Here is a 57,025-nt window from a genome sequence, read left to right on the forward strand (position 1 = left end):
GGAAGCAGACAGCGACTGTTCCCTCATCCATGTCCGTGCCGGTCCGTTCCAGGAGTTCAACATCCCGCAAGGTCTGCTGGTGAAGAATGCCCACCTCAGGGCGCTTTCCACGGCACCACTTCAGGTCAAACCCTGTCCACAGGACCGGTCTGCGGGGATCGATCGTGTTCCAGGTCAGCGAAAGATCATCGAGCTTGGCGTGGTTGATCTCGAGCTGTTCTCCATCGAAGTCAAGCAGGACCGGGCAGTCGGAGAACCATTCGCCGTCCTGACGATTCCAAACCAGCCACACCCCGGTCAGTGGTCGACCGATGAGTGCTCGCAACCGACGACCATGGGCAGCCATAACCGCGGAGCAGCCGTTCAGCCACCGCGGTTGATATCCCTCGATCCCGAAGTCGAACACGCAAGGACCCTCTCAGCACGCCGCCCCGGCCAGGCAACCCGGGACTTTGGGAGGTGCAAAAGATGCTCTTCACCGAAGGGAACGAAGGACCTCCCATGCGCGGACAAGCCTCTGACCGCCAGCAACACCCAGATCCACGGCTGGCCACGCCTTGAGGAACAGCCAAGGCACGACGATACCCTGACCGTAAAACCAATCCACCGCCGAACGGCGAGAACCTCACGAGGTGCCATCGGACGCCACCGTCGGCCTGTGTGTGCTCCGTTTGTGCTCCACAGTTTTGGACCGGGACAACACCGGGCGGCACGACGCGGCACAGGACGGCATCCTGATTCGGATGGTGCGGGACAGAACGGTCCGTAGCGACACGTGACGGCACCCGGGCGCCGGACTTCTCATCCGATGGTTCTGACCGGGCTCAGGAGAGGCCCCCGGCCACGCGGCTGTTCACCCGACGGGGAACTCCAGGTCGACGGTGGCGAAGCACTCGTCCAGGCAGCCGGTCACGGTCAGGTCTCCGCCCACCTCCGGTCCGCTGAAGAACAGGGCGGTCTGGGTGGCGGTCCCCGCGTCCAGCTCGTACTCCCCCACGGCCTCCTCGGCCCGGTACTCGTGGCCGTCCGGGGCGGTGTAGGTGGCGCCGAACAGGTCCAGGGCGACGTTGTCCACCGTGGTGAACTCGGCGGTGACGACCAGGGCGTCGTCGGTGACGCTCTGGTAGGCGGTCAGCAGGTGGACGTCGACCCCCTCCGAGCTGGCGGCGACACCGCTGCCGGAGACCAGGCGTTTGCCGGGGTCCTGGCCGTCGATGAGGAAACCGGTGATCAGGCCGTCCTCCGTGGTGAACCGGTCGAAGACGACGCACACCGGCCCCCCGGTCTCCGGGCGGCACAGCTCGAAGCCCTCCTCGGAGGGTTCCAGGGTGGCGCTCGGTCGGGGATCGCCGGCCGAGTCCCAGGCGCTGAAGAGCTGGACGTGGTGGCGCAGGTAGGTGTGGGCGGTGGAGTCCTCCGCGGTCAGGGTCAGCCCCTCGCGCATCCGCTCGGGGTCGTCGCTCGCGGCGAGGGCGGCCATGTACTCGGCCGCCTCGTCCGGGATCTCCTCGCCGGCCTCCCCGGCCTCCTCTGACTCCTCCGGCGCGGCCGTCCCCTCGGGTTCCGTCGGCTCCCCGGTCCCGGCACCGGGTTCGGGTTCGGAAGCGGGAGCGGGGGCGGGTTCGGAACCGGGATCGGGGGCGGGTTCGGAACCGGGATCGGGGGCGGGTTCGGAACCGGGATCGGGCGGGGGCTCCCCCGGCTCGGGCTCGGAGGTCCGCTCGGGTCCGGAGGTCCGCTCCGGGTCGCCGACCGGCTCCTCCGCCCCGGGGACGGGGGTCTCCTGCCCCTGGTCGCCGGGTTCGGAGACCTCCCGTTCGTCTGCGGACGGAACGAGCTCGCGGACTCCGCCCAGGTCGCATCCGGTCAGGAGAAGGACCAGGATGGCGGCGGCGGTCACGACCGACTTCGGCATGTCCTGACGTCCTCTCGGAACGACATTCGGACTGCCGAGTTTAGGGTGAATTAGTGATAATAGTCCGCTTTCAACCTTTTTTGGGGGTTTCCTGAATTCCCTCTGTCCCCACATGACCTGAACTCCGGGAACAGCGCCGCCGGGCCCTCCCGGAAAGGGCCCGGCGGCGAACCCCGTGCTACCCCCGGGGGCGCAGGACGACCGGGAACTCCTTGAGGCTGTTGGTCGAGAGCGCCGCCACGACCTCCAGGGACTCGTCCGGAACGGCGAGCTCCAGGTCCGGGAAGCGCTCGAACAGCATCGGCAGGATGATCCGCGACTCCAGGCGCGAGAGCGGGGCGCCCGGGCAGATGTGCGGGCCGTAGCCGAAGCTGATGTGGCGGCCCCTGCTCCGCTTCGGGTCGAAGACGTGCACGTCGTCGCCGAACTCGGCGCGGTCGCGGGTGGCGGCGCCGTAGTGCGTCAGCAGCGCCTCACCCTTCCTGATGGTCTGCCCGGCCACCTCGACGTCCTCGGTGGCGAAGCGGAACATCATGACGTTGTTGGGCGGGTCGAAGCGCAGGGTCTCCTCGATCACGTCCTCCCAGCTCACCTCGCCCCTCTTCAGCAGCTCGCGCTGCTCGGGGTGGTTGAGCAGGGCCCGGACCGCGTTGGTGAGCAGGTTGACGGTGGTCTCGTGGCCGGCCGCGACCACCGTCAGCAGGGTGACGACGACCTCCGTGTCACTGAGGCCGTCCTCGCTCTCCACCCCCGTCCGGAGCAGGTCGGCGGTGAAGTCGTCGCACTCGTCCAGGTTCGCCTTCTTGCGGGCGACCACGTCGGTGAAGAACTGGAACAGCGCACCGTAGATCTCGATGTGCTCACCCGGCTCGGTGGTACCCGAGAACAGCTTGGCGTACATCTCGCCGAGGTGGACGTACTCGTCCTCCCCGATCCCGTAGAGCTCGCCGATGACCCCCATCGGCACCTTGAAGGTGAACCCGGACTTCAGGTCCTGGGGCTCGTGGGCCCCCTCCTCCAGGGTGTCCAGGTACCTGGCGGTCAGCCGCTCGATCCGCGGGCGCAGCCGCTCCACCCGGCGGGCGGAGAACGGGCTGGCGGTGAGTGTGCGCAGACGGCGGTGCGCGTCGCCGTCCAGGGCCAGCATGTTGGTGTTGTCGGTGGGGATGGTCGCCATGAGCGGCCACTCCGCGGTGACCGTGCCGTCCTGGAAGTCGGCCCAGTGGTCGACGCTCTTGACCAGCCGGGGGTCGTTGAGGGTCAGGCGGCTGGCCTCGTGGTGGGTGGTGGCCCAGGCCCGCACACCGCCGGGCAGCTCGACCCGGGTGAGCGGCCCCTCCTGGTAGAGGCGTTCACGGTCGGCCTGGACGTCCTCCGGGACCGCGTGCAGGATCGGGATGCCGTCGGCGTTGTGCTGCACGGGGCAGGGCATCAGTGGACTCCTTGAGGGATTGCGGGGGTGAAGGTGACGGGGAGGGAGACGACGCCGCGGACCCAGGGGGAGGGGCGCCACCGGAGCTCGTCGGGGCCCACCGCCAGCTCGACGTCGGGGAGGCGGTCGAGCAGGACCTCGATGGCGGTGACGGCGATGGTCTCGGCGATCTCCCGCGCGGCGTAGGGGCAGCCGTGCTCGCCGTGGGAGAAGGACAGGTGGGCGCGGTTGGCGTGTTCTCCCCCGGCCCGCGACCGGGTCAGGGCGGGGTCCTGGTTGGCGGCCGCGTACCCGAGCAGGACCATGTCGCCCGTACGGATGCGCTGGCCGCCGAGTTCGACGTCGTGGGCGGCGTACCGGCCCGCCTGCATCTGGGAGGGCGAGTCCGCCCACAGGACCTCGTTGAGGGCCTCCCGCACGCTGCTGCGGGCGCCGGACAGGGAGGCGGAGAAGCGGTCGTCGGTGAACATCAGCCGCAGCGCGTTCCCGATCCACTCGGTGGTGGTCTGGTGGCCGCCGCCCAGGATGGCCAGGAGTTCGGGGACGAGTTCCTCGTCGGTGTAGCCGCGGGGGTCGGCCATCAACCGGGAGACCACGTCGGGTCCGGGCCGGGCGCGGCGCAGGGCGACCAGCTCGCCGACCCGGGCGGCCATGTCCGCGTAGGCCCGCATGACGTCGGGGCCCGCGTCGAACACGGTCGACATGACGGCGGTGAGTTGTTCGCCGCGCTCGTCGTCCAGGCCGAACATCCAGCACAGGACCAGGGCGGGGATCCGGCTGGCGTACCGGCCCCGCAGCTCCGCCCCGCTGGAGGCGCAGAAGCCGTCGACGAGACGGTCCGCCAGCCGGGCGGTGACCGTGCGGAGCTCGTGGGGGTCGGCGGCGGTCAGCGCCGCGTTGACCGCCTGGGCGCGGAGCCGGTGGTCCTCCCCCTCAGCCGAGAGCATGTTCGGGAGCGGCATGACCACGGGCAGCATCGACCAGTCCTCGGGCACCCGGTCCCAGGAGTTCCACCGGCGCGGGTCCCGCGCGAACACCGCGGGGGTGGCGAGCACGTGGTGGAGCTCCCGGTACCCGATGACCAGCCAGGCGGGGAGGTCACCGTCCATCAGGACGGGGACCACCGGGCCGTGCTCGGCACGCATCAACCGGTAGGCACCGCCGGGGTCGGCGTTGAACCGCGGGTCGTTCAACCGGATCGGTTCCGTGGTCATCGGGCACCTCGTCCATGGTCTGGGGGTGGGGACCTGGGGCAGGAGGGGAGCTACGGGCGCAGGAGGACCGGCAGTTCCTTGAGGCTGTTGACCACGATGGAGGGGTGGTTCTCCAGCTCGCCGTCCGGGACGGCCAGCTTCAGGTCGGGGAAGCGCTCGAACAGCAGGGGCAGGGCGATCTGGCCCTCCATACGGGCCAGGTGGGAGCCCGGGCACACGTGCGGTCCGTAGCCGAAGGAGATGTGGCGTCCCTGCTTACGGGTCAGGTCGAAGGTGTCCGGGTGGGGCTCCTCGCCGTGTTCACCGCGGTCGCGGCTGATCGCACCGTAGGAGGTCATCAGCGCCTCACCCTTGCGGATGGTCTCCCCGCCGACCTCGACGTCCTCGGTGGCGAAGCGGAAGACCATGTTGGAGGTGGGCGGGTCGAAGCGCAGGGTCTCCTCGACCACGGTGTCCCAGCCCACCTCGCCCTGCTTGACCAGCTCGAACTGCTCCGGGTGGGCCAGCAGCGCGCGCACCGCGTTGCACAGCAGGTTGACGGTGGTCTCGTGACCGGCCGCCACGACGACCTGCAGGGTGCCGCGCACCTCCAGGTCGGTGAGGGCGTCCCCGTCCTCGCCGGCGTTGAGGAGCTCGGTGGTCAGGTCCTCCCCCGGCTCGGCCCGCTTCCGGGCGATCATGTCCTCGTAGTAGCGCTCCAGGGTCGCGTAGGTCTCCATGAACTCCTGCGGGCTGGTGACCGCGCTGAAGAACTTCACGTACATGTCGCGCAGGTAGCCGTGTTCGGCGGCGTCCACCCCGTAGAGCTCGCCGATCACGCTCATCGGGAGTTTGAAGGCGAACTCCCCCTTGAGGTCGAGCGGCTCGTGCGCCCTGCCCTCCAGGGCGTCGAGCAGATCGGTGGTCAGGCTGTGGATGCGCGGGCGCAACCGCTCCACGCTGCGCGCGGAGAAGGCCTTGGCGGTGAGCAGGCGCAGACGCTTGTGCTCGGCGCCGTCGGTGCCCAGGAGGTTGGTGGGGGTGGGCGGGATCGTGCTCATCAGGGGCCAGGCCTCGGGGATGCGCCCCTGCTGGTAGTCGTCCCAGTGGGCGATGTCCTTGACCAGGCGGGGGTCGTTGAGGGTGGCGCGGGCGGCCTCGTGGTGGGTGACGGCCCAGGCCCGCACGCCACCGGGCAGTTCGACCCGGGTGAGGGGGCCTGCAGCGTGCAGGGTCTCGCGTTCGGCTCGCAGGTCCCTGACGTAGGGGTCCAGGGTGACGGTTCCACCGGAACCGTGCTGAACGGGGCAGGACATCAGTGCACTCCTCGGGGGCTGGTGCGGGGAACTCTGTACGGAGCGGGGGTCACGGGGCCCCGATCGGCTCGGTCGGGGTGAACGTGACGGGCAGGGAGGCGACCCCTCTCACCCAGGGGGAGGGACGCCAGCGGAGTTCGGTCTGGGGCAGGTCCAGTTCGATGTCGGGAAGCCTGTCGACGAGGACCTCGACGCCGGTGACGGCGATGATCTCGGCGATCTCCCGCGCCGGGTAGGGGCACTGGTGGGGCCCGTGCGAGAAGGACAGGTGGGCCTGGCTGCCGCGGTCGCCGACCCGGTCGGCGCCGGAGCGCACCAGCGGGTCCCGGTTGGCTCCGGAGAGTCCGAGGAGCACCAGGTCGCCCTGGCGGATGAGCTGACCGCCGAGCTCCACGTCGTGCACGGCGAAGCGCCCCGCGTGGATCTGGGTGGGGGTGTCCTCCCAGAGGACCTCGTTGAGGGCCTCCTGCACGCTGTTGCGGGCCCCCGCGATGGAGGCGCCGAAACGGTCGTCGGTGAACATCAGCCGCAGCGCGTTGCCCAGCCACTCGGCGGTCGGCTGGTTTCCGCCGCCCAGCAGGACGATCAGCTCGGGTACCGCCTCCTCGTCGGTGTACCCGGCGGGGTGGGCGAGCAGCCGGGAGACCACGTCGGGCCCGGGTGCGGCACGGCGTTCGGCGACGAGTTCGCCCATGGCGGCCATCAGGGCCTGTTGGGCGGCCATGGCGTCGGCGCCGCCGTCGATCATCTTGTTCATGTTGTCGGCGAGGTGGTCGCCGCGCACCGCGTCCAACCCGTACATCCAGCTCAGGACCAGGGCGGGGAGCCTCGCGGTGTAGGAGGTGCGCAGGTCCGTGCCGGTGGACCCGCAGAAGGAGTCGATGAGCCGGTCCGCCATGCGCACGGTGGTGGCGCGCAGCTCGTGCAGGTCGGTCCCGGACAGGGCGTCGCTGACCGCGCCGGCACGGCGGCGGTGTTCGTCCCCCTCCGAGTGGAGCACCGTGGGCAGCTGCATCACCATCGGCAGCAGCGGCCAGTCCTCGGGGACCAGGTCCCAGGCGTTCCAGCGCCGGGAGCTCCGCGCGTACACGCTGGGGCTGTTCAGCACGTGGTGCAGTTCCCGGTAGCCGATGACCAGCCAGGCGGGCACGTCCCCCTCCATGGTGACCGGGACGACCGGGCCGTGCTCGGTGCGCATCTGCTCGTACAGCCCGCCGGGGTCGGTCTGGAACCGGGGGCCGTGCAACTGGACGGGGCAACCGCTCATCCGGCTCTCCTCGTGATCAGGGAACACACGTGGTGTACGAGCGCGATGAGTACCTGCTTGGCCGATTCCCGTTCCCTGGCGTCGCACCGCACGAGCGGGACGGCGGGGTCCAGGTCGAGGGCGGAGCGCACCTCGTCCAGGGTGTGTTCGGTGTCGCCGAAGTCGTTGTGCGCGACGATGAACGGGGTGCCCTGCGCCTCCAGGCGGTCGATGGCGTAGAAGGAGTCCTCCAGGCGGCGGGTGTCGACGAGCACGACCGCGCCCAGGGCCCCGGTGAAGAGCCGGTCCCACAGGAACCAGAAGCGCTCCTGTCCAGGGGCGCCGAAGAGGTAGAGGACCGAGGTGGCGTCCAGGGTGATGCGGCCGAAGTCGAAGGCGACGGTGGTGGTGCGCTTGCCCTCCACCCCGCTGAGGTCGTCGACCCCGTCCCCCGCCCGGGTCATGGTCTCCTCCGTGGTCAGCGGACGGATCTCGCTGACCGAGCGGACCAGGGTGGTCTTGCCGACCCCGAATCCGCCGACGACGGCGATCTTCAGGGCCTGTTCCGTGCTGTCGGCGAGCGGGGAGGCCGACCCGTCGGGCGGGGTGCCGGGTTCAGGGGCTGGTTCAGAGGTTGTGGAGTGCAACGAGCACCTTCTCCAACACGTCCGGTGAGGCGAGCGGGTGCGCCGGTGAGGGCGCGGGGGCCGGGTGGCGCGCGGTCACCCGGCCGGTGTCGATCAGGTCGGTGAGCAGGATGCGCACGACCGTCACGGGCAGGCGCAGGTGGGCGGCGACCTCGACCACGGCCATGGGGCTGACGCACAGGCGCAGGATCTCGGCGTGCTCGGACTGCATGCCCTGGGTCGGGAGGCACTCGGCGACGATGAGCGTCACCGCGTCCAGGGAGTCGTCGGCCCCGCTGCTGCGCCCCGAGGTGATGACGTAGAGCCGGTCGGGGCTCTCCCCGCGGTGTGAGCTCATACCGTCTCGGCCCCGGCCCGGGGCGGTGTGGTCAGGTGCTCGCCCATCTGCTCGACCAGCTCGTTCATGTTGTGGCCGACCAGCCCCGGTTCCGCTTCGTCGCTGGTGACGACGGCGAGGTGGGTGCCGTGGCCGGCCTCGACGATGAAGAGCAGGCCGCCGTAGAACTCGGCCATCGCCTGGCGTACGCCGCCCCTGCCGTCACCGAACTCCACCGAGGCGCTGTGCGCGAGGCTCTGCACTCCGGCCGCGATGGCGGCGAGGTGGTCGGCGCTGTCGGTGCTCAGGCCCGAGCTGTGGCAGAGCTTGAGTCCGTCCCGGGAGAGCACGAGCGCGTGTCGGGTGCCCGGTGTGTGTTCCAGGAGGCCTTCGAGCAGCCAGGTCAGCTTGTTGAGGTCCATCAGGTGTCCTTCGGTGAGTCAGTCGGCCCCTGGCCGCGCACCGCGGATCGGAACGCGCCGAAATCCTTCGCCGAGGCGGGGGGACTGGGTTTTTCGGGGGCGGGTTGTCTGCGCTCCGCGGCGGCGAGGGTCCGGCCCCGGCGGCGCTGCGGCAGGCCGTTCTCCGCCCTGGGTGCCGGAGCGGAGTCGGCGGGAGCTGCCGCCGTCTTTCGGGGGGAGGGTTCGGAGGCGACGACCGGCTGGGGCGCCGTGGGGGCGGGCAGCGGTTTGATGAGCCGCTGGGGCAGGAGCAGGATCACGGCCGTGCCGCCGCGTGAGGAGGAGCGGAAGGAGACGTCGAGGCCGTAGCGGTGGGCGATCTGTCCGACGACCGACAGGCCCAGGCGTGAACCGGAGATGGCGGAGATGTCGAGTCCGCCCTCCACCGCCTGGCGGGCCCGGCGCAGCGCCTCCTCTCCCATGACGAGGCCGCCGTCCTCGACCATGATCGCCACCCCGGCCTGGACCTCCTCCACGTGGACGTGGACCTCGGCGGTGGGCGGGGAGAACTTGGCCGCGTTGTCGAGGAGCTCGGCCAGCGCGTGGATGACCCCCTCCGCGGCGAACCCGGCGACCGCGAGGTCGGAGACGCTGTGCGTGCGGACCCGCTGGTAGGCGCCGATGCGGCCCATGGCGCCGCGCAGGATGCTCTCCATCGGGATGGCCCGCCCCCACCTGCGCCCCGAACGCGCTCCGGTGAGGATGGCGATGCTGTCGGCGACCCGCCCGGTCTGGGCCGTGGTGTGGTCCAGGTGCATGAGGTCGCCGAGGACGTCGGCCCCGGCGCTGCCGTCGCCGTGGCGTTCCTGCATCTGGCGCAGGTCGGCGAGCATCGTGGTGGTCAGTGCCTGGACCCGGCCCGCGGCGGTGGCGCAGGCGGCCATGGCGGCGGAGCGGCGGCGTTCGGCGGTGGAGATGCCGGTGGCGACGGCCCGTAGGACGGCGGCGTTCGAGGGGTCCGACACGGCGGACATCCGGTGCAGGGCGGTGTCGGCGGAGTCGCCGGTACGCAGCCGTTCGACCAGGCGGGGCAGGTGTTCCCCGGCGAGGGCCTCGGTTTCGGCCCGTACCTCTTCGACCCGTGCCCGGAGTTCGGCGATCCGGTGGTCCCGGCGCGCGAGGAGGAGGGCCAGGGCCAGGAGCAGCAGGAGGGCGACGCCTCCGGTGACCAGGACCGGCACCAGCCCTTCCGGGTGGGCGGTCCACAGGGCCCAGCCCCAGGCCGGCAGCACCGGGACCAGGACGAGAAGCCACCGTTGGGCGGTCGGCCTCGGTGGCAGCGCTCCGCGGGATCGGGGGGATTTGTCAGTCATGGTGCTCCACGTCCGGCCACGTCGTCACTCTTCGTACACATTGGAGGGCACACCGAACGGGTGCCGGTAATCAACGTGCGAAGGCGTGCTGAATAGGTGGACGAATTAACCCCAACCTATCTTTTTCTGCACACAGCGAGTCAACATACCATCAAGTTCGTCTGTCGCCTATGTCAGAAAAAGAACAAGGTAATGCAATCCGGGGGCCGGTCCGGGACTCCGGCGGCACAGGGGGTTCCCGCAGGAATCACCACATCGCGGACCCGACCCCGAGGACACGCGAAAACCCTGCCCCGATCTCTCGTATACATATCTTGAACTGCGGTGACACCCGGGAAATCCACGTCCCCGGAAATCGATCGGTCCGACTTCGGGCGGCCCGCGCCCACGTACGCGCCCGGGAGGCTCCTCCGCCGGCGCGGCCGTGTCCGGGAGGCGGGTCGTGTGAGCAGGGGTGCACGAACGGGGCCGGACACGGCAGCGCTCCCGACGGGATCCGGAACCCGAGAAACCCACCCCCTAGAGTGGTGCAGGTCACAAGCGCCGGAGGGCTCGGTGGCGCAGGCCCCGGCGGCGTGCGCTGCTCCCGAGTCCGCCGGAGTGGTTCGACCTCAGGTCAGCGGGGAATCTTGACGTGGACCGACGCGTTACACCCCGCGAGACCGCACAAGCGCCTGGAGGCACCCACACGATGGCCGAGCGAGCACTTCGCGGCACACGGCTCGGGGCGACGAGCTACGAGAACGACCGCAACACCGACCTGGCTCCCCGGCAGGAAGTCACCTACGACTGCACACGGGGTCACCGCTTCTCGGTCACCTTCGCGACCGAGGCCGAGATCCCCGCGGAATGGGAATGCCGTTTCTGCGGCGACCGAGCGCTGCGCCGGGACGGCAGCGGCGAGGAGCCCAAGAACACCAAACCGGTCCGTACCCACTGGGACATGCTGCTGGAACGCCGCAGCATGGAGGACCTGGAGGAGGTCCTCGCCGAACGCCTGGCCCTGCTCCGCGCCCGTCGCCGCGAGGAAGCGGCGAAGGTCGAGGAGATCGCCAAGCAGCGGCAGAGCGCCTGACGGCAACGGCCCGAGCGACGACAGCACGGGGGCGGTGGACATGATCCACCGCCCCCGTCGCCGTGCCCGGGGCGCGACGGGCCCCGGTCAGTCCTCGGCGCCGAAGGGGTTCCGGGTGACGCCCACGAGTTCCTTCACCGACTCGATCACCCGGGTGGGCCGGTAGGGGAACTGGTCGGCGGTGTCCCTGTCGGAGATCCCCGAGAGCACCAGCACCGTCTGCAGGCCGGCCTCCAGCCCGCTGAGCACGTCGGTGTCCATCCGGTCGCCGACCATCAGGGTGTTCTCCGAGTGCGCTCCGATCCGGCGCAGCGCCGACCGCATCATGAGCGGATTCGGCTTGCCCACGAAGTAGGGCCGACGGCCGGTGGCCTTCTCGATCAGCGCGGCGACGGCACCGGTCGCGGGCAGCGGCCCCTCGGCACTGGGCCCGGTCTGGTCGGGGTTGGTGGCGATGAAGCGGGCCCCGTTGCGGACGAGCCGGATCGCGCGGGTGATGGCCTCGAAGCTGTAGGTGCGGGTCTCCCCCAGCACCACGTAGTCCGGGTCGCGCTCGGTCATCACGTAACCCACGTTGTGCAGGGCCGTGGTCAGACCCGACTCGCCCACCACGTAGGCCGACCCGCCGGGACGCTGGGTCTGGAGGAACTGGGCCGTGGCCAGGGCGGAGGTCCAGATGGCCTCCTCGGGGATGTCCAGTCCCGTGTTGAGCAGCCGTGCACGCAGGTCGCGGGGGGTGTAGATGGAGTTGTTCGTCAACACCATGAAGGGGGTCCGCTGCTCGCGGAGTTCCGCGATGAGCGCGTCCGCGCCCGGGATCAGGTGCTCTTCGCGTACGAGCACGCCATCCATGTCGAAAAGGTAGTTCCACTCATTGCTCACGTGCACCATTGTGCAGGTACCGGAGACACCGGCGCCATTCCTACCCCCCGGTAGTCACGCACGACGGGGTTGACGCTCCTCACACCGGGACCGCCCGCACGTGTGCGCTCACACCGGCGGCCAGGGGACCGACGGCCAGTCCGGGGCCGGATAGGGGTGGATGCGGTGGTGGATGAGCAGGTCCACCCGGGCGCGGACCGCGTGCACCTCGGGCCCGGTGAGGTGTCCGGCGAGTTCGGCCGTGAGGGGGTCGTCCGGGTTCCGCAGACGGTTCCGCACCTCGGTCAGGGCGGCCAGCGCCTCCTCGGTGAGCGGTTGGCCCCGCCACTGCCACAGAACGGTGCGCAGCTTGTAGTCCTCCGCGAAGGACACCCCGTGGTCGCAGCCGTACAGGTGTCTCCCGGGGGTGGGCAGCAGGTGGCCGATCTTGCGGTCGGAGTTGTTGATGACCGCGTCCAGGACCGCCATCCGCCGCAGCCCGGGGTGGTCGTCCTCCCGGGAGAGCGCGACGAGGTCGACGGTGGTGTCGCCGTGCACCCACAGCTGGACCATGCCCTCGCCGTAGGGCCCGTCCCGGTGGACGGTGGGCGGGACCACCGACCAGCCCAGCGCCTCGGAGACGGCGTAGGCCGACACCTCCCGACCGGCCAGGGTGCCGTCGGGGAAGTCCCACAGCGGCCGCTCCCCCGCCACCGGTTTGTACACGCACACGGCCGAACGGCTGCCGTCCGAGACCGTGCAGTACAGGGTGGCGTTGGAGGCCGCGGTCAGACGGCCCTCGACGGTGATCTCACCCCGGCGCAGCAGGTCGAGCCCCTCAGCGGGGGTGAGCCCGCCGAAGGCGTCCTGGACGTCGGGGGCCGCGGCGGCCGCGCCCGGCCGGGTGCCGGTGGTGTCGTCGTCCACGGCCGTCAGACGAGACGGTCCGGGCGGTAGCCGTTCTGCCGCGCGCAGACGTGGCCGTTCGGATCGAGGGGGCGACCGCACAGCGGGCAGTCGGGGCGTCCGGCGGACACGACCTTCAGGGCCCGTCCGGCGAAGGCGCGCGCCTCCCCTGGGGTGAGGTAGACGCGCAGGACGTCGCGGTGGGCGGGTGCCTCCTCGGCGAAGACCTCCAGCTCCTCCTCGTCGTCCTCCAGCATCTCCTCGGAGGCGGTCTCGTCGATCTCCTGGGCCTCGATGATGACGCGGGCCGCCTCGGCGTCCCAGGCCAGGGCCAGCGTGCCGACCCGGAAGTCCTGTTCGATGGGTTGTTCCAGCGGGCCGTCGTCCTCGGGCGGGGCCGCGTCGTCCGGCGGCGTCCCGAACCGGCGGTGCACCTCTTCCAGCAACTCCTCGATACGGGTGGCCAGGGCCTCCACCTGGGCCTTCTCCAGGACGGCGCTGGTGATGCGGCCCTCGCCGACGGCCTGGAGGAAGAAGGTGCGGTCCCCAGGCTGACCCACGGTCCCGGCGACGAACCGTTCCGGCGGATTGAACTGAAAGACGGGCATACCAAGCACCTTACGGGATGAGGGTGACACGGTGCGATCCGCCCACGCCAACGCCCGGTGTCAGGCGGACTCCGCCACCTCGAGGTGCGGGAACGGGCGCCCCGTCGGGATCCGGTCGGCGAGCTCGCGCGCGTTCCCCCCGCCGGGGCACGACCGATGCGCGCTCGCCCTAACCGGTTCGGGGGTTCTGGCCCGCGCCTCCGCCGACGGCCGCGTCACCCGTGGTCTCCGCGGTCGTGGGAAGGGTCCCGGCCAGCGGCTCCCCGGTGTCGTTGAGCTTGTTGAGGAAGGGGCGGGTGGCCGTGTAGGTGATGGAGGTGACCGAACAGGGGTCCACGCGCAGGCGCTGGAACAGGTCCAGGTGCATGCCCAGGGCGTCGGCGACGATCGCCTTGATCACGTCGCCGTGGCTGCACACCACGTACACGGGCGGGGGCGCGTCGGCACCGGCCCGCTGGAGCAGCAGGCCGTTCCAGTCCCGTACCGCCTCCACCGCCCTGGCCGAGGCCGCGGCCAGGGCCTCCCCGCCGGGAAAGCGGGCGGCGCTCGGGTGGTCCTGGACGACCCGCCACAGGGGTTCGGCCGCGAGGTCGGTGAGGGAGCGGCCGGTCCAGCTGCCGTAGTCGCACTCCACGAAGCGCTCGTCGGTGGTGACGGGGGCGCCGAGCCGTCCGGAGAGCGTCTCGGCGGTCTCCTGACAGCGTTCGAGCGGGCTCGAGACGAGCGCGGCGGGGGCGAGGCCGCCGAGCCTGTCGGCCAGGCGCTCGGCCTGGGAGCGCCCGTTGTCGTTGAGGTGCACGCCGGACGCGCGGCCGGCCAGCCGGGGTCCGGTGGCGTCGGTCATGCCGTGCCGGACGAGCAGGAGGGTCACCGCCCCGGACGCGGGCGGGGTGTCCTTGGTGTCAGCAGGTGTCGCCATGCGGACAGCCTAGGGGGCCGGGTCCCCCGAAGACGGACACCCGGTACGGACTTTCCTGACGGGTCCGCGTCCGGGGGCGCGGAGCACGAACCGGCGCTCCGAGAGCGCGGTCGGGCCGTGCCACGAGGGGGTCGGCGGCGGCCCGAGCTGCGACGACGGTACGCGGGCACGGCGTCCCCGGGGCCTGTTCCGGGTGGACACGGTACTCTCCGCCGCATGGAACAGCGACAGGTGGGCAGATCAGGGCTCTGGGTCTCTCGGACCGCTCTCGGCACGATGACCTGGGGAAAGGACACCTCCGAGGAGGAGGCCGAGCAGCAGCTCACCGCGTTCGTCGACGCGGGCGGGACGCTCGTGGACACGGCGGACATCTACACGGGCGGGCAGAGCGAGCGGATCCTGGGCCGCCTGCTCCGGGGCGCGGTACGCCGCGAGGACGTGGTGGTGGCCACCAAGAGCGGGCACACCCCCGAGGGCTACCGGCGGGTGGACGGCTCCCGGCGCCACCTCCTGGGAGCCCTGGACGCGTCGCTGCGCCGGCTGCAGACGGACTACGTGGACCTGTGGCAGCTGCACGTGTTCGACCGGCACACCCCGCCGGAGGAGACCCTCACCGCGATGGAGTCGGCCGTGGCCTCGGGCAAGGCCCGCTACGTGGGGACCGGGAACCTGGAGGCCTGGCAGTTCGCCACGTTGGCGACCTGGCAGCGGGCCCAGGCCGGACGGGTGCCCCTGGTGAGCGTCGGAAGCGAGTACTCGCTGCTCAACAGGGGGGCCGACCACGCGCTGCTGCCCGCCGCGGCGGCCAACGACGCGCACGTGATCGCGTGGTCGCCGCTGGGGCGCGGTGTGCTCAGCGCCAAGTACCGCGGGGGCGTCCCTGCGGACTCCCGCGCGGCCTTCCCCCACATGGCGCCCTACGTGGAGCCCTACCTGGACGACCGCAGCCGCCGGGTCGTGGAGTCGGTGTGCACCGCCGCGGAGGGGCTGGGCGTGTCCCCGCTGGCGGTCGCGCTGAGCTGGGCACGCGACCAGGAGGGGGTGGCCGCGGCCGTGGTGGGGCCGCGCACGCTCTCCCAGTTGGAGGAGATCCTCTCGGTCGAGGCCGTGGAGCTCCCCCCGAAGATCCGGGACGCCCTGGACGACGCGACCGCGGGCGGCTAGCGGGCGGGCGCGGGGGCGATCGGGAAGTTCTGGTCGAAGACGTGGTCCGGATCGTACTCGGCCTTGAGCTCACGCAGCCGCCCCAGTGCGGGTTCGGGGAAGGCCTGCGCCAGGACCTCCGGCCCGGTGCGCGTGTCGAAGCTCAGGTAGAGCCCCCGGGCGGCCTCTCCCAGCTCCGCCCAGCGGCGGTCCAGGAGGTCGGCGCGGCTCCCCATCGCGGCCAGGGAGAAGTTGGCCGGCCGGTGGGCGTAGGCGGTGGCGTCCGGCACGACGTCGTTGACCGCGCCGCCGACCTGGCGCAACTGCATGAAGTACGCGTCACCCGTGCCGAGCGTCCGCGCCATGGCCCGGGCGGCCTGTGGGGTGATGTGCTCCAGCAGTGCCGAACGGGAGACCGGGGTCGCGCCTCCGGCGTGCGGCCCCTGGTGGCCGACCAGGACGGCCGGGTAGGGGGCGACCTGGGCGCGCTGGTCCAGGACCGGTCCGACCCGGAGGAAGGGTTCCAGGGCCCGGACGGCGGCGTCGGTGTCGTCTCCGGCGTGGACGACCATCGCCTGGGCCGCGGGCCCCTGCCCGCCGTGGCCCGGCCCCATGGTCAGGAACGCGGTGACCTCGCGCGGGGCGGCTTCGGCGGTCGCGCCCCAGATCCGGAGGAACTCCTCGGTGTCGGCGGCGTCGTAGACGAACTGGCCGAGGACGACGTCTCGGACGGGGGAGGCGACGGCCTCCACCGAGGTGAGCACGCCGAAGTTGGCACCCGCGCCGCGCACCGCCCAGAAGAGCTCGGGGTGGTGTTCGGCGTCCACCCGCAGCACCCGGCCGTCGGCGGTGACCAGTTCGGCGGCGGTGAGTCGGTCGATGGTCAGTCCGTGGGCTCGGGACATGTAGCCCAGGCCCCCGGTGGTGGCGATCCCGCCGACCCCCACTCCTCCGTGGTCGCCCGAGCTGATCGCCAGGCCGTGCCGGTGGAGGGTGGCGGCGACGTCGCCCCAGCGAGCACCCGCGCCCAGTCGGACACGGCCGGACCCGGCGTCCAGGACCTCGATCCGATTCATCCGGCCGAGGTCGACGACGACGCCGCCGTCGTTGGTGGACCGGCCGCTGATGCCGTGTCCGCCGCTGCGCACGTTGAGCGGCACGTCCTGTTCGCGGGCGTAGGCCAGGGCCTGGGCGACCTGCCCGGGGTCCGCGGGCCGCAGGACCAGGCCGGGCCTGCCCCGCTGCATGTAGCCGTGCCGGACCCCGGTGTAGCCCCTGTCACCGGGTTCGACCGCGGTGTCGCGCAGGGCCGCGGGGAGGGCGTCGTAGTCGATGCCGGATCGGCGGGCGGCCAGGGTCGCGGACGGGCGGACGGGGCCGGTCGGGGTTCCGACCGAGGCGCGTTCGCCCTCCACCGCCTCCCGCAGGGCGGGGGCCACCTCCCGACCGAACGCCTGGATGGTGCGCGGGTCGTCCGTGCCCAGGACGAAGGTGCTGATCCCGTTCTCCAGGGCCAGTGGCAGCAGGTCCCGGACCCACTGTTCGGCGGGGCCGCGGAGGAAGCCGCGGCCGGTGGGGAGCAGTGCCGCGCCGCTGAGGTTGAGCAGGCGGCGGACCTGGCGCGGGTCGCGTCCGGCCCGTACCGCGGACTCGTCGATGATCCGGTTGGACTCCGGCAGGTCCTCGACCCGCAGGTAGCCGAGACTGGGCAGCCAGCCGTCGGCCTTGGCTCCGACCAGGCGCAGCATGCGCGGTTTGTACGCACCCAGCCAGATACCGATCTCGTGGGCGGGTTCGGGGCCGCGCCGCATGCCGTGGGCGGAGTAGTGCTCCCCCCGGGTTCGCACCCCGCCCCGGGCGTCGGTGTCCCAGGTGGCGCGGATGAGGTCGACGGCCTCTGAGAGCGCGTCGACGGCCTCCCCGGGCGTGCGGTGGCCGCCGCCCATGGCGTGCACGGCCTCCTGGAAGCCCCCGGCGCCGAGGCCGAGTTCGAAGCGGCCCCCGGAGAGACGGTCGAGGCTGGCGGCCGCACGGGCCAGGACCGCAGGCGGACGCAGGGGCAGGTTGAGCACGTTGCCGGAGACGCGGAGGCGTTCGGTCCGGGCGGCGACCCAGCTCAGCAGGGTCCAGGTGTCGAGGAGGTCGGGGTTGTAGGGGTGGTCCTGGAATGTGACCAGGTCCAGCCCGGCCGCCTCGGTGAGTTCGGCGAGCCCGACCACCGCGTCGGGGTCCTGGGCTCTCGGCGTGACGAAGGTGCCGAACTCCAGGGAGCGGCCGTAGTCGGGCATGGCGGGTTCTCCTCAGAAGACACGAGGTCGTTTGTCGGGCAAATGATGGTTGACACAACTTATCTTCTCGAACACCTATTCCTGGTAATCTCGGACCATGACACCCACCACGCCGGACCGGAACGGAACCGCCGGGGTAGGCGACCTGGGCTGGTCCCTGGCCGTGGTGCTGCGCAACTGGCACGAGCGCACGGAGACGGCCCTGGCGGAGCTGCCGCACGGCGGCCGCGGCTACCACGTGCTCGCCGCGCTCTCCCGGGGCGAGGCCCCCACCCAGGCGGCCCTGGCCGAACAGCTGCTCATCGACCGCAGCGTGATGACCTACCTGCTCGACGACCTGGCGGCGGCCGACCTGGTCCGGCGCCGGCCCGACCCGGACGACCGCCGGGTGCGCCGGGTGTGCGCCACCGACCACGGCCGTGCGGTCCTGGCCCGGGTGAACGCACTGGTCGAGCAAGCCGAGGAACGTGTCCTGGACGGCCTGGCACCCGAGACCCGGGACCTGTTCCGGGCCGCCGCCGCGCGGGCCGCCACCACGATCCAGGAGTCCTCACCCGGCACCGACCCCTGCGCCGCCGTGATCCGGGTGACCGGGGGCGGGCCGTCGTCGGGAGGTGCCGAGGGGCGTTCCGGTATCCGGCCCGGGAGCGGACGGCGCGGCACCGGATAGCGCCGCAGCCGACGGGCGGGCGCACCTGTGGACAACGGGCGCGGGTGTCCCCGCGAGTCGATAGGCTCCCCCCGAGTCCACGAACCACCTGACGAGGGGAACCGGTGTCCGAGGCTGTTGAGAAGGTCAGTGCCGTCCTTGGCCGGATGGGCGCCCCGAGCGCCCTGGCGCCGCGCCTGGCGGCCGCGCTGGGCCCGCAACCCGCCGCCGAACTGGACGCCAACCCCTGGCTGCTGCTGCGCCTGCCCGCCGTGACCGTCGAACAGGCCGACTACTGCGCGCGCAGACACCTCGGCGAGGCCGCCCGCCCCGACGACCCCCGCCGGCTGGGTGCCCTGGTCGGGCACACCCTGCGCACAGCTGCGCGCCGCGGACACACCGCGATCGAGGAGAAACGTCTGGCCGCGGTGGTCGGCCAGCTCGGGGTCGCCGACCCGCGGGCGGCGCTGGAGGCCGCGGTGGCCGCCGAGGAGGCGGCCCTGTTCGAGAGCACCGACGAGCCCGACGACGACTTCGACTTCGAGGAGGGCGGGGTCCCCGAGGTGCCCGACCTGCCCGACCCCGAACGCTTCTACGCCTCCCCCGAGGTCGGCCGCGCCGAGCAGCGGCTGGGTGAGGAGCTGCTCCGGCTCATCGGCGGCAGCGAACCGATCATGGACCCGGTGACCGCCGCCGAAACCCTGGAGGCCGCCACCTCCCGGGGCGGCTTCGAGATCTCCGACACCACCCGGGAGGCCCTGCTCACCGCCACCCTGCGTCCGGTGACCGTGGTGCACCACGGTCCCGGCGACCGGGACGAGACCGCCCGAACCCTGGTGTGCCTGGCCGCGATCGCGCGGGAGAGCCGGGTGGGGATCGCCGTGGTCGCCCCCACCGCCCAGACCGCCGCCGCCGTCAACGCCGACCTGGCCCGGGTCACCGGTGGTGAGGATCCGGAGTCCGGACAGGCGGGCGAGGGGGATCCGGGCGAGGAACCGGCCCCGGTCCGCGCGGTGTCCCTGGCCGAGCTGCTGGCCGCGGAACCGGCCCCCGCGGGACTGGTGGTGCTGCACGAGTCGATGTCGCTGGGTGTGGCCCGGACCGCCGACCTGGTGGCGACCTGTACCGACGACGCCCACCTGGTGCTGCTGGCCGACCCGGACCAGGCCCCCTCCGCCACCCCGGGCCGGGTGGTGGCGGACGTGGCCGCCTCGCGCACCGCCCACGTGGCCGCGGTCGCCGACGAGGCCGAGCCCTCCCCCCTGACCGTGCTCGCCCGCGCAGCCGCCGGTGGCGGGTGGCCCGAGGTGGAAGCGCCCGACCGTGAGGTGGTGCGGGTGCCGGCCTCCTCCGCGGAGGAGGCCGCCCACCGCGTGGTGCAGTTGGTCACCGACTCCATCCCCAGGGCCCTGGGTATCGACGCCGACCAGGTCCAGGTGGTGGCCGCCCGCGAGGACGGTCCGGCGGGCGCGCGGGCGCTCAACGCCGCCTGCAAGGAGAGGCTGAACCCGGGCCCGGGGGCGCACGGCGGGTTCGACGTGGGCGACCGGGTGGTCCTGGCCGCCGAGGGCCCCGGATACGGTCCGGGCGACACCGGCTACCTGCGTGCGGTCTCCGAGGGGGCGGTGGTCGAGCTGACCGGGGGCAGCCGGGTGACCGTGCACGACCCGGCCGCGCTGCGCCCGGGCTGGGCGGTGGGCGTGGCGGCCGCGCACGGCGGGTGCTGGCCCGCGGTGGTCACGGTGTTCCCGCCGCGGGTCCCGGTGTCGCGCCCGCAGGTCTACACGGCGCTGACCAGGGCCACCCGGCACGTGTCGGTGGTGGACGCCACCGACGGTGCGCTGGAGGCGGGAGTGCGCGAGACCCTCGCCCCGGAACGGACGACCCGGCTGGCCCTCATCCTGCGCGAGGGCTGATTCCCGGCCGCGCCCGGAGCGCGGGTTCAGACCCGGTCGAGGAAGCCCCCGTCGACCACCAGGTTCTGGCCGGTGACGAAGGTGGCCGCGGGGCTGGCGAGGAAGACCACGGAACGGGCGACCTCCTCCGGGCGGCCGAGACGGCCCGAGGGGATGCGTGCGCGGATGCTCTCGTAGAAGTCCGGGTCGTTCTCCCTTCGCCGCTCCCAGCCTCCGCCGGGGAACTCGACGGGGCCGGGCGAGACCGTGTTGACCCGCACGCCCTCGGGCGCCCACTCCCGGGCCAGCGAGGACGCGTGGTGGTTCAGCGCCGCCTTGACCGCACCGTAGGAGCGGGCCCCCGCGGGCCTGGTCACGTGCAGCGCCGAGGTGGTGGAGACCAGCACCACCGAGCCGCCCCGCTCGGAGCCCAACAGGTAGGGCCCGGCCGCCTCGGTCAGCCGCACGAACGGCATGAGGTCGGTGTTGAACCCGCGCTCCCACTGGTCCGGGGCGGGCGCACTGCCGCCGGAGACGTTGGAGACGAGCACGTCCAGCCCGCCGAGCGCCTCGGCCGCGTCGTCGACGAAGGAGGGCAGCGCGGTGTGGTCGGTGACGTCCAGGTCCCGGGTGAAGACCTTCACGCCGGTCTCGGCCAGCTCCTGTGCCGCCTGGTCAAGGGGGCGGCGGGTTCGGGCGCAGATCGCCAGGTCCGCGCCCTCCTCTGCGAACACCTGGGCGATGGCGCGACCGATCCCCCTGCTGGCCCCGGTCACCACGACCCGTGCCCCCGACAGTCCCAGATCCATACCGTCCACCTTCCGAAGCCCTACGTGCGGCCGGGACCCGTTCGGGTACCGGCGGGCAGATCGTACCGGTGGCCGGGGCACGGACGCGGACGGCGCCCCGGCCTCGGAACAGCTCAGGCGCCGGTCGAGTGGAACCCGCCGTCGACGTGCACGATCTCGCCGGTGGTGGCCGGGAACCAGTCCGACAGCAGGGCCACGACCGCCTTGGCGGCGGGTTCGGGGTCGGTGACGTCCCAGCCCAGGGGCGCGCGCTCGGGCCAGTGCCTGGCCAGCTCCTCGAAACCGGGGATGCTGCGGGCGGCCATGGTGCTCAGCGGTCCCGCCGAGACCAGGTTGACCCGGACGTCCCGGTCGCCCACGTAGCGGGCCAGGTACCGGGCGGTGGAGGTCAGCGCGGACTTGGCCACGCCCATCCAGTCGTAGATGGGATAGGACACGCTGTTGTCGAAGTCCATGGCGACCACCGAGCCGCCGCTCCCCATGAGCGGAAGCAGGGAGGTGGTGAGCGACTTCAGCGAGAAGGTGGAGATGTGCATCGCCGTGGCGACGTCCTGCCACTCGGTGTTCAGGAAGTTGCCGCCCAGGGCCTCCTGCGGGGTGAAGCCGATGGAGTGGACGATGCCGTCGAGCCCGTCGACGTGCTCGCCGACCCGCTCGGCCAGGCTGGCGAGGTGCTCCTCGTCGGTGACGTCGAGTTCCAGGACGGGGGGCGTCTCGGGCAGGCGCTTGGCGATGCGCTGCACCAGACCCATGCGGCCGTAGCCGGTGAGCACGACCGTGGCGCCCTGCTCTTGGGCGAGGCGGGCGACGTGGAAGGCGATGGAGGAGTCGGTGAGCACCCCGGTGACGAGGATGCGCTTACCTTCGAGGATTCCCATGTTCGGGTGGTCCGTCCTGTCTGTGGCTGGGGCCGGACTGGTCCGGCCGGTGGCTTGCCGTTGCGGGGCGGGGCGCGCCCGCGTGGATCAGTGGCCCATGCCCAGGCCGCCGTCGACTGGGATGACGGCGCCGGTGACGTAACCGCCGCCGGGCCCGGCGAGGAAGCTGACGGTCTTGGCGATGTCGTCGGTGGAGCCGAGGCGGCCCAGCGGGACGTTCTTCTTGATCTCCGCCTGGCGCTCCTCGGACAGTGCCGCGGTCATGTCGGTCTCGATGAAACCGGGGGCGACGACGTTCACGGTGATGTTGCGCGAACCCAGCTCGCGGGCGAGGGAGCGGCCGAAGCCGACGAGCCCGGCCTTGGAGGCGGCGTAGTTGGCCTGGCCGCCGGAGCCGAGCAGGCCCACGACCGACGAGATCAGGACGATGCGGCCGGAGCGCTTGCGCATCATGCCGCGCACGGCGCGCTTGGCGACGCGGAAGGAGCCGGTGAGGTTGGTGTCGACGACGGAGGAGAAGTCCTCCTCGCTCATGAGGGCGAGGAGCTGGTCCTTGGTGACCCCCGCGTTGGCGACGAGGACCTCCACGGGCCCCTGGGCCTCCTCGACCTCCTTGAAGGCGGCGTCGACCTGGGCGGAGTCGGTGATGTCACAGCGGACGCCCAGGAACCCCTCCGGGGGTTCGCCGGACCGGTAGGTGACCGCCACGTTGTCCCCACCAGCCGCCAGCTCACGGGCGATGGCCAGACCGATCCCTCGGTTGCCACCGGTGACCAGTACCGAGCGCGACATAGGGGCTCCTCTTCTCTGCGACTGTGGTGAACAGCCACGACGTGATGTTCCTGGGGGCGGATCGCCTTGCAGGGTACCGAGCTACCCACCGGTAGACGCAACCGAGGTGAGGAACAGGACCCCTCCGAACGTTTCCGGCGATTCCGGACCCGCGGCAGGGCCGGGTGGGACGGGGTTCCGACCCGGGCGGGGCGACGGGGTGAACCCGGTCACCCCTGCCGCTCGGCGGCCCCGGGAAGCCCGCCCGTACCGTGCTCGGGGGTCAGGCCCACCCCGCGTCATGGGCGAGGATGGCGGCCTGTACCCGGTTGGACATCTCCAGTTTGGCGAGGATCCGGCTGACATGGGCCTTGACGGTGGTCTCCCGCATACTCAGGGCGCGGCCCACCTCGGCGTTGGACTTGCCCTCGGCCACCGCCACCAGCACCTGGCGTTCGCGTTCACTCAGCACCGACAGCCGGCGCAGGGCCTCCGTGCGGCCGGCCGCCGAGTCGGCCGGGGCGGGCGAGGCGAAGCGTTCGAGCATGCGCTTGGTGACGCTGGGCGCGAGCATGGCGTGGCCCTCGTACACGGTGCGCACGGCGTTGATGAGCTCGCGCGGCGGGGTGTCCTTGAGCAGGAAGCCGACCGCGCCCGCGCGCAGTGCGCCGTGCACGTACTCGTCCAGGTCGAAGGTGGTGAGAAGGACCACCCTGGGCGCCTCGGGCAGCTGGGTCAGTCGGCCGGCCGCGGCCAGCCCGTCGGTGCCGGGCATCCGGATGTCCAGCAGTACGACGTCGGGGACGAGTTCCTCGGCCAGGCGCACGGCCTGTTCGCCGTCGCTGCCCTCCCCGACCACCTCGATGTCGGGTGCGGCCTCCAGGATCATCCGCAGCCCGGACCTGACCAGGAGTTCGTCATCGACCAGGAGCGTGCGGATCACCGTCGGTGCCCTCTTCCTCAACCTCGGCGGAGTGCGGTCCGGGTTCGGCGGCCGTGTCCGGCCCCTCCTCCCCCACCGGCAAGATAGCGCGCATCCGCCACCCGCCGTCAGGACACACACCTGCGCTGAGCTCGCCCCCGGCCAGCACGACGCGCTCGCGCAGCCCGGTCAGGCCGTACCCGCTGCGCGGCGGGGCGTGGGCCGGGCCGTTGCCGGGTTCGTTGACCACCTCGACCTCCAGCCGGTTCGGGCCGTGGTGCAGCCACACCCGTACGGCCGCGCCGGTGGCGTGCTTGGCGGCGTTGGTCAGCCCCTCCTGGACGACGCGGAAGGCGGTGCGCTGGACCGCGGGCGGGAGCGGACGCCGCGGACCGGTCTCCTCCCGGCTCACCTCCATCCCGGCCCCGCGCCACTCGGCGATCAGGCGTTCGAGGTCGTCGAGGACGGGCTGGGGCGCGGTGGGCGCCGCGTCCGTGCCGTCGTCGCGCAGGACCCCGAGGATGCCGCGCAGCTCCGCCAGGGCCTCCCGGCCGGTGGTGCGGATGAGCCCGGCTGCCTGGGCGGTGCGCTCGTCGGCCGCCGAGACCTCCAGGCCGCCCGCGTGCAGGACCATGAGGCTGACCCGGTGGGCGACCACGTCGTGCATCTCACGGGCGATGCGGGTGCGTTCGGCGCTGATGGCCTGGTCGGCCATCATGTGCTGTTCGCGTTCGAGGCGTTCGGCCCGCTCCTGGAGGCGGTCGATGAGCTGGCGGCGGGTGCCGATCCACAACCCCGCGATGACCGGCACGACCAGGTAGAGCACGGACAGCACCACGAAGGAGACCGGGGTGTGGTTGTAGGTGACCGAAGTGGCGAGGAGACCGAGTACGAACCAGCCGGTCAGGGGCCTGCGGTCGCTGAAGTGGGCGGGGTAGGAGTACAGGCCCACCATGAGCGGGATCGGGTTGGCGTACAGGGCCATCAGGAGCACCCCGGCCAGCATGAGCCACTTGGGTTTGCTGCGGCGCCAGAGCATCGCCACCGAGGCCAGGGTCCCGGGTACCACGAAGAGCACGAAGACCGCCGGCAGGGCTACCAGGGCGTTCGAGAGCAGACCGATCACACCCGTGAGCGGCGGGGAGAGCAGACCCAGACCGCTGCTGGTCCCGGCCAGCATCATCAACCCGCTGAAGGGCAGGGTGAAGACGGCGTAGCACCAGTCGGCGATGCGCAGCCGACGGTCCCACCACCACATCCAGTTGTGCCGCGCCAGGGCGGCGGCGCTCTCCGCCCGCGATCTCAGCCAGCCTCTCACCCGCCCGAGTCTAGGTCCGCGGTCCGGTCGCCGCCCCCGACCGGCCGACGCGCCGCGCGCACCGGTCCGATCGTCGGTCCCGTGCGTTTCCCCAGGCCGGCAGGGAGCCCTGGGAGGAGGCGAGGTTGCGGGCGCGGACGTCCCCCCTACGAAAGTGGGGGGTGCGACCGGACGAAGGAGTCCCGAACCCGCCTTCCGTCATGCCTTTGGCCGACACCGGGTTCGGCCCGTGGGGGGAGGCCGCGACCGGACACGCGGACCTAGCGTGGAGACCACGCCGAAGCGCCGGGGCCGCCCCGACCCACCGGCACCATCCCGATTCCCGATTCCTGGAGTTGTTCTTCCGTGACCGAGTCCGCTGTGAAACCCACGTCCCCGGTCCAAGCCCCGCCGGTGGTGGTGGCGCGAGGACTCACCAAGATCTACGACACCGGCGGCAACCAGGTGCACGCCCTGGCCGGCGTGGACGTGGAGTTCCACCGGGGGGCGTTCACCGCGATCATGGGCCCCTCCGGTTCCGGCAAGTCCACCCTGATGCACTGCCTGGCCGGACTGGACGTCCCCACATCCGGAACCGTCCACCTGGGCCGCACCCAGATCACCGGTATGCGCGACGGTGACCTCACCCTGCTGCGCCGGGACCGGATCGGCTTCATCTTCCAGTCGTTCAACCTGCTGCCGATGCTGACCGCCGAGCAGAACATCCTGCTCCCCTCGCAGATCGCCAGACGCCGGATCGACCAGGCGCGCTTCGACCACATCGTCGACGTCGTGGGGCTGCGCGACCGGCTCGGCCACCTGCCCGCCAAGCTCTCCGGCGGCCAGCAGCAGCGCGTGGCCGTGGCCCGGGCCCTGCTCAACGCACCCGAGGTGGTCTACGCCGACGAGCCCACCGGCAACCTGGACTCCCGTTCGGGCGCCGAGATCCTGACCTTCCTGCGCGACTCGGCCAAGGACCTCGACCAGACCATCGTCATGGTCACCCACGACCCGGTGGCGGCCTCCTACGCCGACCGCGTGGTGTTCCTGCGCGACGGCCGCCTGGTGGACGAGGTCCTCGACCCGACCGCCGAGACCGTCTCCGAGCACCTGTTGAAGCTGGAGGCCTGAACTCCATGCTGCGCACCACACTCGCCGGGCTGAGACTGCACAAGTCCCGGTACGTCACCACCGTCCTGGCCATCCTGCTCGGCGTCATGTTCGTCTCGGGGACGATGGTCTTCGCCGACACCCTCGAGGGCAGCTACGAGGAGTCGGTGATGGGGTCGGCGACCAGCGTCGACGCCATCGCCACCCCCGAAGCGGACGAGGACGCGGAGACCGAGGACGGCTTCCCGGCCGACCCCGTCCCCTTCGAACAGTCCGTCCTGGAGGACATCCGGGCCCTGCCGGAGGTGACCGACGCCGACGGACTGGTCCGCGGCCAGGCCGTGCTCCTGGACGACGAGGGCCGCGCCTTCGGCTTCACCCCGCCCGCCGCCGTCGCGTTCGGGGAGACCAGCAGGTTCTCCGCGAGCGAGGGCGAGCTGCCCGCCGCCGACGACGAGATCGCCCTGGCGACCTCCACCGCGGACCAGACCGGGTTCGAGGTCGGCGACACCGTCACCGTGCTCGACCCCGACCAGGACAAGCGTGAGTTCACCCTCACCGGTCTGGTCAACTTCGGCGTCGACCGCAGCTACAGCTACGGCGGTGCCGTCATCTTCGCCCCGGACACGATCCGGGAGATGACCGGGGCCGACGGCTACTCCGAGATCGACGTGCTGGCCGCCGAGGGCACGACCCCCGAGGAGGCGGCCGCCGCGGTCGCCACCGTCACCGGCACCGACGTGCAGACCGGCACGGAGTTCGGCGAGAAGATGGCGGAGAGCTCCGGCGCGCAGACCGAACTCCTGCGCATCGCCCTGCTGCTCTTCGGTGTCGTCGCGATGTTCGTCGCCGGGATCGTCATCTACAACACCTTCGCGATCCTCATCGCCCAGCGCCAGCGCGAACTCGCTCTGCTGCGCTGCGTGGGCGCCAAGCGCGGCCAGGTCTTCCGTTCGGTGCTGACCGAGTCGTTCGTGGTCGGCCTGTTCGCCTCCGTGCTCGGTGTACTGGCCGGTGTGGGCATCGGTATGGCCGGCGCCCGGTTCGGCGGCCAGATGATGGGCACCGAGGCCACCGCCTCCGTGGTGGTCAGCCCCACCGCCGTGATCGTCGGCCTGCTGGTCGGCACCCTGATGACGGTGTTCTCCGCGCTCGTTCCGGCCACCCGCGCCACCCGGGTGGCGCCGCTGGCGGCCCTGCAGAGCAGTGCCACCGCCTCCGGGCTGGAGAAGGGCACCGGTCGGGTACGCGTGGTGTTCGGGCTGCTGGCCTTCGCCGTCTCCGCCGGCCTGGTCGCCCTGGCCCAGATGGCGAGCCCCGACCCCTCGGGCCTGTTCATCGTGACCGGCGCGGCCCTGGTCGCCTTCGTCGGCGTGGTCATCCTCGGCCCGCTGCTGGTGCGCGGGATCGTGCGGGTGGTCGGGGTACCGCTGCGCCGGATGGGCGTGCCCAGCATGCTGGCGGTGGACAACTCCACCCGGAGCCCGCGCCGTGCCGCCACCGCGATGATCGCGCTCACCGTGGGCGCCACGCTCATCACCGGCTACTCGGTGATCAGCGCCTCGGTCGAGTCCACCATGACCGCGCAGCTCGAGGAGCAGTTCCCGGTGGACTACCAGGTGAGCGCCCAGTACGACCCCGAGGCTCGGGCAGCCGCCGCGGACCCGGAGGAGGAACCCGAAGAGGGGGCCCCGGAGGAAGAGCCCGAAGAGGGCGCTCCGGGTGAGGGCGCCGCCGAGGACGGAACCTCCGAGGACGAGGCCGTCGGCCAGGAGACCGGGGACCCCCTGGTTCCGGTCGAGGTCGAGGAGAAGCTCAACGAGAGCCCGTTGCTGGACAAGGTGATGGCCGAGCGCAACACCTTCCTGGAGGAGACCACCGACTCCGGCATGACGGGCACGCCGGTGACCGCGTACTTCGGCGCCGAGATGGGCGTGGACATACAGGCCGACGCGATCGAGGGCGACATCGCCGACCTGGAGCCGGGCAAGGCGATCGTCAGCGAGAACTCCGCCGACGGCCTCGGGGTCGGCGACGACCTCACCGTCGCCGCGCCCAGCGGGGACCTGGAGTTGGAGATCGCCGCGCTGGTGGAGAACGGGACCAGCTTCTGGGGCGTGACCATCGCCCCCGAGGACTTCTCCGCGGCCTTCCCGGAGATCGGGGAGAGCAGTCTGCTCCACGTCCGCGCCGCCGAGGGGGCCGACCCGGCCGAGGTGCGCGACGCCGTCTACACGGCGGTCGAGGACCATCCGACCGTGCAGGTCATGTCGGTCGCGGAGATGAAGAACCAGTTCTCCGAGATGATGGACATCGCCTTCTACACGATCGCGGCGATGCTGGGCCTGGCGATCATCATCGCGGTGTTCGGTATCTCCAACACGATGGCGCTGTCGGTCCTGGAACGCACCCGGGAGTCCGCGCTGCTGCGGGCGCTGGGCCTGGCCAAGGGCCAGCTGCGCCGGATGCTCAGCATTGAGGCCGTGCTGCTCTGTCTGATCGGCGCGGGCATCGGCATCGTCCTGGGCGTGCTGTTCGGCTGGGCCGCCGGCGCGGCGGTGCTGACGGATCTGATCTTCACCGTCCCCGCGACGCAGGTCGCCGTGTTCATCGCGGTCGCGGTCCTGGCCGGTCTGCTGGCCGCGGTGCTGCCCGCCCGCCGGGCCGCCGGGACCTCGATCACCGGGGCCCTGGCCAGCGAGTAACCACCAGTCAGAACCGCACAGAGCAAGGGAAAGTGGGTGCGGGCCCCGCCTTCGGGCGGGGCCCGCACCCACTTCTCCTTCGCGAGAGCGCCGCCGACTTCAGCCGGTGGGTGAATCGCCCACCGGACCCACCGCCCCGGGGTTGGGCCCCCTTTTTCACCGCGATCTTGCTACCAGGGGCAACTTCGGCGCCGAAGTTGCCCCTGGTAGCAAGATCACCGCGGTTTGGTGGTTTCCGGAAGCGGCGGACACTTTCCGTCAGCTGGATTCTCCCGCCTTCGGACGGGAGAGGATGTCACTGTGTTTCCAGTGCTCGGAGGGTTCTCATGAGTGGTTCGGCCTCGGTACCGGTCGCCGCCGGGCAGGTGGCGTGGGGGACGCCCGCCGCCCGGTGGATGCTGACGGCCACGGTCCTGGGTTCGGGGATGGCGTTCCTGGACTCGACGGTGGTGACGGTGGCGCTGCCCGCCATCCAGGGGGACCTGGACACGGGCCTGGCCGGACTCCAGTGGATCGTCAACGGATACATGGTGACGCTGTCCGCGCTGATCCTGCTCAGCGGCTCACTGTCGGACCGCTTCGGCCGGGTGCGGCTGTTCATGGTCGGAGTGGCGGTGTTCGCTCTGGCCTCGGCCCTGTGCACGTTCGCGCCGACCCTGGAGTGGCTGGTCGCCGGAAGGGTGGTCCAGGGGGTGGGCGGAGCGCTGCTGACCCCGGGGAGCCTGGCCATCCTCCAGGCGGGCTTCCGGGAGGACGACCGGGCGCGGGCGATCGGGGCGTGGTCCGGGCTGACCGGCGTGGCCTCCGCCGTGGGACCGTTCGTGGGCGGCTGGCTGGTACAGATCGGCGACTGGCGGCTGATCTTCCTCATCAACCTGCCGGTCGCGGCCGCGGTACTGCTGATCGCCTGGTTCAAGGTGCCCGAGTCCCGGGACTCCTCCGCGGCCCGACGCCTGGACTACAACGGCGCGCTGCTGGGTGTGGTCGCGCTGGCCGGGATCACCTACGCCCTGATCCAGTGGGGGGCGGCGGGCGGCACCCCCGCGGTGTGGACCGCCGTCGGCGTCGGTGTGCTGGCCCTGGCCGCGTTCCTGTTCACGGAGGCGCGCAGCCCCGCCCCCATGCTGCCGCTGGGGGTCTTCCGGTCGCTGCCGTTCAGCGTGACCAACGCCGCCACCGTGCTGATCTACGGTTCGCTGGGGCCGCTGCTGTTCCTCCTGGTGATCTACCTCCAGGAGGTGGCGGGCTACCCGCCGGTCGCTGCGGGGGCCGCCTCCCTGCCCATCACCGTTCTGATGCTGTTGCTGTCGGCGCGCTCGGGCAAGCTCGCCGCCCGGATCGGCCCGAGGGTCCAGCTGGTGGCCGGTCCCCTGCTGCTGGCCGCCGGGTTCGTGCTGCTGTCCTGGCTGGAGGGGGACGCCCCCTACCTGACCGGGGTGCTGCCCGGGGTCCTGCTGGTCGCGCTGGGCCTGGCCACGACTGTGGCCCCGCTGACGGCCACGGTGCTCGCCTCGGTGCCCGAACGGCACGCCGGGCTGGCCTCGGGGGTGAACAACACGTTCGCGCGGAGCGCGCAGCTGATCGGTGTGGCCGCGGTTCCGGTGCTGGCCGGGATCGGCGGCTCCGGCGGCGAGGGGGCGGGGGCACCCGGGGGCGCCTCGGCACTCGCGGACGGCTTCGGGGCGGCGATGCTGATCCTGACGGGGCTGTGCGTGCTGGCCTCGCTGTGCGCTCTGGTACTGCCGCGCGGACGGATGCCCGAGGCGGCCGAGGCCGCCGACCGGGGCTCCCTGCCGGAGGAGGCCAGCGCCCTGGAGCCGTTCGGCCAGGAACGGCCGGTGCGGTTCTGCGGCGCGTCCGGCCCTCCCCTGCGGTCCTGCCCGGGGTCGACCGCCGGGGACACCGCGGACGGTCCCGCGGAGGGGAACGGCTCCGCGACGGGATGAGGGGCACCCGGTGGGGCTCGGGCCGGTCAGCCCTCGTCCCCCTCCGGGGGCCGGTCGTTGACGGCGTCGGGGTCGGGGACCACGCTCAGCGCCTCCTCCTCGGCGCTGCGGTCACCGCCCCAGCGCTGGTGCGGGATGACCCCCAGGCGCTCGGCGCGCACCCCGTCGTTGATGCCCAGTCTCCCCTTGCTGTCGTCGTCCTCGAAGTTGTAGCCGAGGATGCCGAAGTCGGGGTCGATGACACGCTCTCGTTGGGCGACCTCGCTCGCCTGGGGGTCGTCACCCAGGTCCAGGTCCACCTCGTAGGGCTGTTCGGTCACTGTGTCCGCCTCCTTGCCCACGGTCTTCCCCGCTTTGACCTCGATGATCGCAAATCCTCGTGCGATTGTGCGGAAAACCGGGGCCGGGCACAGGCCGGGCCCCGGAGCCCTCCTCGGGTGCTCCGGGGCCCGGCGCGGCCGCTCAGGCGTCGGAGTCGTCCACCTCGTGCACCGCCTCCCGCTCGGCTCCGGGTTCGTCGATGCCGAAGTCCTCCCTGGGGATGACGTCGTCACGTTCCTCCCGGACCTCCTCGTCGATGCCCCGCTCGGTGGCGGCGCTCTCGTCCTCGAAGGTGTAGCCGTAGACGGGCGCGTCCGGGTTCTGCCGGCTCTCCGCCTCGGCGATCTCGCTCTCCTGGGGGTCCTCCCCCATGTCGGCGTCGACGTCGTAGGGCTGTTCGGACACTGTTGTCGCCCCCTTCTCGCGTTATCCCGATGATCGCAGTTCAGGGTGGTGCGGCGAAGGAGGACACGGGTGTCCGCGGCCGCTACGGGCGGCGCCGGGCGTTCTCCGCACGCCGCAACCGCAGCGGACGCAGGGCCGCCTCCAGGGCGACCGCCCCGTCGAGCTTGCTCTGCCCCACCACCCGGTCCTCGAAGTGGATGGGGATCTCCATGATCTTCTGGCCCCGGCGGAAGGCCCGGTAGTGCATCTCCACCTGGAAGGCGTAACCGGTGCTCTCGATACTGGACAGGTCGAGAGCCTCCAGGGCCGAGGCCCGCCAGATCTTGAAACCGGCGGTGACGTCCCGGACCGGGATGGACAGGACCGTCTTGACGTAGGTGTTGGCCCATCCGCTGAGGAGGCGTCTGCGCAGACCCCACGCCTCGGAGAGGCTGCCGCCGGGCACGTAGCGGCTGCCGATGACCACCCCGGCGTTGGTCGCGTGCAGGGTTCCCAGGAGCTGGGGCACGTAGCCCACCGGGTGGCTGAGGTCCGCGTCCATCTGCACCACGTACTCGGCCCCCTCCGCCAGGGCCCGGGTCATGCCCTCCACGTAGGCGCGGCCGAGGCCGTCCTTGCGGGTGCGGTGGACCGCCGTCAGGCGTCCGCCGAGTTCCGCCGCGAGCTTGTCGGCGACCTCCCCGGTCCCGTCCGGCGAGTTGTCGTCCACCACCACGACCCGCAGCCCCGGCAGGTCCAACGCCATGAGCTGGGCCACCAGCACGGGCAGGTTCCCGGCCTCGTCGTAGGTCGGGACGACCACGGTCAGGGGCGAGCTCCGCCAGGGTTCGGGGAGCACCACGGGCTCAGGGGTGACCCGCACCGGCGCGGACGGCTGGTGTTCCGGGGGCGTCGGCTGGGAGGTCATGCTCGGCGGCTCCTGGTGCGTGGACGTCGGTACTGACTGGACGGGACGCGTCCAGGATCACGCATGGAGCGCTCACCGCACAATACGTCCGAACACTCGGGTACGCACCCATCACGTGGCGAAGCGGCAGGGGTGGGCCCCGGGGTCACTGGCCGCGTTCGTCGGCGACCACGGCGACGTGCACGAGGGCTCCGGTCTCCTCCAGGGTCATCAGGACCTCGGGGTCGGCGCTGCTGTCGGTGACCAGGTGGGCGATCTCCTCGGGGGCGACGGTGGGCACCATGGTGTCGGCGCCCACCTTGGTGTGGTCGGCCAGCACGATGGTCTCCTCGGCGCAGGCCGCCAGTGCGCGGTCGAGGCCGGCCACCGCGGGGTTGGGGGTGCTCAGCCCGCGGTCCGCGCTGACGCCGTTGCCGGACAGGAAGGCCCGGTTGACCCTCAGTCCTGCCAGGGAGGCTTCGGCGGCGGCCCCGACGAGGGCCCTCATCGGCGCGTGCAGGGTGCCGCCGGTCATGACCACCTCGACCCCCGCGGCACCGGCCAGCACGTCGGCGACCCGCAGGGAGTTGGTGACCACGGTGAGGTCACCGTGGCCCAGGAGCGCGCGTGCGAAGGCCTCCGCGGTGCTGCCGGGACCGATCGTGACCGCGTCTCCGGGGCGGACCAGGCGGGCCGCGGTGGCGGCGATCGCGGCCTTCTCCGCCGCGCACTGGCTGCTCTTGCCCGTGTAGCTCTGCTCGTGGCCGATCCGTCCGGGCAGCGCGGCACCGCCTCTGCGGCGGTCGAGCAGCCCTTCGGCCTCCATCGCGCGCACGTCGCGGCGGACGGTGACCTCCGAGGCGCGCACCTTGGCGGCGATGTCGCGCAGGGACATGCTGCCGTTGGTTCGCACCAGTTCCAGGATGCGCTCCCGGCGCTCGGCGGCGAACGCCGGACGGCTCTCCTCGACCATGGGTACGGTCCCGCTTTCCGTGCCGGTGACTGTGCTGCACGGCAGGGAACCGCGCCGTCCTAGAGTACGGAGTGATCCTCGGTGGATCGGGTCCCGGACTCCGGCTTCTCCGTCACGAGCGTCACCAGGACGACCGCGGTGAGGGCGACCAGTCCGATGAGCGCTCCGGCTCCGAACAACACGACGACAGACATCTGAGCCTCCAAGGGGGCGGGCTGACCTGCCACTTGACGAATGCCCCGTTTCACGCCCGCTCACACCCCGGATCGTGCGGCAGATCAGCCACAATGGGGGGATGACCCTCAGCTCCGCACCCCTCGAGTCCTCGGTGTGGTGGGCCCACACCTCCGCCGCGAACGAACGTCTGCTGCGCCTGCTGGACGGCGGGGAACTCGCCCGCCACTCCCGGTTCCGCCTCCAGGCGGACCGCGACCGCTACCTTCTGGGGCGTTCCATGGCCCGACTGGTCCTGGCCGAACGGGCCGGGTGCGCGCCGGAGAAGGTGACCTTCGAGCTGCGCTGCGCCTCCTGCGAGGAGAAGTCGCGGGCCGGTGCGGGCGGGGGCGATGACGCACCCCACGGCAAACCGGTGCCCACCGGCGCGGCCGGGGGTTGGGAGATATCCGTCAGCCACTCCGGTGAGTGGGTGGCGCTGGCACTGGCCCGCGGGGTGGCGCTCGGGGTGGACGTGGAGCGGGTCTCGGACACCCGTGACCTGGCCGGACTGGCCGGATACACCCTGGCGGACACCGAGCACGAGGTGTGGAGCGCACTGCCCGAGGCGGATCGGGCCGGGGCGTTCTTCGGTTACTGGGCGCGCAAGGAGGCGCTGCTCAAGGCCACCGGTCTGGGCTTGTCCGGCGGCCTGCGCCGGGTCGGGGTCACCCCGCCGCACACGCGGGCACGTCTGCTCTTCTGGGAGGGCGGGGCCGACCCCGGGGCCGCGTGGTTGTCGGACCTGGACCGCGGACCCGAGTACCGGTCGGCGCTGGCCGTGCTGACCGACCGCCGGGTGGAGCTGACGGTGCACCCGCCCGAGGCCGCCCCGGCCCTGTTGCGCCGGTAGGTCCCGGCGCCGGGACGCTCCTGCGGCGGGTCAGGCCTCCCTGGCCAGGTGGCGGCTGATGACCAGGCGCTGCACCTGGTTGGTGCCCTCCACGATCTGCAGGACCTTGGCCTCGCGCATGTAGCGCTCGACGGGGAAGTCCCGGGTGTAGCCGTAACCGCCGAAGACCTGGACGGCGTCGGTGGTGACCTTCATGGCGGTGTCGGTCGCCATGAGCTTGGCCATCGCCGCCTGCTTGCCGAAGGGGCGGCCCGCGTCACGCAGGCGGGCGGCGGACAGGTAGAGCTCACGGGAGGCCGCGATCTGGGTGGCCATGTCGGCGAGCATGAAGCCCGTCCCCTGGAAGTCGCCGATGGCGCTGCCGAACTGGCGGCGTTCACGGGAGTAGGCGAGGGCCGCGTCCAGTGCGGCCTGGGCCAGACCCACGGCGCAGGCGGCGATGCCCAGGCGGCCGGAGTCCAGGGCGGCCAGGGCGATACCGAACCCGCGGTCCTCCTCTCCCACGAGGGCGTCCGCGCCCAGTGCGACCTCGTCGAACAGGACCCCGGCGGTGGGCGAGGAACGCATGCCCATCTTGTGCTCGGGGGTCGCGGCGCCCAGTCCGGGCGTGTCCGAGGGCACGTGGAAACAGCTGATGCCGCGCGTTCCCGAGTCCGGGGCGCCGGTGCGCGCGAAGAGCGTGTAGTAGTCGGCCCGTCCCCCGTGGGTGATCCACGCCTTGGCTCCGTTGACCCGGTAGCCGCCGTCGACGTGCTCCGCGCGGGTGGTGAGCGCGGCGGCGTCGGAGCCGGAGGAGGTCTCGGACAGGCAGTAGGCGCCCAGGAGTTCACCGCTGACCATGGCGGGCAGGTGGGCGGCTTTCTGCTCCCGGCTGCCGAAGGCCGCCATCGGGTAGCAGGAGAGGGTGTGGACGCTGAGCCCCAGCCCGACGGCGAGCCAGCCGCGGGCCAGTTCCTCCACGACCTGGAGGTAGACCTCGTAGGGCTGTTCGCCACCGCCGTACTCGGCCGGGTAGGGGAGCCCGAGCAGCCCGGTCCCGCCGAGGGTGGCGAAGAGGTCGCGGGGGAAGAGGGCTTCCTCCTCGTCCGCGGCCGCACGGGGTGCGACCTCCTTGTCGACGAGATCCCTGGTCAGCTCCAGGAGCTGTTCGGCCTCGGGTGTGTGCAGCATGCGTTCGACCGCCATGAAATCCCCCACGGTTACGCGCCCGGGTGCGCCTCGGACCCACCGCCTCCGCGGGGTCTCCGCGAATTTAGTAGGTCGTCCAACTATATGGTGATGAACGGCACCCTATCCCACGGGGGCGTCCGGCGCCTCAACCAGACGGGCACGGACGGCGGGGCCGGGGACGCACCTGCGGCCGGACGGGACGCGCGACGCGACCGCCCCGGCCCGGCTGTACACGAGGCGCCTCCTCGCCTTAGATTCCACGCATGGACCTCGAACTCCGCCACCTGCGTACGATCTGCCTGCTGGCCGACACCGGCAGCGTGACCAGGGCGGCGGCCGCGCTGTCCACGTCCCAGCCGGCGCTGACGACCCAGTTGCAGCGGATCGAGCGCGAGGTGGGCGGCCCCCTGTTCCACCGGGGGCGTTCGGGGGTGCGGCCTACGGAGCTCGGTGAGTTCGTTCTGGTCCGGGCACGCGCGGTCCTGTTGTCCATGGACGACCTGGTGCACGACATCACCGCCCGGGGCGCCTCGCCGAGCACCTTGCGCGTGGGCGGGGTCGGCCCCCTGACCGTGGAGCTGTCCGCACGCCTGCCGGAGGTCTTTCCGGGCGTTCCGGTACACGTGCGCACCGAGTACTCGCCCAAGCTGGTCACCGACCTGGTGCGGGCGGGCCGGTTGGACCTGGGTACCACCATCGACTACGTGGACCGCGACCTGCCCACCGACGGACCGCTGGCCTGGGCGATGCTCGCGGTGGACCCCCTGCACGTGGCCGTGTGGGCCGGCCACCCGATGGCGGAGAAACCGTTCATCCGCCTGGAGGACCTGTCCGGGTGCCCGTGGGCGCTGACCCCTCCGGACGGCACGGGCTGGCCCGAGTGCTTCTACCTGGCCTGCCAGCGGGCGGGCTTCAGCCCCGAGGTCCCCTACCGCCTCTACGACCGGTCCGAGATCCGCGACCTCATCGCCGACCGCCGGGCGATCGCCCCGTGCCAGTCGGACTTCGAGGCCGGCCGGGGCGTGGTGGTGCGCCAGTTGGAGGGGGCGCCGATACAGCTCCGCCACCTCCTGGTCTGGCGCCGCGACAGCGCCGTGCACCAGGCCTCGGACCGTATCGCCCGCCTGGCCCGCGAACTCCTGGACCGCACCGGGGCCTGAGACCGGGGACCTGGGACCGGGGACCGGGGACCGGGAAGCTTCGAGGGGGCCGCGGGACGGCCCCCTCCGTCGTCCCCGAAGGCCCTCCCCCGGGCCGCCCACGCCCGAGGACGGCGGCCTCCGAGAGGCGATCGCACCCCTGAGGGGGTTACCGCAGGTTGCAGTGACGAGCTGTGTTCGTATGATGTTTACCAACCGGTAACGTACTGGCGAGTAGGTATGTCCGTCCCATGATCCTCTCCCGAGCTACGAAGCCGCTTTCCCCACGGGCCGAGAAGGCCTCCCGCTGCGAAGGCACAACCGAGTTCAGGACACCACCATGCGATCACTGGGAATCATCTCTTCGGCGCTCGCCGTCGCGGTTCTCGCCGCCTCCTGCGCGGACTCCGAATCGGCGCAGGAAGACACCGCCTCGGACATCACCACGGGGGTCACCGACGACAGCGTCGTCATCGGAACCCACCAGCCGCTGACCGGATCGGCCTCCCCCGGTTTCGTGCACGTCTCCACCGGGGCGAGCGCGGTCTTCGACTACATCAACGACAACGGCGGCATCCACGGCCGCCAGATCGACTACCGGGTCAAGGACGACGCCTTCAACCCCGCGCAGACCATGGACGTCACCCGCGAACTGATCGAGGAGGACGAGATCTTCGCGATGCTCGGCGGTCTGGGAACGCCCACCCACGAGGCGGTCATACAGGACCTCAACGACGAGGGCGTCCCCGACCTGTTCGTCTCCTCCGGGGCCCTGGCCTGGGACCAGCCCGAGGAGTACCCGTACAGCTACGGGTTCCAGGTGGACTACTCCACGGAGGCCAAGGTCCAGGGGGCCTACATCGCGGAGAACCTCCCCGACGCGGACGTCGGCCTGCTCTACCAGAACGACGACGTCGGCCCGGCCTCGCACGCGGGTATCGAGCAGTACCTCATCGACGACATCGTCGCCTGGGAGTCCTACGACCCGGGGGTCCCCGAGCTCGACGGCCAGATCGCCGCGCTGAAGGAGTCCGGGGCCGACGTCGCGGCCTGCTACTGCATCCCCGCCTTCCTGGGCCTGGCCATCCTCGAGGCCCAGTCCATCGGCTACGAACCCCAGTGGGTGGCACCCAGCTTCGGCGGTGACGTCGAGATCATCTCGCAGCTCATCGAGGAGTACGCCGAGGGCACCCCCGCCGAGGACGTGCCGCCTGAGGCCTTCACCGACGGCCTGATCGTCACGGCCTTCCTGCCGATGGCGGCGCAGACCGACGACCCGTGGACCGAGTTCTACCGCGAGATCCACGACGAGTACAACGACGGCGCCCCCTTCACCGACACCACGGTGTACGGCATGGTGCAGGCGACCCTGTTCGCCCAGCTCCTCATGGAGGTCGGCCCCGACCTGGACCGGGAGACCCTCATCCGGACCCTGAACTCCCAGGAGTGGGTCGGCCCCGGCCTGGTGCCCTTCGCCGCCACCGAGGAGGACCACAGCGGCTACTCCGGTGTGATGGTGGTCCAGCACAACGCCGGAGAGAAGCCCGAGGTCCTCCAGGAACCGAGGGCCACCGACAGCGACGGCGGGGACATCCTCCCCTTCGACCTGGACCGGCCCGGCCCGGACGAGGTCGCGCTCTTCGGCGGCACCGGCTGAGCGGGGGCGGGCGCGGACCGCTCAGGCGCGCGCCCGCCGCTCACCCTGGTCGCCCTCGTCCGCGGGCCCGCTCCGAGCGACCGGCTCCATCAACTCGGTCCCCCGCGCTCCCCGCCCGGCCGCGCGACGCGAGTACAGCAACCAGAGCAGACCGATGACCGCGGCCGCGGCCCCCGTGCCCAGAGCGACCTGGAACGCGACGTCGGCTCCGCCCGCACCCACCAGGACCAGGGCCACCGTGGCGGGAAGCGACCCCAGTGCCGTACCCAGCACGAAGGGCGCCGCACGCATCCCGGTCAGCCCGAAACCGTAGTTGACCATCTGGTAGGGCACCACGGGGATCAGCCTCAGCTGCACCACCGCCAACAGCGCGCGGCCTCCGGACAGCCCCGCCAACCTGCCCCGGACCCTCTCCGGCAGTCTGCGGGCGATCGCGTCGTGCGCCACGTGCCGTGCCACCATGAACTGGACCAGGGCGGCCAGTACACCCCCGGCCAGGGCCAGCCCCGCCCCCAGCGCCAGGCCGAAGAGCGCTCCCCCGGCGAGGTTCAGTGCGGGCCGGGGCACCAACGCCTGGACCGCCAGGGTGTAGGCCGCCAGGTACACGAGGAATCCGGCCACCCCGGCGTCGGCGGTCCAGGACCGCACGGTCTCCGGGTCGGGCCCGTGCAGCACGGCCCAGACCAACAACAGGACCCACCCCGCGAGCAGTGCCGCCCGCCGCACCCGACCCGCCTTCTTGTGCACCATTCCTCCCAGGATAGGGGTGCCCGGCCAGCGTCAGTGCTGGTCATCCCGCCCGGGAAGGCTCAGGACGAACACGGCCCCGCCGAGCAGGTCGCTGTGGCCGGCCACCAGGGTGCCGCCGTAGCCCTGCACGATCTCCCGGGAGATGGCCAGGCCCAGACCGCTCCCGCCGGGGTCGCGTTCCCTGGACTCCGCCAGCCGGGCGAAGCGCTCGAACACGCGCTCCCGGTCCTTGGCCGGAATCCCCGAGCCGTCGTCGTGCACCTCCACCACCGCGGGGTCCCGGCCGTGGACGATGATGTCGATCCGGCTGTTCGCGTGCCGCTCGGCATTGGCCACCAGGTTGGTCACGACCCGGACGATCCGGAGCCGGTTGACGAGCGCGTACACCGGACCGGAGGTGTGGACCTCCACCGCGATTCTTCCGTGCCGTCCGGAGAACTCCCGCTCCACCAGCTCGGAGAGGTCGACCAGTTCCTGCGGCACCGCCACACCGGTGTCCAGCCGGGCCAGCTCCAACAGGTCGGAGACGATGTTCTCCAACCGTTCGGTGTCGGACAGCAGCCCGGTCAGCAGCCGCTCCCTGGCGCGCTGGTCCGGTTCGGGGTCGGAGAGCTCGACCTCCAGCTTGGTGCGCATCCCCGCGATGGGGTTGCGGAGTTCGTGGGAGGCGTCGGAGACGAACCGGCGCTGCCGGGTGACCGACTCCTCCAGCCGGGCCAGGCTGGAGTTGGCCGTCAGGGCCAGGTGGGCGATCTCGTCCTCACTCCTGGGCACGGGGAGCCTCCGGTGCAGGTCGCTGGCGGAGATCCGGTCCATCTCCTCACTGATCCTGGACACCGGTCTCAGGGCCCTGCCGACCCCGTACCAGATGACGAGCGCGGTACCGGCGACCAGGAGCACCGACAGGCCGAGCAACACGGTCTGCAGGGTGTTGGTGGTCAGGAGCTGGGGGGTGTGCGCGGCTCCGAGGACGGTCACGTCCCCGTAGGCGGAGTCGGGGACGGCGTAGCCCGCCACGAGGAAGCACTCCTGGGGGTCCTCCCCCTCGACCACCCCGCAGACGGTGGTGTCGAGCCGCGAGTCCCGGGGGGCGGGAACCTCCTCGGTCAGCGCGGGCAGGCCCTGCAGGGAATCACTGGAGGCCAGGACCTCGTGGGTCTCCTGGTCGACGATCTGGATGCGCCGGACCGAGGTCCCGGAGGACGGGACCGCCCCGGGGTAGCGGTCCGTCGTGATGTGCTCGGCGACCTCGCGCGCCGAGTCGGCCGCCCGCTCCCGTACCTGGTCGAGTGCCAGCCCGCGGATGACCACGAAGGAGAGGGCCAGCAGGATGCCGACGACCAGGACCAGCACGGCGACCGCCCCGGCGGTGACCCGGGCGCGGATCGAACGGGGGCGCGCCCTACGCCAGAGTCCGCGCCTGCTCCGTGCTCGCTCGTCCCGTTCTGACACGCCCCCATTGTCACCCGGTGCGGTCCCAAACCGTCGAATTGGCAACGGTGTGGCGGCTGACCAGCACGAGCGGGCCCGGGGTCCCGCTCCGGCCGGTTCGCTCCAGCCGCTCCGGGCGCCCTACTCGTAGGGGTCCGGGGGGTCGGTCACCGCCTCGACCGAGGAGGTGTCGATCTCGTGTTCGGAGGCGTCGTACAGTTCACCCTCCGGCTCCACCCAGGTGCCGCGCACCTTCCACCAGGTATCGGCCTCCGGTGCCGGATGGTCGGTGATGAGGACCTTGTTGACGACCGCGTCCGCGGCGCAGCAGGCCATCTGGAGCCGGGCCAGGTACCAGCCCTCCCCGTCCTCGGTGGGAACGGCGAAGCCGGTCAGCTCGACCTCGCGGTCGGCCAGCTCCCGCTCCTCGTCGACCCAGGCCCGCATCACGAACTGCTGGACGTCGAGCTCGACGACCTCACCCGGAGCGGCCTCGCTCAGGTTGTCGGTGAAACGGGAGGAACCGTTCTCGTCCCTGGGCGGCGGCCCGGAGGACCCCCCGGTGCTCTCCACCGTGTAGGAACCCAGCGCGGGCGGCGCGACGACGAACACCGCGAGCACGGGGAGCAGGAGCAGCCAGGCCACCCCCGGGGCGCGCTCGTGGTCGTGCCCGTGCCCGTCGCCGGTGTGCCCGGCGTACTCGGCCGCGGCGTGGTCGAGTTCGGAGCGGGCCGGACCGTCGTCCCCCGCCGCGGCGGCACCGGACGGAACCACGTCCTCCTGGTCCAGGGCCTGGTCGCCGCCGCGCAGTTCGGCCACGATGACCAGGACGCCGAGCAGCACCATGACCACGCCGGCGGCGATCAGGAACGGGCCGAAGCCCGGCTTGACCCAGTTCAGGTACAGGTCGGTGGGGACGGTGCTGGTCAGTGCGGCGGCACCGAGCAGCACGAGTGTGAGCCCCTGAGCGATGCGGTTCACAGCAGGATACCTCCGATCAGGAAGGTGCTGAGCAGGCCGACCACCAGGCAGATCGGGACGAAGCGGGCGACGAACCGCCAGCCGAACACCCCGGCCTGCATCGCGATGAGCTTGAGGTCGACGATCGGGCCGATGACCATGAACGCGAGCTTGGCGGTGGGCGAGAAGTCGGTGAGGCTGACCGCGACGAAGGCGTCGGCCTCCGAGCAGATCGAGAGCAGGATGGCCAGGAGGGCGAGCACCAGTACCGAGATGACCGGGGCCTCGGCCACGGCCATCAGCCACTCCCGGGGCACCATGACGTTGAGGGTGGCGGCGGCGAGCGCACCCACCACCAGGTATCCGCCCGCGTGCATCATGTCGTGCACCATCGACTCGCGGAAGACCTCCCACTTGGAGGCGTTCGGGGCGTGGGTGCGCGAGGGCAGGCGCAGCCAGTCGGCGCGGCCGAAGCGCACCCAGACCCAGCCGATGACCACGGAGGCCAGCAGCGAGGCCGCGAACCGGGCCAGGATCATCTCCGGCTGTCCGGCGAAGGCCACGGCGGTGGCGATCATGACGATCGGATTGATGGACGGCGCCGCGAGCAGGAAGGTGAGCGCCGCCGCGGGTGCGACCCCCCGTTTGATCAGGCTTCCCGCGATGGGGACCGAGGCGCACTCGCATCCGGGCAGGAGCGCGCCGGAGACCCCGGCGACGGGAACCGCGCGACCCGGCCTGCTCGGGATGAACCTCTGGTAGGCCGAGGTCGGCACGAAGGCGACGAGCGCCGCGGACAGGGCCACCCCGAAGACCAGGAAGGGCAGCGCCTGGAAACTGATGGCGGTGAAGATGGTCGCCCAGGCCAGGAAGGCCTGCCCGGTCAGGTCGTCGGTGAGCCAGGCGTGGGCCACCGCCATGGCCGTGATGAAGAGGGCGAAGAGCCAGACCGTTCCGGTTCTGCGTGAACTCGAACTCCGCCCCCAGTCGGCGGGGGGGAGTTCGTCCCCGCGGTCGTCCCAGCCGCCGGCGATCGTGTCGCCGAGCGAGGTGGCGGGGTCGGGTGCGGATCCGCGCTCCGGTGTCGTCCGTTCGGACACAGGGGTACTCCGTGGGGTCGGTTGGGGACTCCACGAATAGTAACCGACAATCGTTTTCGTTCGTTCTTTCCCCGGAGCCCGCGGACGACGAAGGCCCGGCCGGGCCGCGGTGATCAGTCGTTTCGCTCCGGGCCCTGGCCGTCGTCGGTGTCCGGGCCGTCGCCGGCCTCCCCCGCGTCCCGGCCGCCCGCCCGGAGGCCGGGGTCACCGGACGCGATGCCCTCGGAGCGGTCGACCTCCTCGGGCAGCGGGCCGCCGGGCTCGCCCCAGCAGGTCACGTTCCGCAGGTCCGGCATCTTGGCCAGGGTGAACTGCGGATCCAGGCCGTTGCGCAACTGGCGGCTGTAGTCGGCCAGGAGCCGGAAGGCGGTCGCCGAGAGCGGGGCCAGGGCGATCAGGTTCACGATGGCCATGACGCCCATGGAGAGGTCCGCGGTGTTCCAGACCAGGGTCAGCGGTGCCATGCAGCCGAGGAAGACCGCGGCCAGGACCGCGGAGCGGAAGTAGAGCATGTGCCGGGGGTTGGCGTCCAGGAACTGGAGGTTGGACTCCCCGTAGTAGTAGTTGCCCAGCACGGAGGTCCAGGCCAGCAGGAGGAGGATGACCGTGAGCGCGTGGACGGACCAGTCGCCCAGGTTGGCCTGGAGCGCGCGCTGGGTGACCTCGGCTCCGGCCTCGGTGTCGAAGTCGGGCCCGTACAGCAGCACGACGAACGCGGTCACCGAGCAGACCAGCCAGGTGTCGAAGTAGACGCCCAGGGTCTGTACCAGGCCCTGCTTGGCCGGGTGGGAGACCGATGCGGTCGCGCCCGCGTTGGGCGCGGAGCCGAGCCCCGCCTCGTTGGAGAACATGCCGCGCCGCAGGCCCTGCACGATCGCGGTGCCCACACCGCCGGCCGCGATCTCACGCAGCCCGAAGGCGGAGGCGAAGATGTCGGCGATCACCCCCGGGACCGCGCCGATGTTCAGCACCAGCACCGCGACGCCCAGCAGGATGTAGAGGATCGCCATGAGGGGGACCAGTGCCTGGGCCACGTTCGCGATGCGCCGGATCCCGCCGAAGACGACCGCGGCGGTAACCCCGACCAGCACCACTCCGACCACGGTGTTCAGCAGCCAGCCGGTGGGGGCGCCCATGGTGTCGACCGAGGTCGAGACGGCGCCGGTGATGCTGTTGGCCTGGACCGAGTTGAAGACCAGGCTGAAGGTGATCGTGATGACCACGGCGAAGAGCGCACCCATCCACCGCTGCCCCAGCCCGTAGAGCATGTAGTAGGCCGGGCCGCCGCGGAACCCGGTGCTGGTGCGCACCTTGTACAGCTGGGCGAGGGTGGACTCCACGAACGAGGCGGCGGCCACGACCGTGGCCATCGCCCACATCCAGAACACCGCCCCGGGGCCGCCGAGCATGATCGCCGTGGCCACGCCCACGATATTGCCGGTGCCCACACGGGAGGCCGCCGAGATCGCGAAGGCCTGGAAGGAGGAGATCTCCCTCTTGCCGTCGGGGGCCACGCCCGGGCTGCTGCGCAGCACCCGCACCATCTCGGGCAGGAGACGCAGCTGGACGAACCCCGAGCGCACGGTGAAGTAGAGGGCGAGCACGATCAGGAGCGGGATGACGAAGACGCTCCAGAAGAAGTCGTTGAGGGCGACCAGTGCGTTGTTGAGGACGGTCACGCATTCCCCTTCAGGCGGCGTGTGGTCCCGAGTGCGACATCGGGGTTTTCGGCAACTGTTCCCGTTGGGGACGGTTTCGGTCGCCGGGGACACGCGAAGGGGCGGTAAAGGACCGTAAACGATGACGGGGCGGGCCCGACCTGTGGTCGGACCCGCCCCGGAACCGGGGACCCGGCCGCCTCGTGGCGCCGGGTCCCCGGGGTGACACTGTGCTGCTGTGCCGCGGCGCCGCCGTCGGCTAGCGCTGCGGAGCGGAGTCGTAGCGGTCGTTGCGGCGGGGGCCGCCACGGTAACCGCCGCGGGAGTCCCCGCCCCGGTAACCGCCACCGCCGCCGCGACGCTCCCCGCCGCGGTAGCCGCCGCCCTCGCCACGGCGCTCGCCGCCGCGGTAGCCGCCGCCACCCTCGCCGCGCTCACCCCGGTAGCCGCCGCCACCCTCGCCGCGGTCGTTGCGGCGGTCGCCGCCGCGGTAACCGCCGCCCTCGCCACGGGGACGGTCGCCCCGGTAGCCGCCGCCACCCCGGTAACCGCCACCGCCACCGCGGTAGCCACCACCGCCGCCGCGGTAGCCACCGCGACGGGGACCGCCGCGGCCGCGGCGCTCGCGAACGGGCTCGGGCGGCTCGATCCACGGCTCCCAGCTGGGCTCCTTGGCACCGGTGACCTGGGAGAGCAGCTCGTCTCCGGGGTTGACCAGGTGCTGCTTTGCCTCGACGCCGGCGTCGCTGAGCAGGCGGCGGGCCAGGCGGCGCTGGTTGGGCGCGACCAGGGAGATCACGGAGCCCGAGGAACCGGCGCGGGCGGTGCGGCCGCCCCGGTGCAGGTAGTCCTTGTGACCGGTGGGCAGGTCGATGTTGACGACCATGTCGATGCCGTCGACGTGGATGCCGCGGGCGGCGACGTCGGTGGCGACCAGGGCCTGGATCTTGCCCTCACGGAACTTGGCCAGGGTGCGGGTGCGCACGCTCTGGGTCTTGCCGCCGTGCAGGGAGGCGCAGGGCACACCGGCCTCGACCAGCTGTTCGCTGATGGTGTCGGCCCGGAACTTGCTGCGTACGAACAGGATCGTGCGTCCGTCGCGCGCGGCGATCTGGGTGACGATCTTGTTCTTGTCGCGGGGCAGCACCTTGAGCAGGTGGTGCTCCATCGTGGTGACCTGCGAGACGGGCGGGTCCACGGAGTGGGTCTGCGGGTCCTTCATGTACCTGCGGACCAGCCTGTCGACGTCACCGTCGAGCGTGGCCGAGAACAGCAGGGTCTGGCCGTCGGGGCGGACCTGGTCGAGGAGCTCGCTGACCTGCGGCATGAAGCCCATGTCGCACATCTGGTCGGCCTCGTCCAGCACCGAGAGCTCGACGTCGCCCAGGTCGCAGACGCCCTGGTCGATGAGGTCGGTGAGGCGGCCCGGGGTGGCGACGAGGACGTCGACGCCGCGGCGCAGTTCGTTGATCTGCCGGGTGTAGGAGCTGCCGCCCACGACGTCGCCGACCTTGACGCCCAGGACACGGGCGTACCCGCGGAGGGCGTCGCGCGCCTGGTGCGCGAGCTCGCGGGTGGGCACCAGGATCAGTGCCCGGGGGCGGTTGGCGGCGGCGCGGCGCTCGGAGCAGCGCATCAGGACCGGCAGGCCGAAGGCCAGGGTCTTGCCAGAGCCGGTACGACCGCAGCCGAGGACGTCACGGCCCTCGATGGCGTCGGGGATGGTCGCGGCCTGGATCGGGAACGGGGTGGTCACACCGTTCTTGGCCAGCTCTCCGACGATGTCCCTGGGAAGACCAAGGCTGTCGAAAGCGGGCATTACGGCAGTGTCCGTCGTCAAGTGACGTGTACCTTCCTCGTCGTTTGGCAGCGTTTCGAGGAAGGCTCCACACGGTCACGGCGGACCCAGCGAAGAAATCACACAAACGCGCCTGATCACACGCGGAAGCGACCCCGATCTGTGTGGGGTTCGTGTGCTCTTCGGGTCAAGAGTGATGCCGACGTGGTCAGCACGCTCTCCGCGTCTTGGCGGCCCGGCGCGCTCGGATGCGCGCGGCATTCAACGACCGCCTGCAGCAGCGTACTAGAAGTCGCCCCGGGCCGGGGACGGGATGGGTGTTTTCCACCGGTGATACGGATCTCCCCACTCCGTCCCCGAAGCGCCCGGCGGCCGGGCGCCGTGGTGGTCAGGAGCCCGGGGCCATGCTCTTGGCCAGGGCGGTCAGGCGAGAGATCTGGGCCCTGCGCTCGGCGGCGCACTGCTCTTCGAGCGTGTTGTCCGCGGCTTGCTGGAGGAGGCCCTTGGTCGCGACGGCGGCCTCGGGGTTGGTCGCCAGCAGGGCGGCGACGGCGTCGTCCACGGCGCCGTCGAGTTCGTCGGCCCCGACGACCAGGGTGGCCAGGCCGAGGTCGCGGGACTCCTCGGCGCCGACCTTGCGGGCGGTCAGGCAGATCTCGGTGGCGCGGTGGACGCCGACGATGTCCACCAGGGGCTTGGTGCCGGTGAGGTCCGGCACCAGGCCCAGGGCGGGCTCCTTCATGCAGAACTTGGCGTCGTCGGCGAGGATGCGCAGATCGCAGGCGAGCGCGAGCTGGAACCCCGCACCGATGGCGTGGCCGCGCACCGCGGCGATGGTGACCAGGTCGGGGCGGCGAAGCCAGAGGAAGCCCTGCTGGAGCTCGGCGATGTAGGCGTCCAGGTCGACCTCGTCGGCGGCGCCGTCGGCGAGCCCGGCGACGATGGAGCGCTCCCCGTCCACGCCCTCGGGGGTGAACATGTTGAGGTCGATACCGGCGGAGAAGATGTCGCCCTCGCCGGCGATGACGACGATTCGGACATCGCCCGGGAGCGCCTGGCCGATGTGGGCCAGGGTCGTCCAGGTGCGCCCGGTCATCGCGTTGCGGCGCTCGGGACGGCTGATGGTGATGCGGGCGACCGCCCCGTCCACCGCGAGCCTGAGCCCGGCCCGGGTCAGTTCCTCCCCGGTGGGCAGTTCCTGTTTCCCGGACTCCGTCGGGGCCTGTGCCATGGGTTCCTCCGTCACGTCGGTTGGCTGCAAGCCGACCTTACTCGCCGGTAACCCCGACCGCGAGTAACAGGGACCACAAAAGACACAGGCCACGAGCAACGCTTCCCCGCCCCGGGGCGGTACGGACGCCCCGCCCGGGGGCGCGGACCCGCCCGGAGGTCACGCCTTGCGCGTCGCCCCGCCGCGTCCGCGCAGTTCCACCCCGGCCTCGCCCAGCAGGCGGTGCACGAACCCGTAGGAGCGACCGGTCGCGGCCGCCAGGCTGCGGATGCTCTCGCCCCCGTCGTAGCGGCGTTTGAGCTCGGCGGCCAGCTCCGAACGGTCCTCCCCCGACACACGGGTGCCCTTCCTCAACGTGTCACGCACAGCTCTCCCCTTCGACGACGGTTGGATTCCACCGGCCCGGCAGCCACAGCCATGATCGGACATCGCGCTCACACAGCGCCACATCCGCCCGGCGCGGCGCCGGGCCGACCCGGTTTCGGAACACCGGTAACCGTGTCCGAAAAGAAGGGGGGTGAACCTCCCGGAGCCCTGGGCGTCCACCGCGATCGCACCCGGCGCTCAGGCCAGGGAGATGAGGTCCTCGAACTCGGCGTTCCACACGTCCTCGACACCGTCGGGCAGCATGATGACGCGCTCGGGCTGCAGCGCCTCCACCGCGCCCTCGTCGTGTGTCACCAGGACGATCGCGCCCTTGTAGTTGCGCAGGGCCCCCAGGATCTCCTCCCGGCTGGCCGGGTCCAGGTTGTTCGTGGGCTCGTCGAGCAGCAGCACGTTGGCGCTGGAGACCACCAGGGTGGCCAGGGCCAGACGGGTCTTCTCGCCGCCGGAGAGCACACCCGCGGGCTTGGCCACGTCGTCACCGGTGAACAGGAACGATCCGAGCGTCTTGCGCGCCTCGACCTCGGGCAGGTCCGGCGCCGCGCTCATCATGTTCTCCAGCACGCTCCGGTTCACGTCCAGGGTCTCGTGCTCCTGCGCGTAGTAGCCGAGCTTGAGCCCGTGGCCGGGGATGACGCTCCCCCGGTCCGGCTCCTCCACCCCGCCCAGCAGGCGCAGCAGCGTCGTCTTGCCCGCGCCGTTCAGTCCCAGGATGACCACCCGGCTGCCCCGGTCGATGGCCAGGTCCACGCCGGTGAAGATCTCCAGCGAGCCGTAGGACTTGGACAGCCCCTCGGCCATCAGCGGGGTGCGCCCGCTCGGTGCCGGGTCCGGGAAGCGCAGCTTGGCGACCTTGTCGGACTTGCGTACGCCCTGTACCCCGTCGAGGAGTTTGTCGGCGCGGTTGAGCATCTGCTGGGCGGCGCGCGCCTTGGAGGCCTTGGCCCGGAACTTGTCCGCCTGCTTGCGCAGGGTGTCCGCCTGCTTCTCGGCGTTGGCCAACTCACGGCGGCGGCGGCGCTCATCGGCCTCGCGCTGGGCCAGGTACTGCTTCCAGCCCATGTTGTAGATGTCGATGACGCTGCGGTTCGCGTCCAGGTAGAAGACCTTGTTGACCACGTGCTCGACCAGTTCCACGTCGTGGCTGATCACGATCAGGCCGCCCTGGTGGGACTTGAGGAAGTCGCGCAGCCAGACGATGGAGTCCGCGTCGAGGTGGTTGGTGGGCTCGTCCAGCAGCAGGGTGTCCGCACCGCTGAACAGGATCCGGGCCAGCTCGATCCGGCGGCGCTGGCCGCCGGAGAGCGTGTGCAGGGGCTGGGACAGCACGTTGTCGGGCAGGCCCAGGCTGGAGGCGATGGCGGCGGCCTCGGACTCGGCGGCGTATCCGCCCAGCACGTGGAGGCGCTCCTCCCAGCGGCTGTAGGCGCGCACACCCTTGTTCCTGGTCTTCTCGTGGTCGCTGGCCATCTTCTTCTCGGCCTCGCGCAGACCGTTGAGGGCCTCGTCGATCCCGCGGGCGGACAGCACCCGGTCCCTGGCGATCACGTCGAGGTCGCCGGTCCGCGGATCCTGCGGCAGGTAGCCGATGGTTCCCGAGCTGGTGACGGTGCCGTCGGTGGGCATCCCCTCACCCGCCAGCACCTTGGTCATCGTGGTCTTGCCCGCGCCGTTGCGGCCGACCAGTCCGATCCGGTCCCCAGCAGCGACTCGGAAGGTCGTCGGCTCCAACAGGAGCCGAGGGCCGACGCGCAGTTCGAGGTCGGTGGCGATCAACATGGGTGGGGCATCCTCAAGGTGGTGTGGCGGTTCGGGGCGGCCGGGGTCCGCGCGGCGCTCCGAGCCCCGTGGGGTTCGCCGGGCGTCTGGTAGCGGCAAGGGGCCGCGGCGGACGTGTCCTCAGACCAACCAGACCAGCCTAACGGCAAGCGAGCAGGGCGGGGCGAGGGTTCTTCCGGGGCTCCGTGCGAACGGGCGCGCCCCCGACCCGCACAACGGGGTCGGGGGCGCCGCGCATTCCCCGGGGACACGGATCCGGTGCGAGGTCACTCCCTGCCGGGCGGGTCCCCGTCCTCCACGGGGGCGACGACCACGACGGCGGCCGGTTCCCGTTCCGACCCCTCCGGCGGGGCCTTCTCCGCCTCGGAGGAGTTGTCGGGGTCGGCGCTCTGGTGCGACGGGGGGCGGTTGCGCAGCAGTGCGGCCAGCACCGCGGCCACCGGGGTGGCCAGGAAGAGGCCGGGGACGCTGCCGAGGATGCCGCCGACGGTGATGGCGATCAGGACCACCGGGGAGGGCAGTTCCAGCGCCTGACCGTAGATGCGCGGTGCGAAGACGTTGCTCTCCAACTGCTGCACCAGGACCACGGCGATGACGATCACCAGGGCGATGACCCATCCCTCGGTCACGAAGGCGACCAGGGCCGCGAGCAGGCCGGTGAGGAAGGCACCGATGATCGGCAGGAAGGCGCCGATGAAGGTGAGCACGATCAGCGGGATCGCGAGGTTGATGTCCACGAAGGCGACCAGGACGATGCCGATGCCGACGGCGTCGATCAGGCCGACCATCGCGACACCGCGGACGTAGCGGCCCATCACCCCGTAGGAGACGTTGGCCGCGTGGCGCAGACCCGGGCGGGACTTGGGGGGCAGCAGGGTGGCGACCCAGTCCATGAGCTTGTCACCGGAGTGCACGAAGTACACGGTCAGGGCGATGATCAGGACCAGGCTGATGAGGATCTGGACGACCGCGGCCCCGGCGGTCCAGGCGCCGGTGAGCAGCTGGTCGGTGTTGTCGGTGATGATCCCCTGGACCTGCAGCCAGGCGTTGTCGATGAGCTCCGTGATCAGCGCCGGGTCGACGAAGGGGACCTGCAGTTGCTGGAGCTCGGTGATCGCGCTCGAGACGCTGGCCACCAGGCCCTCGAACCCCTGCACGGCCGGGGAGACGATCATCGTGACGGCACCGCTGAGCACGACGAGCGCGAAGAGCACGGTGACCGCCGTGGACGATCCGCGCCCCAGGCCCTTGCTCCTCAACCAGTTGGCGAGCGGCATGAGCAGCGCGGTGAGGAAGACCGCGAGGATCACCGGAAGGGTGATCACGGAGAGGTAGATGACCGCGTAGACCAGCAGACCCGCGACCACACCGATCAGGAGCGTCCGCCAGGCGACGTCACTGACCACCCGGAGCAGGTCGCCCGCGCCCACGTCGTCCTGCTCGACGACCTCGTTCTCGGTCTCCGGAACGGACTCCGACTCGGCCTCCTGCGCCTCACGTTGGGCGAGGCGCTCGGCGCGGGCCCTGCGGGCGACGAGCCACTTGTTCAGGAGCGCCCATACTCCCGGCCGCTGGGCTTGCACATGGACTCCATTCTCTGGTTGTTGCGCGGTGGCCGGTCCGGCGGAGGCCGCCACCTGAAGACACCGGTCTGGGGGATGCGCCGCGGGGCCCGGTCGCGCCGGGCCCGATGAGAGGACAACTCTGTCAGAACTGCCAGGGTTCCCGGGAGCGGCCGCTGTGGACGATCTCGTTGCCGAAGGGGGCCAGGGCCACCGGGATCATCTTCAGTGAGGCCCACGCCATCGGGATACCGATGATGGTGACCGCCAGGCCGAGCGCGGTGGCGATGTGCCCGATGGTCAGCCACCAGCCGGCGACGATCAGCCAGATGACGTTCATGACGGTGGTACCGCCGCCCGAACCGGATCTGCGCACCAGGTCGCGCCCGAAGGGCCAGATCGCGTAGCTGGCCATCCGGAAGGAGGCGATGCCGAAGGGGATCGTCACGATGAGGACGCAGCAGATGACGCCGGCGACGGCGTAGCCGATCGCCAGCCAGAATCCGGCGACGAAGAGCCAGATGATGTTCAGGATGAGCCGCAAGAGGGCCACGGTGTTCGTCTCCTAGGTTCGGTCCCGTGCGGGGGCGCGTGCTTCTCCGAAGGGATCGGGAAAGGGGCGCACCTGTTTTCTATCGTTTGGGACGCTCGCACACCACGGCCTGTTCCGCTCCGTCCCCCTGGTCCTTCCCCTAGGGGACGTCACGGGTGTGTCCGGACGATCGCGGGCGTGTCGCGGAGGGGTCGGACCGGGGCTCCGAACGCCGTGGGGGAAGGGGGATCGCCCTCGGATCACCGTCGCCCTGAGTGAGGACATACGGTCCCTCCGAATCTCGGAAGGATGGCGGGACCGCAATGTGATGGGCGCATCAGGATGACCCCCTAGGCAGGAGGGACATCGCACCATACGATGTGCTGTGTCCTTCGCAAGACGGTAGTTCTAGCGATTTGCGACAAAATCTGACAGACAACCAGAGACCGGACGCCAAGCATCAGGTTTCGGTAACGGTTGGATGAGTAATTTCCCCACCCCCCGTGCAGGATCGGGAGTGGGGATGGCATGATTACGTACCGGCTCGGACGGAGGCTGTCACCGCCTCCGCGGCCGTTCGCGTGAGAGCACCCCCATCATCCGCAGGCATCGCCTCTGTGATGGCGCTTCTCGTGGTCTCAGCCACACCGGGGAACAACGCCAACACCGCTCGACGTTTGCGTCGTGCGGGGTGACTCACGCCGCATGACCAACTTTTGGTGACTGAAGCTTTTTCAGACAGCTTACTAGTGATTTCAGTAGAGGTGGTTCAAGCATGTCTCAGGTACGTCGGCAGGCCGCGCTGCGCCCCCGCCCGAGCTGGGGGTGGCAGGATGCCGCCGCGTGCCGGGGCGAGGACCTTGTGCTCTTCTTCGGCCCCGATGGCGAACGCCAGCCGGAGCGGGAGATTCGCGAGCGCAAGGCCAAGGAGATCTGTGCGGCCTGCCCTGTTCGAACCGACTGCCTGGACTATGCGATTTCGCGTCCGGAGAAGTACGGCACCTGGGGCGGGCTGAACGAGGACGAGCGCGCCTCCGAGCGCCGTCGCCGTATGCGGCGCGCCAACGCAGCCTAGCGTCATCCCGCCGAGCGGATCTCCTCCCGGTGGCCCCGGCCCCGATAACCCGCGGCGCCCCGACGTAGTACGTCGAGGGCGCCGCGGGTTTTCTCATGCCCGTCGCCGCACGGACCCCGGTCACGGACCTCACTCCGGCCGGTACGACAGGTGCCGGTCGAACCAGTCCAGCGTCTCCACCGCCGTCTGCCGCCATTCCTCGGAGTCCCCGAGCAGTTGTTCGGCTCCGGAGACCACCTTGAGCTCCGAGGGGCCGCCCAACCGGCCCCGCGTCCACTCACCCAGCTCGCGAACGAACGAGTCCGCGCTCTGCAACAGGACCAGGGACGGGGCCTGCACCGAGGACAGGCTCGACTCCGCCAGGTCGATGCGCCCGCCGTGGACCACCACCGCCGCCACGTCCTGGGGCCGCTCCGCCGCCGTCACCAGGGCGGCGGGGGCCGCCGCCCCCGAACCCAGCACCCCCAGGGGTTCGCTGGCCGCGTCGGTGGCACGCCGCAGCCAGGTCACCGCGGCGCTCAACCGTTCCCCCAGCACGCCGGTGTCCGGCTCCTCACCGCCCGAGGCGCGCTCCTGTCCGGTGAGCAGGTCCAACACCAGGGTGGCGTACCCGGCGCGTTGCAGGACCGAGGCGGTCGACCGCCAATGCGGGTCGCCCTGCCCCTGGCCGAAGGACATCACCACCACACCGCGCAGCGCCGTCGGCATGGTGAGGTCCCCGTCGAGGTAGACCTGTCCCGCACGGATCCGCACCGCCCTGGCGGCGTCGGCCCCCCGGTGGTGGCGGGCCTGTTCGGAGAGGATCTCGACGACGTTTCCGTCGGAGAGCTGGTCGAAGTCGCGGTACCACTCCCCCACCGCCCGGAAGTTGTCCGGAACACTGAGCACGACCAGGGCGTCGGCCTCGGCACGCAACGCCTCGAGCGTCTCCGGTGCGGCGACCGGGACCGCCAGGACCAGACGCGCCGGGCCCGCCTGGCGCACCATCCTCAGGGCCGCACGGGCGGTACCCCCGGTGGCGACCCCGTCGTCGACGACCACGCAGTCGCGCCCGGCGATCCTGGGAGCGGGCCGATCCCCCCGGTAGGCACGGCGCCGACGGTCGAGCTCGCTGTGCTCGGAGGCAACGGTGTCGGACAGGGCCTGGCGGGGCACGTGCAGCCGGGCCAGGGCGAGGTCGTCGTACAGGACGTGGCCGTCCTCGGAGATCGCTCCCACCCCGGTCTCCGGGTGTCCGGGCAGGCCGATCTTGCGGACCATGAGAACGTCGAAGTCGGCGGCCAGTCGTTGGGCCAGTTCCGCGCCGACCGGAACCCCGCCACGAGGCAGCGCGAGCACCAGAGGATCGTTGACGGCGTGGGGACGCACCCGCTCTGCGAGGCGTCGGCCCGCGTCGGACCGGTCTGCGAAGGGCAGTGAAACGGGTACCGGGTTCATGTCCTCACCGGCGCCGAAGCCGCGGAGCCCGGCGCCGCTCCTTCCGGCTGTGTGGAGTGAGCCGCTGGAAAAGTGGTACCGGCATACCCCGCCGCACACGGATTACAACCCCGCCGCAGGGCAAAAACCGGCCCGGCTCAACTCCTTTCGTACCCGCCGCGCAGTACGGCCATCAACAGGGCGTCGTGTCGGCGCCCCTCCCAGAGCAGGGAGTCGCGCAGCCTGCCCTCCACGTGGAAACCGCAGGAACGGTACACGGCGATGGCGCGCATGTTGAAGGCGTACACGTACAGCCAGACCCGGTGCAGGCCGATGCGGTCGAAGGCGTACTCCAGGACCAGCTGGGTGGCCTCCTTCCCCAGCCCCCGGCCGGTGAACTCGATCGCCGACAGCGCTATGCGGTACCCGGCGGTCTCGTTCTCGGGTGAGACCGCGTAGACGGAGAGCTCACCGAGATAGCGGCCGTCCCCGGGCGCGAGGATGGCGAGGTCCAACCGGTCGGACCGGCCCGCGCGGCTCTCGCACCACTGACGGGCCTGCTCGTAGGTGAGGTGGCCGTGGGCGCCCTTGAGTCTGCGGACCTCCTCGTCCAGGCCCGCCGCGAAGTAGGCGTCCGTGTGCTCCGGGCCCAACGGGACCAGGCAGACGCTCTTCCCGACGAGGGTGGGCGTTTCTCGCAGCGCACTCGTTCTGATCATGGTGGTCTTCCGGTTCCGGCCGGGACCGTCGGGGCACGGCGCGTCCCGGGGCGAGGGAGTCGGCGGTCAGGGGGCCGCACGCGGAGAGCGGGCCGCGGGGCGTAGCCGGTGCAGGGGCCGGGTCGGAGATCGGGCGGGGACCGGAGGCTTGACGACGGGAAGGGCCGGACACCCATGTAAAACGACTCCGTGTCCGATGGCAACCGTTCCTTAACAGCGTGCGGGAGTGCCCTGTGGTGCTCTCCCGGTACTGCGCGCGTCCCGAACGGTGTCGGACGCGCTGGTCCCCCGCGTTCCTCGTTCCCCGGCCCGGGCACACGCATCGTGTGCGCGCTCCGAGACCGGGCGGCGGGATCCCTCACGCCCGAAGGCCTCCGGTCCGGCCTGGACGGTCCGAGGCCCGCACCCGTCCCTCCGGTGGGTACGGGGCGGTGCCGCCCGACGCCGGAGTCCCCCACCAGCGGAGCGGTTCAATGTGTTCACTCGTGTACGTTCGTGTGCGCTCATGTGACCTCACACACGAACAGATGAGACCCCGGGGGCGGTACTCCCGGGCAAATCCCTGGTCGTCCGTTGATGGGACCGATACCATCCGCAGGCACCGAAACGACCCTGGGAGCAGCACGTGAACGCGCAGACCGAGACGCCCACCGCACCGCCGCCGGAGGCGAGACGCGCGCGGGCCGCGGTGTCCACTCTGTTCTTCGTCAACGGGTTCACCTACACGAACGCGGTTCCGTGGCTGCCGGTGGTCAAGAACGGCCTGGGTCTGAGCAACACCGAACTGGGGCTGGCGATCGCGGCGATGCCCTTCGGGGCGATCCTCACCGGAATGCTCGCGGGGCCGCTGATCCACTGGTTCGGCAGCGGACGGACCGCGGTGGGGACGAGTCTGATCTCGGTGGGAGCGCTTCCCTTCATCGCGCTCGCCCAGAACTGGTGGATGCTCGCCGCCGCGCTGTTCGTCCTCGGCAGCGCCGACGCCTGGACCGACTCCGCACAGAACTCCCACGGCCTACGCGTCCAGCGCCGCTACCGGCGCAGCATCATCAACACCTTCCACGCGGTGTGGAGCCTGGCCGCGGTCGCCGGAGGGCTGCTCGGTGCGGCCATGGCCGGCGCCGGGGTGCCGATCCTGTGGCACCTGGGCGGGGTCGCGGTCCTGTTGGTGGCGGTGAATCTCACGGTGAGCCGGATGCTGCTGCCCGGCCCGGAGAACAGCGAACGCGAGGACGGCGTCAACGGGCACGACGGCAGCCGCGCACGCATCCCCGGGAAGGGGGTCCTCCTGCTGCTGATGCTGGGCGCCCTCCTGATGATGGCCGGCGGCATCGAGGACTCCGCCGCCTCGTGGGGCGCGGTGTACATGACCGGTGAACTGGGCGCACCCCTCTTCCTGGCCGCCATGCCTTTCGTGGCCTGCCAGGCGATGATGACGGTCGGCCGTCTCGCGGGCGACCGGGTGACCGACCGCTTCGGCGCCTCGGTGGTGGGCCACGCCTGCGGACTCCTGGCCGCGGGCGGCCTGGCGTTCGCGCTCCTGTTCCCGCACCCGGTGACCACGGTGGTCGGCTTCGGGGTGATGGGGCTGGGCGTGTCCGCACTGTTCCCCCTGACCCTGGCCGCGGCGGGAAACGTGCCCGGGGTGCGCACCGGGGACGGGGTGACCGTGGTGGGCTGGCTCGGCCGGGCCGGGTTCCTGGCCTTCCCTCCCCTGGTGGGTTTCCTCGCCGACTCCGCGACCCTCGGTACCGCCCTGTGGGCGATCTCCGCGGCGGGGGTGGCCGCCTTCCTGCTCGCCTCGGCCCTGCGCCCCCGTACCTGACCGGCGGCGCGGCGGCAGGAGGGCTCCGGGGCGGGAGCCCGTGCCGGGGGAGGCCGAGGCAGGGGCCCGTGGCAGGGAAAGGCCCCGCCCGCCGGAACCCGGGAGGATTCCGGCAGGCGGGGCCCTGTCACACGCCGGTCCCGCGGGGGCGCGGGAACGAACGCGGTGTTACTCGGCCATGCCCGGACGGCGGTTGCCGACCCACAGGGCCAGAGCACCGATACCGGTCACGACGGCGCCGCCGAGCACGAAGCCCGACATGTCGACGCCGGTCTCGGCGAGGTTGGGGCTGCTGTTGCCCGCCGCACCGCTTCGAACGGGAGCCTGGGCCCCGGGGGCGTTGCCGCCGGGAGCGGTGGTCCCGGGAGCGCTGCCCTCGGGGGACTTACCGTCGTCACCCGGGTCGGTGCCACCGTCCGGGTCCGTCGGGTCCGTCGGGTCCGGGTCAACCGGGTCCGTCGGGTCGGGGTCGACCGGGTCCGTGGGGTCCGGGTCGACCGGGTCCGTGGGGTCCGGGTCGACCGGGTCCGTGGGGTCCGGGTCGACCGGGTCCGTGGGGTCCGGGTC

At 71.6% G+C, this 57,025-nt stretch carries 51 protein-coding genes and 1 pseudogene (1 of these 52 cut by a window edge); 12 read left to right on the forward strand and 40 right to left on the reverse strand.

Annotated elements, in window-relative coordinates; translation table 11 throughout:
- From IE195_RS12755 to IE195_RS12800, 10 genes are all read right to left on the reverse strand, one after another.
- Nucleotides 1–406 carry the 5' portion of a hypothetical protein gene (locus tag IE195_RS12755; RefSeq protein WP_191270998.1) on the reverse strand. 101 nt of this gene lie to the left of the window's left edge, so only the first 406 of its 507 coding nucleotides appear in the window; its start codon is at nt 404–406; the stop codon falls past the left edge of the window.
- Between the two features lie 447 nt (nt 407–853).
- Nucleotides 854–1,915 (reverse strand): hypothetical protein, encoded by a 1,062-nt coding sequence (locus tag IE195_RS12760; RefSeq protein WP_191271001.1) that lies wholly within the window; start codon nt 1,913–1,915, stop codon nt 854–856.
- Nucleotides 1,916–2,093: 178 nt separating this feature from the next.
- Nucleotides 2,094–3,347, reverse strand: coding sequence for a cytochrome P450 family protein (locus IE195_RS12765; RefSeq protein WP_191271003.1), 1,254 nt, complete (start codon nt 3,345–3,347; stop codon nt 2,094–2,096).
- On the reverse strand, nt 3,347–4,561 hold the full coding sequence (locus IE195_RS12770; RefSeq protein WP_191271006.1) for a cytochrome P450: 1,215 nt from the start codon (nt 4,559–4,561) through the stop codon (nt 3,347–3,349). The genes IE195_RS12765 and IE195_RS12770 overlap by 1 nt, the downstream gene beginning before the upstream one ends.
- A gap of 50 nt (nt 4,562–4,611) precedes the next feature.
- A complete protein-coding gene (locus IE195_RS12775) occupies nt 4,612–5,856 on the reverse strand; it encodes a cytochrome P450 family protein (RefSeq protein WP_191271008.1) in 1,245 nt (414 codons plus the stop codon).
- A gap of 49 nt (nt 5,857–5,905) precedes the next feature.
- A complete protein-coding gene (locus IE195_RS12780) occupies nt 5,906–7,123 on the reverse strand; it encodes a cytochrome P450 (protein ID WP_191271010.1) in 1,218 nt (405 codons plus the stop codon).
- The gene (locus IE195_RS12785; protein WP_191271012.1) at nt 7,120–7,749 is read right to left on the reverse strand and encodes a GTP-binding protein; all 630 of its coding nucleotides are present in this window, start codon (nt 7,747–7,749) and stop codon (nt 7,120–7,122) included. The genes IE195_RS12780 and IE195_RS12785 overlap by 4 nt, the downstream gene beginning before the upstream one ends.
- Nucleotides 7,730–8,086 carry a DUF742 domain-containing protein gene (locus tag IE195_RS12790; protein WP_191271014.1) on the reverse strand — a complete coding sequence of 119 codons (357 nt, stop codon included), beginning with the start codon at nt 8,084–8,086 and terminating at the stop codon, nt 7,730–7,732. The genes IE195_RS12785 and IE195_RS12790 overlap by 20 nt, the downstream gene beginning before the upstream one ends.
- Entirely contained in the window at nt 8,083–8,487 is a 405-nt protein-coding gene (locus IE195_RS12795; RefSeq protein WP_191271016.1) for a roadblock/LC7 domain-containing protein, read from the reverse strand. Before IE195_RS12795 ends, IE195_RS12790 begins: the two co-directional genes overlap by 4 nt.
- Nucleotides 8,487–9,839, reverse strand: a complete 1,353-nt coding sequence (locus IE195_RS12800) for an ATP-binding protein (RefSeq protein ID WP_191271018.1) — start codon at nt 9,837–9,839, stop codon at nt 8,487–8,489. The genes IE195_RS12795 and IE195_RS12800 overlap by 1 nt, the downstream gene beginning before the upstream one ends.
- A gap of 691 nt (nt 9,840–10,530) precedes the next feature.
- Here IE195_RS12800 and IE195_RS12805 point away from each other — a divergent pair.
- Complete coding sequence (locus IE195_RS12805) at nt 10,531–10,914, forward strand: RNA polymerase-binding protein RbpA (protein WP_191271020.1); 384 nt, start codon at nt 10,531–10,533, stop codon at nt 10,912–10,914.
- 87 nt (nt 10,915–11,001) lie between these two features.
- Here the strand turns inward: IE195_RS12805 and IE195_RS12810 are convergent, their stop codons facing one another.
- The 4 genes from IE195_RS12810 to IE195_RS12825 all read right to left on the reverse strand — a co-directional run bounded on the left by IE195_RS12810 (nt 11,002) and on the right by IE195_RS12825 (nt 14,208).
- Nucleotides 11,002–11,805, reverse strand: coding sequence for an HAD-IIA family hydrolase (locus tag IE195_RS12810; RefSeq protein ID WP_191271022.1), 804 nt, complete (start codon nt 11,803–11,805; stop codon nt 11,002–11,004).
- Nucleotides 11,806–11,904: 99 nt separating this feature from the next.
- Complete coding sequence (locus IE195_RS12815) at nt 11,905–12,702, reverse strand: SCO1664 family protein (RefSeq protein WP_191271024.1); 798 nt, start codon at nt 12,700–12,702, stop codon at nt 11,905–11,907.
- A gap of 5 nt (nt 12,703–12,707) precedes the next feature.
- A complete protein-coding gene (locus IE195_RS12820; protein WP_191271025.1) occupies nt 12,708–13,289 on the reverse strand; it encodes a DUF3090 domain-containing protein in 582 nt (193 codons plus the stop codon).
- 169 nt (nt 13,290–13,458) lie between these two features.
- Nucleotides 13,459–14,208, reverse strand: a complete 750-nt coding sequence (locus IE195_RS12825) for an MSMEG_4193 family putative phosphomutase (RefSeq protein ID WP_191271026.1) — start codon at nt 14,206–14,208, stop codon at nt 13,459–13,461.
- 216 nt (nt 14,209–14,424) lie between these two features.
- Here IE195_RS12825 and IE195_RS12830 point away from each other — a divergent pair, with 216 nt between their 5' ends.
- Complete coding sequence (locus IE195_RS12830; protein WP_191271027.1) at nt 14,425–15,372, forward strand: aldo/keto reductase; 948 nt, start codon at nt 14,425–14,427, stop codon at nt 15,370–15,372.
- Here the strand turns inward: IE195_RS12830 and IE195_RS12835 are convergent.
- The gene (locus IE195_RS12835; RefSeq protein WP_191271028.1) at nt 15,369–17,639 is read right to left on the reverse strand and encodes an LLM class flavin-dependent oxidoreductase; all 2,271 of its coding nucleotides are present in this window, start codon (nt 17,637–17,639) and stop codon (nt 15,369–15,371) included. The genes IE195_RS12830 and IE195_RS12835 overlap by 4 nt on opposite strands.
- A 97-nt stretch (nt 17,640–17,736) precedes the next feature.
- Between IE195_RS12835 and IE195_RS12840 the strand changes: the two genes are divergently transcribed.
- Nucleotides 17,737–18,309, forward strand: coding sequence for a MarR family transcriptional regulator (locus IE195_RS12840; protein ID WP_191271029.1), 573 nt, complete (start codon nt 17,737–17,739; stop codon nt 18,307–18,309).
- A gap of 104 nt (nt 18,310–18,413) precedes the next feature.
- Nucleotides 18,414–20,204, forward strand: coding sequence for an ATP-dependent DNA helicase (locus IE195_RS12845; RefSeq protein ID WP_191271031.1), 1,791 nt, complete (start codon nt 18,414–18,416; stop codon nt 20,202–20,204).
- 26 nt (nt 20,205–20,230) lie between these two features.
- Here the strand turns inward: IE195_RS12845 and IE195_RS12850 are convergent, their stop codons facing one another.
- From IE195_RS12850 to IE195_RS12870, 5 genes are all read right to left on the reverse strand, one after another.
- On the reverse strand, nt 20,231–20,992 hold the full coding sequence (locus IE195_RS12850; protein WP_191271033.1) for an SDR family NAD(P)-dependent oxidoreductase: 762 nt from the start codon (nt 20,990–20,992) through the stop codon (nt 20,231–20,233).
- Between the two features lie 113 nt (nt 20,993–21,105).
- Nucleotides 21,106–21,870 (reverse strand): enoyl-ACP reductase FabI, encoded by a 765-nt coding sequence (fabI, locus tag IE195_RS12855; protein WP_191271035.1) that lies wholly within the window; start codon nt 21,868–21,870, stop codon nt 21,106–21,108.
- Between the two features lie 87 nt (nt 21,871–21,957).
- Nucleotides 21,958–22,662 carry a 3-oxoacyl-ACP reductase FabG gene (gene fabG, locus IE195_RS12860; RefSeq protein WP_191271037.1) on the reverse strand — a complete coding sequence of 235 codons (705 nt, stop codon included), beginning with the start codon at nt 22,660–22,662 and terminating at the stop codon, nt 21,958–21,960.
- A gap of 262 nt (nt 22,663–22,924) precedes the next feature.
- Nucleotides 22,925–23,584: a response regulator gene (locus IE195_RS12865; protein WP_191271039.1), complete on the reverse strand. Its 660-nt coding sequence runs from the start codon at nt 23,582–23,584 to the stop codon at nt 22,925–22,927.
- The gene (locus IE195_RS12870; RefSeq protein WP_191271579.1) at nt 23,559–24,821 is read right to left on the reverse strand and encodes a sensor histidine kinase; all 1,263 of its coding nucleotides are present in this window, start codon (nt 24,819–24,821) and stop codon (nt 23,559–23,561) included. The genes IE195_RS12865 and IE195_RS12870 overlap by 26 nt, the downstream gene beginning before the upstream one ends.
- 405 nt (nt 24,822–25,226) lie before the next feature.
- Here IE195_RS12870 and IE195_RS12875 point away from each other — a divergent pair, with 405 nt between their 5' ends.
- The 3 genes from IE195_RS12875 to IE195_RS12885 all read left to right on the forward strand — a co-directional run bounded on the left by IE195_RS12875 (nt 25,227) and on the right by IE195_RS12885 (nt 30,621).
- Entirely contained in the window at nt 25,227–25,991 is a 765-nt protein-coding gene (locus tag IE195_RS12875) for an ABC transporter ATP-binding protein (protein ID WP_191271041.1), read from the forward strand.
- A gap of 5 nt (nt 25,992–25,996) precedes the next feature.
- The gene (locus IE195_RS12880; protein ID WP_191271042.1) at nt 25,997–28,675 is read left to right on the forward strand and encodes an ABC transporter permease; all 2,679 of its coding nucleotides are present in this window, start codon (nt 25,997–25,999) and stop codon (nt 28,673–28,675) included.
- Nucleotides 28,676–29,001: 326 nt separating this feature from the next.
- A complete protein-coding gene (locus tag IE195_RS12885) occupies nt 29,002–30,621 on the forward strand; it encodes an MFS transporter (protein ID WP_191271043.1) in 1,620 nt (539 codons plus the stop codon).
- 26 nt (nt 30,622–30,647) lie between these two features.
- Here IE195_RS12885 and IE195_RS12890 read toward each other — a convergent pair whose 3' ends face one another.
- The 5 genes from IE195_RS12890 to IE195_RS26490 form a co-directional block, all read right to left on the reverse strand.
- Nucleotides 30,648–30,941, reverse strand: coding sequence for a hypothetical protein (locus IE195_RS12890; RefSeq protein WP_191271044.1), 294 nt, complete (start codon nt 30,939–30,941; stop codon nt 30,648–30,650).
- A gap of 142 nt (nt 30,942–31,083) precedes the next feature.
- Nucleotides 31,084–31,347, reverse strand: a complete 264-nt coding sequence (locus IE195_RS12895) for a hypothetical protein (RefSeq protein WP_191271045.1) — start codon at nt 31,345–31,347, stop codon at nt 31,084–31,086.
- An 82-nt stretch (nt 31,348–31,429) separates the two neighbouring features.
- Nucleotides 31,430–32,254 (reverse strand): polyprenol monophosphomannose synthase, encoded by an 825-nt coding sequence (locus IE195_RS12900; protein ID WP_191271046.1) that lies wholly within the window; start codon nt 32,252–32,254, stop codon nt 31,430–31,432.
- Nucleotides 32,255–32,399: 145 nt separating this feature from the next.
- Nucleotides 32,400–33,206: a DeoR/GlpR family DNA-binding transcription regulator gene (locus IE195_RS12905; protein WP_191271047.1), complete on the reverse strand. Its 807-nt coding sequence runs from the start codon at nt 33,204–33,206 to the stop codon at nt 32,400–32,402.
- A gap of 59 nt (nt 33,207–33,265) precedes the next feature.
- Nucleotides 33,266–33,400, reverse strand: coding sequence for a hypothetical protein (locus tag IE195_RS26490; RefSeq protein WP_264081825.1), 135 nt, complete (start codon nt 33,398–33,400; stop codon nt 33,266–33,268).
- Between the two features lie 101 nt (nt 33,401–33,501).
- Here IE195_RS26490 and IE195_RS12910 point away from each other — a divergent pair, with 101 nt between their 5' ends.
- On the forward strand, nt 33,502–34,272 hold the full coding sequence (locus IE195_RS12910) for a 4'-phosphopantetheinyl transferase family protein (RefSeq protein ID WP_191271049.1): 771 nt from the start codon (nt 33,502–33,504) through the stop codon (nt 34,270–34,272).
- Between the two features lie 30 nt (nt 34,273–34,302).
- On the opposite strand, the gene IE195_RS12915 is transcribed toward IE195_RS12910, so the two are convergent.
- Nucleotides 34,303–35,457 carry an acyl-CoA dehydrogenase family protein gene (locus tag IE195_RS12915; RefSeq protein ID WP_191271051.1) on the reverse strand — a complete coding sequence of 385 codons (1,155 nt, stop codon included), beginning with the start codon at nt 35,455–35,457 and terminating at the stop codon, nt 34,303–34,305.
- Nucleotides 35,458–35,705: 248 nt separating this feature from the next.
- On the opposite strand from IE195_RS12915, the gene IE195_RS12920 reads away from it, so the two are divergent.
- Nucleotides 35,706–36,602 (forward strand): LysR family transcriptional regulator, encoded by an 897-nt coding sequence (locus tag IE195_RS12920; RefSeq protein ID WP_191271053.1) that lies wholly within the window; start codon nt 35,706–35,708, stop codon nt 36,600–36,602.
- Nucleotides 36,603–36,921: 319 nt separating this feature from the next.
- Nucleotides 36,922–38,238 (forward strand): ABC transporter substrate-binding protein, encoded by a 1,317-nt coding sequence (locus IE195_RS12925; protein WP_191271055.1) that lies wholly within the window; start codon nt 36,922–36,924, stop codon nt 38,236–38,238.
- Between the two features lie 21 nt (nt 38,239–38,259).
- Here IE195_RS12925 and IE195_RS12930 read toward each other — a convergent pair whose 3' ends face one another.
- The 11 genes from IE195_RS12930 to IE195_RS12980 all read right to left on the reverse strand — a co-directional run bounded on the left by IE195_RS12930 (nt 38,260) and on the right by IE195_RS12980 (nt 51,444).
- A complete protein-coding gene (locus IE195_RS12930; protein WP_191271057.1) occupies nt 38,260–38,988 on the reverse strand; it encodes a TVP38/TMEM64 family protein in 729 nt (242 codons plus the stop codon).
- Between the two features lie 30 nt (nt 38,989–39,018).
- Entirely contained in the window at nt 39,019–40,440 is a 1,422-nt protein-coding gene (locus tag IE195_RS12935) for a sensor histidine kinase (protein WP_191271059.1), read from the reverse strand.
- 120 nt (nt 40,441–40,560) lie between these two features.
- On the reverse strand, nt 40,561–41,400 hold the full coding sequence (locus IE195_RS12940) for a TIGR03943 family putative permease subunit (RefSeq protein WP_191271061.1): 840 nt from the start codon (nt 41,398–41,400) through the stop codon (nt 40,561–40,563).
- Nucleotides 41,397–42,479 (reverse strand): permease, encoded by a 1,083-nt coding sequence (locus tag IE195_RS12945; RefSeq protein WP_191271063.1) that lies wholly within the window; start codon nt 42,477–42,479, stop codon nt 41,397–41,399. The genes IE195_RS12940 and IE195_RS12945 overlap by 4 nt, the downstream gene beginning before the upstream one ends.
- Before the next feature lie 113 nt (nt 42,480–42,592).
- Nucleotides 42,593–44,158 (reverse strand): alanine/glycine:cation symporter family protein, encoded by a 1,566-nt coding sequence (locus IE195_RS12950; protein ID WP_191271065.1) that lies wholly within the window; start codon nt 44,156–44,158, stop codon nt 42,593–42,595.
- 238 nt (nt 44,159–44,396) lie between these two features.
- On the reverse strand, nt 44,397–45,956 hold the full coding sequence (locus tag IE195_RS12955) for a DEAD/DEAH box helicase (RefSeq protein WP_191271067.1): 1,560 nt from the start codon (nt 45,954–45,956) through the stop codon (nt 44,397–44,399).
- A gap of 367 nt (nt 45,957–46,323) precedes the next feature.
- Entirely contained in the window at nt 46,324–47,166 is an 843-nt protein-coding gene (locus tag IE195_RS12960) for an enoyl-CoA hydratase/isomerase family protein (RefSeq protein WP_191271069.1), read from the reverse strand.
- Between the two features lie 159 nt (nt 47,167–47,325).
- Nucleotides 47,326–47,532 (reverse strand): helix-turn-helix domain-containing protein, encoded by a 207-nt coding sequence (locus tag IE195_RS12965; RefSeq protein WP_191271071.1) that lies wholly within the window; start codon nt 47,530–47,532, stop codon nt 47,326–47,328.
- A gap of 198 nt (nt 47,533–47,730) precedes the next feature.
- Complete coding sequence (locus tag IE195_RS12970; protein WP_191271073.1) at nt 47,731–49,329, reverse strand: ABC-F family ATP-binding cassette domain-containing protein; 1,599 nt, start codon at nt 49,327–49,329, stop codon at nt 47,731–47,733.
- Nucleotides 49,330–49,595: 266 nt separating this feature from the next.
- Complete coding sequence (locus IE195_RS12975) at nt 49,596–50,912, reverse strand: AI-2E family transporter (protein WP_191271075.1); 1,317 nt, start codon at nt 50,910–50,912, stop codon at nt 49,596–49,598.
- 124 nt (nt 50,913–51,036) lie between these two features.
- Complete coding sequence (locus tag IE195_RS12980; RefSeq protein ID WP_191271076.1) at nt 51,037–51,444, reverse strand: YccF domain-containing protein; 408 nt, start codon at nt 51,442–51,444, stop codon at nt 51,037–51,039.
- A gap of 754 nt (nt 51,445–52,198) precedes the next feature.
- On the opposite strand from IE195_RS12980, the gene IE195_RS12985 reads away from it, so the two are divergent.
- On the forward strand, nt 52,199–52,498 hold the full coding sequence (locus IE195_RS12985; protein ID WP_017588640.1) for a WhiB family transcriptional regulator: 300 nt from the start codon (nt 52,199–52,201) through the stop codon (nt 52,496–52,498).
- A 129-nt stretch (nt 52,499–52,627) separates the two neighbouring features.
- Here the strand turns inward: IE195_RS12985 and IE195_RS12990 are convergent, their stop codons facing one another.
- Nucleotides 52,628–53,935 (reverse strand): phosphoribosyltransferase family protein, encoded by a 1,308-nt coding sequence (locus tag IE195_RS12990; protein WP_191271078.1) that lies wholly within the window; start codon nt 53,933–53,935, stop codon nt 52,628–52,630.
- Nucleotides 53,936–54,072: 137 nt separating this feature from the next.
- A complete protein-coding gene (locus tag IE195_RS12995) occupies nt 54,073–54,633 on the reverse strand; it encodes a GNAT family N-acetyltransferase (protein ID WP_191271079.1) in 561 nt (186 codons plus the stop codon).
- A gap of 625 nt (nt 54,634–55,258) precedes the next feature.
- Here IE195_RS12995 and IE195_RS13000 point away from each other — a divergent pair.
- A complete protein-coding gene (locus IE195_RS13000) occupies nt 55,259–56,458 on the forward strand; it encodes an MFS transporter (protein ID WP_191271080.1) in 1,200 nt (399 codons plus the stop codon).
- A gap of 168 nt (nt 56,459–56,626) precedes the next feature.
- On the opposite strand, the pseudogene IE195_RS26205 reads toward IE195_RS13000, so the two are convergent.
- Nucleotides 56,627–57,025 (reverse strand): annotated as a pseudogene (locus tag IE195_RS26205) (hypothetical protein); the annotation flags it as partial.

Origin of the sequence: Nocardiopsis terrae (genome assembly GCF_014651695.1) — a bacterium.
GTDB classification, from domain to species: Bacteria; Actinomycetota; Actinomycetes; order Streptosporangiales; family Streptosporangiaceae; genus Nocardiopsis; species Nocardiopsis terrae.

Excerpts from the sequence above, each read along its gene's own strand:
- IE195_RS12880 (WP_191271042.1), top strand. The coding sequence starts at position 25,997 with ATGCTGCGCACCACACTCGCCGGGCTGAGACTGCACAAGTCCCGGTAC.
- IE195_RS12960 (WP_191271069.1), bottom strand. The coding sequence starts at position 47,166 with ATGGCACAGGCCCCGACGGAGTCCGGGAAACAGGAACTGCCCACCGGG.
- IE195_RS12800 (WP_191271018.1), bottom strand. The coding sequence starts at position 9,839 with ATGACTGACAAATCCCCCCGATCCCGCGGAGCGCTGCCACCGAGGCCG.
- IE195_RS12915 (WP_191271051.1), bottom strand. The coding sequence starts at position 35,457 with ATGGCGGTCGAACGCATGCTGCACACACCCGAGGCCGAACAGCTCCTG.
- IE195_RS12780 (WP_191271010.1), bottom strand. The coding sequence starts at position 7,123 with ATGAGCGGTTGCCCCGTCCAGTTGCACGGCCCCCGGTTCCAGACCGAC.
- IE195_RS12920 (WP_191271053.1), top strand. The coding sequence starts at position 35,706 with ATGGACCTCGAACTCCGCCACCTGCGTACGATCTGCCTGCTGGCCGAC.
- IE195_RS12995 (WP_191271079.1), bottom strand. The coding sequence starts at position 54,633 with ATGATCAGAACGAGTGCGCTGCGAGAAACGCCCACCCTCGTCGGGAAG.
- IE195_RS12775 (WP_191271008.1), bottom strand. The coding sequence starts at position 5,856 with ATGTCCTGCCCCGTTCAGCACGGTTCCGGTGGAACCGTCACCCTGGAC.
- IE195_RS26490 (WP_264081825.1), bottom strand. The coding sequence starts at position 33,400 with ATGTCTGTCGTCGTGTTGTTCGGAGCCGGAGCGCTCATCGGACTGGTC.
- IE195_RS12795 (WP_191271016.1), bottom strand. The coding sequence starts at position 8,487 with ATGGACCTCAACAAGCTGACCTGGCTGCTCGAAGGCCTCCTGGAACAC.
- IE195_RS12830 (WP_191271027.1), top strand. The coding sequence starts at position 14,425 with ATGGAACAGCGACAGGTGGGCAGATCAGGGCTCTGGGTCTCTCGGACC.
- IE195_RS12925 (WP_191271055.1), top strand. The coding sequence starts at position 36,922 with ATGCGATCACTGGGAATCATCTCTTCGGCGCTCGCCGTCGCGGTTCTC.
- IE195_RS12955 (WP_191271067.1), bottom strand. The coding sequence starts at position 45,956 with ATGCCCGCTTTCGACAGCCTTGGTCTTCCCAGGGACATCGTCGGAGAG.
- IE195_RS12760 (WP_191271001.1), bottom strand. The coding sequence starts at position 1,915 with ATGCCGAAGTCGGTCGTGACCGCCGCCGCCATCCTGGTCCTTCTCCTG.
- IE195_RS12835 (WP_191271028.1), bottom strand. The coding sequence starts at position 17,639 with ATGCCCGACTACGGCCGCTCCCTGGAGTTCGGCACCTTCGTCACGCCG.
- IE195_RS12770 (WP_191271006.1), bottom strand. The coding sequence starts at position 4,561 with ATGACCACGGAACCGATCCGGTTGAACGACCCGCGGTTCAACGCCGAC.
- IE195_RS12900 (WP_191271046.1), bottom strand. The coding sequence starts at position 32,254 with ATGACCTCCCAGCCGACGCCCCCGGAACACCAGCCGTCCGCGCCGGTG.
- IE195_RS12870 (WP_191271579.1), bottom strand. The coding sequence starts at position 24,821 with ATGTGGTGGTGGGACCGTCGGCTGCGCATCGCCGACTGGTGCTACGCC.
- IE195_RS12825 (WP_191271026.1), bottom strand. The coding sequence starts at position 14,208 with ATGGCGACACCTGCTGACACCAAGGACACCCCGCCCGCGTCCGGGGCG.
- IE195_RS12820 (WP_191271025.1), bottom strand. The coding sequence starts at position 13,289 with ATGCCCGTCTTTCAGTTCAATCCGCCGGAACGGTTCGTCGCCGGGACC.
- IE195_RS12805 (WP_191271020.1), top strand. The coding sequence starts at position 10,531 with ATGGCCGAGCGAGCACTTCGCGGCACACGGCTCGGGGCGACGAGCTAC.
- fabI (WP_191271035.1), bottom strand. The coding sequence starts at position 21,870 with ATGGGAATCCTCGAAGGTAAGCGCATCCTCGTCACCGGGGTGCTCACC.
- IE195_RS12985 (WP_017588640.1), top strand. The coding sequence starts at position 52,199 with ATGTCTCAGGTACGTCGGCAGGCCGCGCTGCGCCCCCGCCCGAGCTGG.
- IE195_RS12930 (WP_191271057.1), bottom strand. The coding sequence starts at position 38,988 with ATGGTGCACAAGAAGGCGGGTCGGGTGCGGCGGGCGGCACTGCTCGCG.
- IE195_RS12905 (WP_191271047.1), bottom strand. The coding sequence starts at position 33,206 with ATGGTCGAGGAGAGCCGTCCGGCGTTCGCCGCCGAGCGCCGGGAGCGC.
- IE195_RS12990 (WP_191271078.1), bottom strand. The coding sequence starts at position 53,935 with ATGAACCCGGTACCCGTTTCACTGCCCTTCGCAGACCGGTCCGACGCG.
- IE195_RS12970 (WP_191271073.1), bottom strand. The coding sequence starts at position 49,329 with ATGTTGATCGCCACCGACCTCGAACTGCGCGTCGGCCCTCGGCTCCTG.
- IE195_RS12790 (WP_191271014.1), bottom strand. The coding sequence starts at position 8,086 with ATGAGCTCACACCGCGGGGAGAGCCCCGACCGGCTCTACGTCATCACC.
- IE195_RS12910 (WP_191271049.1), top strand. The coding sequence starts at position 33,502 with ATGACCCTCAGCTCCGCACCCCTCGAGTCCTCGGTGTGGTGGGCCCAC.
- IE195_RS12810 (WP_191271022.1), bottom strand. The coding sequence starts at position 11,805 with ATGGTGCACGTGAGCAATGAGTGGAACTACCTTTTCGACATGGATGGC.
- IE195_RS12765 (WP_191271003.1), bottom strand. The coding sequence starts at position 3,347 with ATGCCCTGCCCCGTGCAGCACAACGCCGACGGCATCCCGATCCTGCAC.
- IE195_RS12840 (WP_191271029.1), top strand. The coding sequence starts at position 17,737 with ATGACACCCACCACGCCGGACCGGAACGGAACCGCCGGGGTAGGCGAC.
- IE195_RS12850 (WP_191271033.1), bottom strand. The coding sequence starts at position 20,992 with ATGGATCTGGGACTGTCGGGGGCACGGGTCGTGGTGACCGGGGCCAGC.
- fabG (WP_191271037.1), bottom strand. The coding sequence starts at position 22,662 with ATGTCGCGCTCGGTACTGGTCACCGGTGGCAACCGAGGGATCGGTCTG.
- IE195_RS12885 (WP_191271043.1), top strand. The coding sequence starts at position 29,002 with ATGAGTGGTTCGGCCTCGGTACCGGTCGCCGCCGGGCAGGTGGCGTGG.